This is a genomic window from Arenimonas sp. (assembly GCF_035721105.1).
Classification (GTDB): domain Bacteria; phylum Pseudomonadota; class Gammaproteobacteria; order Xanthomonadales; family Xanthomonadaceae; genus Arenimonas.
Window position 1 is genome coordinate 57,243 of the sequence record NZ_DASTNG010000056.1, and the last position, 57,671, is coordinate 114,913.

Genomic DNA, 57,671 nt, shown 5'->3' on the forward strand with positions numbered 1-57,671 from the left:
GGCGGCCAGACGAATCGTAGCGACTGGTCGTCGTCGTTGCCCTGAAGTTCGTGTCTCCGTAGATGAGCGAGCCCGTTACGCTGGTCTCGAGATAGCCGCCGCGCGCCTCGTAGTTGAACTGGTATTGATGCCCGTAGTTCTGGTTGGCGAGAGGGTTGTAGGCGCCGACGCCGTTGGGATCACCGGCCCAATGACGGATGTAGCGATAGCTGGTCAGACGGCCGGCTGAGTCGTAGCTGGAGGTGTCATTCGCGCGGACGTTGTCGGCGTCCGTATCCGTAGTGTAGAGAACCTCCTCGAGCAGGGTCAGCACCTCTGTGTCGGTCGACTGCCGCGCCCGGTCCTCGATCATGAAGGTGTTCTCGACGAGGATAGCCAGCAGCCACTCCGGAGAAGTGGACGTCGAGCTCTGGTTGGCGACGCGGCCGCTCGTGGTCTGCGTCAGCAGTCGGCCGTCATCATCATAGGTGTACTCGATAACCTGCGACAGCAGGCCGCCGATGCGCACGTCGCGCTCACCGGTGTCCTCCAGCCGCACGCGAACGACCTGGTCTGCATGGAAGTAGGAAACCGTACGAGCCAAGCGCCCGGCGCCGTCGTAAATGTTCTCGACCTGGGGGGCGTACGCATACATGCCCCCGTGTTCCGAGATGTCATACGTGCGCCAGCGTTCGCCGCGCTGGGTGTAGTCGATGGCCTGGATCCTACGACCGTAGACCGTCTCGTGAATCTGCGTGGCTTGCCGGCCCAGGGCGTCGTACTGCAGCAGATAGCCAACCTGGCCGGACGTGAAGTCGGCGACCAGTATTTGGCCGGCCTCGAGCTTGCCGTTGACGATCTGGACGCGGTTCTCTGCATCGTAGGTGTACCAGGCCTCCTGGCGATTGAGGCTGGTGCCTGCTGGCATCGAGGAGTTCGGCAGCGGATCGCCGATCGGATCGGCGGGGGGGAATTCTTCTTCGGTTGATGTCGTCTCGACCGTCGACGTCATCTCTATCGACTCGGGCGTCGCCATGAGCGACGGATTGCCCTGCGCCAGCTCGACGGAATGGGCCATGGCGGCGAAGAGCTCGGAGCTCTGTGCAGTATCTGGCTCGAATGAAGTGGATTCAGTTTCCGACTGCGATTGCGTGCCGTATGGCTGCTGTTGAGTGCCGCCAACCGGCGCCACGTAGAGCCAGAACGAATCACTGGCGGTGCCGCCACGGCCGTCGCTGACATGGACTGTGATCAGGTTAGCGCCGCCGCCGTACGGCGTCAGGTAGCTGAAAGTACGGGTAGATGGATTGAAGGTCATTCCACCCGGCATGCCTGTGGCGCTATAGGTGAGCGGATCGCCATTGGCGTCGCTGAACGTATTCACCGGCACCGTGATGGTGATGTTTCGATTGCCTTGTCGGTTCACGTCCGGCAGCGGCGTCACCAACACCGGCGCCTGGTTGGCCATGGGCGCATTGACCGTCATCGTGAACGAGTGGTTGGTGACGCCGCCCGCACCGTCATTGGCGGTCAGCACCACGGTCCACGCTCCCGCCGTCGTCGGTGTACCCGCGAAGACCTTGGCATTGGCATCAAAGCCAATCCCCGGGGGCATGCCCGACGCGGACCAGGTCAGCGCGTCGCCGTTGTAGTCACTGAAGGTGCCGGCAACATTCAGGCTCCAAGACTGGTCACGCACGAGCACCTGGTTGCCGACCGGCGACGGCACGTTGGGCGCAATATTCTGCGAATCCAGCATGAAGACCGCCGACCCGACGGCGCCAGAGGGGTCCGTAGCGTAGACGGTGAACCAATAGTTGCCTGCTGGCGTCCCGCTGCCGGTCAACACCCCGCTGCTGCTCAAGCTGACGCCTGCCGGCAGGCCGGTGGCCGAGTAAGTCAACGCGCCACCTTCCGGATCCGTGAAGGTGATCTGGCGGCTAAAGGCGAGATTGGCGTACGCCGTCAGAGTCGTGCTCGCTGGCGGTACGGGCGGCCGGCGCACCGAAACCGAGAACCCGCCCGTTACCGCGGCACTGCCGTCACTGGCAATGATGCGCATGTCGTAGAACCAGCGATCACTGCCGTTATACAGTGTCAACGCGCCCGGCGTGCCGGTGATGGCGCCCGTGTTGGCGTTGATCGTCAGACCCACGCTCCCTACGGCGACCCACTCCGCCTCGAACTGGGTCGGCTCGGTATCGCCCGGTAGCCAAGCCGAGCCCGCGGGGCGCAGCACCTGTGCGGTGTAGGTCAGCGCCTGGTGGTTCGGGTCGGTGAAGGCGCCAGCAGGCAGGGTCCAGTTGACCGCCTGGCCCAAGTCGCTGACGCGATTGACCAGGATGCCGTTGTACTCCGGCGGATTGCTGGTGCCGGTGATTGTGAAGCTGGTAGTGGCAACACCCCCTGCTTCATCAGTGACCTGCAGCACCACGATCGTATTGCTGTTGACGGGTGGCGCGCCGCTGAAGGTTCGGGTGGCGGCGTCGAAAGCCAGCCACGCCGGCAGCGCCGCACCCGAGCTGAGGCGCGCGGAGAACGTGACGGCTTCTGAAGTTGGCAGATTGGTGAACGCAGACGCCGGGAACTGGTAGCTCCACGCGTTTCCTCCGGTCACGGTGAAGCTGCTCGGAATCGATCCGCCCACATACTGCGGCGGCGGATTAACGACGTTGAGCGACACAGCGGTACTAGCCCACAGACCGGCGGCGTCGGTTGCGCGCACCAGCACGGCCAACCCGGTGAAGCCGGCGGGCGGCGTGCCGCTCAGGGTCCCATTGCTCGCATTGACCGTCAGCCAGGCCGGAGTTGCCGCCCCCGTGCTGGTGGTAGCGCTGAACGTCAGGGCGCCACCTTCGGGGTCGCTGAAACCGGGCACCGTCTGGGTGAACGGCACGCCGATCGTTACGCCGACGCTGGTGTTGGCGGGCGCCGTCGGCCGGCGGTTCACGGTCAGCGTGAAGGTTCCCGAGGCGGGCGTGGTGCCATCAGTGGCCGTGACACGCACCGTGTAGGTGCCCTGCGGCGCCGAGTTGATGGTGCCGGTGATCTGGCCTGTGAATCCGTTGATGCTCAGGCCCAGCGTGCCCATCTCCTGCCAGGAGCCGCCGACCAGGACATGGCCGGTGTATGTCAGCGGGTCGCCGTTTGCGTCCTCGAACGAGTTGGCCGGCAACGGGTAGCTGACCGTGTCACCTTCATTGGCGGACTTTGCGGTCAAACCGCCGTTATAGACGGGCTCCGACTCGGTCGCCATGATGAAGAAGCGACCCACCGCCGAGTCGTTGCTCGCGTCACGCGCCGAGATCTGGACCTCCAGGTGCAGCAGAGCCGGGGGCGTGCCGGTAAAGGTGCGCGTCGGGGCATCGAAGACCAGCCAGGACGGCAGCGGTTCGATCACGTAATGCCCAGGGCGCCCTTCGGGCACGGGCGGGACCCAGCGGCGCGTACTGGCGCTGTAGATCAGCGTATCGCCGACATTGGCATCGGTGAAGGTGTTGGCCGGCAGCGTGTAGGTCCACGCCTTGCGTGCGCCGATGATCTGGTCGGCGATCGGGTGGCTGTACTCCGGCGCCACGTTCGGCGGCGGGTTGGACAGCGTGATGGTGAAGTCCTGGTGGGCCGACATGCTGTCGCTGTCGAGCGCGGTCAGGCGGACGTTAAAGGCCTGCTGGTGCACGACGTTGTCAGGCACCACGCCGGTGAAGCGCAGGGTCTGGACCCCAGCGACGTTCTCGACACCGAAGCTCAGCCAATTCGGTAGAGGCGAGCCATTCGACAGGGTTGCGGAAACGCTGAAGCTATCGCCATTGGGATCGGTGAAGATCGCCGAAATGGCGCTTTCAAACAGGAAATTGGTGCCCGCGACGGCAGTCTGCGACGGAACGGCAGATCCGACCGGCGCCGCTGCCGGCGCTGCCTGCACGTGAATGGTCTTGTTGACCCACTCGCCATTGCTGTCGGTTGCTCGCAGCGTGATGGTGTGTTGACCCGTGGGTACCGCGCCTGCCGCAGCGGACAGGCGCAGGCTGCTGCCGTGCGGATCTACGACCAGCCACGGCGGGACGGTGCCGACCACCGACAGGGTCAGCGTTTCGCCAACATCCGTGTCCAGGAAAACCTCGTCCGCCTCGAACTGCACTAGGAATGCATCACTGGTCTTGTGCAGCAACGTCATCGCACCCGGCTCGCGCAGCACCGGCGCGGTGTCGCTTACCACGGTCACGGTGAAGCTGTCGGTGACGGTGAGGCCGCTGGGGTCGGTGGCGCGAATGAGGATGTCGCGAGTCTGGCCGACGTCACTGGTGCCGTCATAGCTGAAGACCCATTCGCCGGTGAGCTGGTCACGATGGTAGGTGAGCCAGGCCGGAAGCGCGCCTGTCGGATCCTGGGTCACCGTGTAGATGAGCGTGTCGCCGTCGGGATCGTTGAAGTGGTCACCCGGATGCCAACGCCATTCGATTGGCTGGCCGTGCTTGAGCGTCACGTCCGGCAGGTCGGCCTGCTTGATCGGGGCGTCGTTGGCATCGGTCAATGGCGCCACGCCCGGACCATGGCCGCTATAGGCCACCACGCGGCGACGATTACCGACCGCGTCATAGCTGTACTCAAGGTCGAGCGTGATGCGCTGACCCACCGGGCGCATCAGGTCCTCGGTAACCACGCGCGAGATCCGGTTGTGGCTGTCGTAGACCACCCGGGTCACCACATGGGTGGTCACGGACGGGCTGGCGAGGTTGTTCAGGAAGCGACTTTCCTCATACGTGCGGTTCCCGCTGTCGTCGTACTTGTAGATCGTGTAGTTGTTGGCGCCCTCGTCGATCCGCTGGATCTGGCCATTGGCGAAGTACGTGATCGTCCGCAACAGGCCACGGGTGTTGGTTTCCGTTGCGAGTTGTCCGTTCGCCTGGTAGGTGTACCCGTGGCTGGCGTTGCCCAGGTCAACGTGGCTGGTCAGGCGGCCATGGACGTCGTATATCCAGCTCTGCTCGCCACCGATGCCATTCTGCTCGAACGACTTGTTGCCTTGGGCGTCGTACCTGATCGTGTTGGTCTGGCCCGCGGCGGATTCGCTGTAGATCAGCTTGCCACGGGTGTCGTAGCCGTAGCGCTGGACGAGCTGCGTAGTCGCATCAAGGTGCACGCTGACCCGGACGCGGTCACCGTTTTCATTGAGCGCATAGCTCTCCCGATCATGGGCCGTGCGGGTGGCACCGTCGTTAGCCGTCAAGTAATCGCCAACGGCGATGATGCGGTCCATCCGATCGTAGCGCCGCGTGCTGATGTACCCCAGCGCATCCTGCTGCGCCACACTGCGACCCAACGCGTCGTAACCATAAAGCGTTGCGGAGCCCATGGCGTCGATGCTGCGGACCAGACGGCCGGCGGCATCGTACTCGTTGCGGTCGACATGGCCGTTGGCGTCGCGTATGCCGATCAGGCGGCCGACGGCATCGTACATCCAGCGGGTTTCCGGGCGCTGCCAGCTCTCCACACCGGTCTCGGACACGACCAGCACCCGCGGGGCGAACTGCTGGATGGCTTGGTTGCGGTCGTTGTAGACCCAGGTGACGACGTTGCCGCGCGGGTCGATCTCCTCGAGCGCGTTGCCCCAGCGGTCGAGCACACGCGAGGTGGCCACCGTCTGGGCCGGGTCAAGGCTGGCGCCCGGCATGATCGTCGCCACGGCGCGGCCCAGGCGATCCAGTCGCTGAGTGGTTACGGTGGTCAGCGTGGCGGTGCCAGTCGAGAAGCTCCGCGTCTCGCCTACCTGATGGCCGGCGAGGTTGTAGCGGTAGTTCCGCAGACTGCCTGAACTGTCATCGCTGGCGAGGTTGCCGGCGCGGTCATAGGTGTAGTCAATGGCGTCCGCCGGCGTGTCGAGGGCCGCCGCCGTATAGGCCTTGGCGATGACTTCGCCGAAGGCGTTGTGGCGCAGGAACTCCGTGCTGTCGGTATGGGTGGTGCCACCGACCACGCGCGTCATGGTGGCGCTGGTCTGCCGGCCGACGGCGTCGTACGTGTAGTGGCCGTGCGCCACAGCTGACTCTGCCGCGCCGGCATGGTCGCTGTGGTTGCGCCAGGTGTGCACGGCGCGATCCGCGGCGTCATACGCGGTGAACGTGGCGTTGCCCTCCGCATCGCGGGTAGCCACGGCGCGGCCCTGCCTGTCGTAGCGGGTGAGCGTGGTCTGGTTGCTCCCGGTGTTGTCTTGTAGCGTCAGGTCATCCTGGCGGCCCTGGGCGAAGCGCATGACGCGAACCGCGTTGCCGAAGGCGTCATAGGCCATCTCGGTGTAGGGATTGACCAATTCGTAAAGCGCGGTGCTGCCCAGGTTGAGCGTGGCGCTCCCGAGCTGGGCGACCCAACCCACCTGCCCGGTACGCTCGCCCCGCAGGACGAGGCGCAGGGACTCGAGTACGCTCAGCGTCCGGCCCAAAGCATCGTACGTGGTGGTGGTGCGCTCGCCGTCGGCGATGACGCCGGTGGTGCGGCCCTCGGCGTCGTACTCGAAGACGGTGCTCACCTCGCGCATGCCGCTGCTGCCATCCGCATCCTGGAACAGGCGCGGGCTGGTCTCGCTGGTCTTGCGGCCGAGCGCGTCATAGGTGGTGACGACGGCGCGGTCGTAGCCCGTATCGAGGTTGCCGGCGGCAGGCAGCGCCGGCGGGGTGTGCGTGGTCAAGGTCGCCGTGTTGATGGCGCGCGCGAACTCAACCCGGATGATCTCCTGGCCGGCGGCATCGTATTCCCAGCCGCTGATGTAGCCTTCGGCATCCACGCTCAGGCTGCGGCGGCCCAGCGCGTCGTAGTAATGATGGGTGTGGGCCCAGGTGGTGCCTTCGAGCAGCACCGACTCGCGGACCAACTGGCCGAGCGCGTCGTAGCTGAACTCGGTGCGTGGCGTACCGTTAGCCGAAGTGCCGTCCGCCTTCCAGTAAGTGACGCTCGGCTGCGTCACTGAGGTCTTCAGGCCGCGCGAATCGTAGGAGGTGGTCAGTATCCGGTCGGCATTGTTCGTCGGCAGCACCGTGTCGCTGAGCTGCGAGAACCCGATCGCGGTGCCTGGGCTCCAGCCGGAGAGCAGGCTCGTGTCGAGGGCGTTGGCATAGCGCTGGAGCTGGGTCTGCTCGCCGGCCGCGTTGTACTGGTACCGGGTCACGAAACCCGCGGCGTCGATATCATGGGAAAGGCGACCGACCCGATCGTAGACCTTGTAGCTGAAGTTTCCGAGCACGTCCTTCTGCACCACGGCCTGGCCGAGGGCGTTGTAGGTCACTTCGATGAACGAAGGCTGGCCCGTGGCGACCAGCTCGCCGGACGTGTTGATCTGCCAGGCGTCCGGGAAGTTCGTGCGGATCTGGTTTCCGCGCGCGTCGTACGTGTAGGTGGTGGTACGGCGTTCGGCGAGGTTGACTGCATCCGCATTCTCGGTGCGCGTCAGCAGGTTGTCGAGAGCGTCATAGGTCATGCGGGTGGCGATGCTGCCCGGTTCCCCGTCCAGCGAGAACCCGAGGTTCGTGGTGTATCGATACACCTGCACCTCGGGCGTCTTCTCCTCGATCAGTCGGCCGGCGCCGTCGTAGGCGTAGGTCCAGACCTTGCCCAGCTTGTCGGTATAGCTGGTGCGGTTACCGACCGCGTCATAGCCGAAGAGTTCGAAATTCTCCAGCGCATCCGTCGCGCGGATCATTCGGCCCGCGGCGTCGAACTCGTAGGTCGTGACGTGGTTGAGCTTGTTGGTATGGCTGATGCGATTGCCGACCGCGTCGTACTCAAAGCGCTCGAAGTTGTCCAGCGCGTCGGTGCTGCGGACCAGGCGACCCGCGCCATCGTAGAGATGGGTGGTGGCGCGGTAGTCGGTCTGGCCTTCGACGGCAGCGGCCATGGCGGCTTCGTTGATGGCGACGCCGCTGACCGGCGTCATGTACAGGCGGGTCTCATTGACCGCGCCACGCTTGTCGTAGCGCTGCTCACTCACCGCTCCTTCGGAATCCACGGTGAAGCGCAGGCGACCAAGCGCGTCGTAGGCATAGGACGTGACGCGCTTGGAGTCCGCGGGCGCGCCCGAAAGCTGCGCTATGACGTCACCCGGCGAGGCACCGGGGTCGTACGTGACCAGCGTGAAGTGCACAATCGACGAAGTGACGCGCCCTTCGTCGTCGTAGGTCCTCTCGGTGACATAGCCCTGGCTGGCGTTCACACGCGTGACGACGAACCGTTCGCGTCCGGCGCCGTTGATCACCCCATAGCTGGACTGAGCGGCGGCTTCCAGACTGCCCAGCTCGCTCGCCACCTCCTGCAGCTGGTCCACCAGCATTTCGGGGGTGCGCTCGCCGGGTTGCAGCAGCCCCGCCAGGAAGGTCGGGTCAAGCGACACTGCGCTGGCGTAGGCCAGGCGGTGATGCGGGCGGCCGGCGGTGTCGTAGCGTTGTTCGACTACATGCCCCTGCGCATTGAGGCTGTAGCGCAGCCGGCCATCGCGGTCCAGCAACCGGTACTCGACCCGGTCCACGCTGTCGTTCGTCAACGTCTTGCCCTGGATCAGGCTGATCGACGCAGCGACGTTCGCGGTGGCCAGGGTGGCGCGCTCTCCGGCGTCCAGGCTGATCGGCGCGGCGTACTGGCGCGATGCGACCAGTCGGCCAGCCTCGTCGTACCACTGGCGGCTGACGCCGCCCATCGGGTCGATGCTGAAGACCAGGCGGTTGGCTTCGTCGTAGACGAAATGGGTAATATGCCCGTCCGCGCCAGTGCGGGTGGTGACGTTGCCGTTGGCGTCGTAGCCGTACTCGGTGACCAGGTTCAGCTTGCCCGTGCCTGGATCCACCGTTTCGCTGATGCGCCGACCCAAGGCGTCGTAGGCGTACCGCACGGTGCGCGCCTCGGGCGTTCCGTCGCCTTCGATCACGCTCAGCTGGCGGCCCGCGGCATCCCAGGCATAGGTCGTCTGCAGGGCCAGGCCGTTGGTGTCGCGGATGCTGGTTAGCACCCGGCCCTCGCGGTCGTAGCCCAGGGTGGTGATCTTGCCCAGCGGGTCGGTGACCGTGACGTTGCGGCCCTGGCCGTCGTAGGCGTACGTGGTGGTGAGGTTGAGCTTGCCGGTGCCGGCGTCTTCGGTCCGGGTCAGCACCCGGCCGACAGCGTCATAGGTGAACGTGGTGCGGGTCCCATTGACGTCAACGGTGGCGGCCAGCAGGCCGCGGGCGTCGTACTCGGAGGTGCGGAAGTCTTCGACTGGATTGATGGTCCTGGTCAGTTGCCCGGACTGGTCGTACTCGTAGGTGGTAACGGCGCCGGCGGGGTCGGTGACCGTCAGCGTCTCCCCGTGGCGGTTGCGCACGGTGGTCACGCTCAGCCCCTGGGCCGAGGTCACGACCAGGCTGCGCGTCGCGTCGTCGTAGGAGTAGGTGGTGGCCTGCCCCATCGCATTGGTGTGAGTGAGGCTGCGGCCGAAGGCGTCGTAGGTGCTCGAGACCGTTTCGATGCGCTCAAGCCCGGTGAGCCCCTGATAGACCGACCGGCTCTGGCTGATCAACCGGCCAAGGCGATCATAGCTGTGGGTGACTTCATTGCCGCGGGCATCGGTGCTGCTCAACACCCTGCCGAAGGCGTCGTAGGTGGTGCTGGTGGTGCGCTGCGGGCCGGACGGACCCGGATTGTCGATCTGGGCGACCAGCATGCCGCGACGGTCATACTCGAAGCGCGAGGTTGACATCGCCGCCGTGCCGACGGCCGTGTCTCGCTCGTAAAGCTCACCGAAACCGGTATAGCGGAAGTGGCTGACGCTGCCCTCAGCGCTGATCTGGCTGATCAGCAGGCCGCGCTGGTCGTAGCTGAACTGCTGGCGGCCGTCCACCGCGGCAACGTAGGTCAGCGTGGTAATTGCGGATTGCACCTCGTCCCGGGTGCGGGGAAAGTCGATATTGATGCGGCCGGTGTAAGCCAGGGTCTCGGACGCCTGGCCGAAGGCGTTGTATCGGGTCTCGGTGACCTCGCCGTGGGCGTTCTTGCCAGCGGCGCCCTCCACGCCTCGGACCAGAAAGGTCTGCTGGCCGCGGGCGTCGTAGAAGTACCAGGTCTTGTTACCCTCGGCGTCGATGGTTTCGATGCGGCGGCCCAGCAAGTCGTAGCTGTGGCGCACACCGTAGGCCGCAAACACATCCGTCTTCTCGGCTTCGCTCATGGTGTCGGTGATGCGCGCATTGCCGCTGGCATCCACCGCATTCGCGCCGGCGAGCTCGCCGATCAGCTGGCCGAAGACGTCATACCACTGGCTGCCGTTGCGAACTTCGGTGGTGCCCTGCGCCTGCTCGGTGCGGGTGAGGCGGCCGTCCTGGTCGTAGTGGTACCGGGTAGTCGTGCCCTCGTGGTTGATCTCGCTGGTGACCCGGCCCAAGGCATCAAAATACTGGCGGGATTGACGCAGGCCATCCGTTGCTGTCCCGGCTGCGGCGCTGCTGACCAGGTTTCCGAAGGTCTCGCTGCCCGTCAATCCAGTCAGGCGCTTCCCGTAGCGGAGGTCGACGCGATAGTTGCCCGTTTCGTGGAACACACGCCTGCTGAGATAGCCCTCGACATCCAGATGCCCGATCTGCTGACCACGCGCGTCATAGTAGAAGCGCTCGATCTGGTCGCCGGCGCTTGGGTCCGGGCGCAGTTGATCGAGCGTGCCGTCGAGCGTGTCCGCCCCGGGCTTCCGGTGGGCATAGCGGGTCGACTTGACCACGCGGCCCGCGAAGTCGAACGCCTGCTCGGTCAGGTAGCCCTCGGCATCCAGGGTGGCGACGGTACGACCCGACGCATCGTAGAAGTAGCGGGTGACCCGATCGTCCTGGCCCGCCGCCGCGCGCACGGTCTGCAGTAGGCGGCCGGCGCCGTCGTAGGCGTAAGTCGTGGTCGCGACGCCGTCGGACTCGCTGACTAGGCGGTTTGCTGCGTCATAGCTTCGGGAAATCACCCGCGACTGGCCCTGGTCGACGGGCCGCACGCTGGCGAAGTCATTGGCCGTGACCGCTCCGCCATCGATCCAGCCAACGGTGTTGACGCGCTGGGCGTAGCTTCGCGTCTGGACGACGCGATCCAGGCCATCGCGCACGTACTCGGTGATGGCGCCGGTGGCGTCGACCTCGGCCGCGACGTTGCCGCGCTCGTCGTAGAAGAAGTAGGTGCGGCCGCCGTTGGCGTCCTGGCTGGCGCGCAGTTGGCCGGCGCTGTTGTAGAAGTTCTGGGTGGCGCGCGAAACGACGGCCGCCCCTTCGTCCACGGTGGACATCAGGCGCCCGGCGGCGTTGCGGGTCTCGATACGCGTTGCGCCGCCGTCCTGCATCACCTTCAGCTGCAGGCCGGAGTCCAGGTACAGGTAGCGGGTGATCTGGGTATGCGCGTCCGAAAGCGTGGCGACATCGGTGGCGATCTGATTGGAATCAAGCGCCTGATCGAAGACGACATCACCGCTACGCTGCACCAGGTCAAGCAAGCGGCCCATGCCGTCGTAGACGTAGTCCACGACGCTGTCCAGTACGGTATTGCCGGCATTCTCCGCCAGACGGTTGGTGCCGCGCACCGTCGTTTGCGCGCGCAGCAGGCCTTGGGCGTCGTGGGTGTAGCGGGTGACGGCCATCGCGGCGTCGACGACGCCGGCGCCGGTGATCGAGCTGACGCTGGCATAGTCCACCCGGCGCTGCAGCAGCCCGCGGGCGTCGTAGCTGAACTCGGTCAGGGTAGTTCCCGCCAGGTTCGCACTGGCCCAGGCGGCGATCTCGGCCGCGCCGGGCACACCGGAATAGCTAGCCGCCACGTAGCTTCGCGCCTGATGCTGCTGGCCGACGCCGTTGCCGCTGTCGGCATAGCTCACTTCCGTGACCTGACCCTGCGGCCCGACGGTGAAGCGGAGGCGGTTCTGGGTGTCGTAAACGAAATGCGTGGTCTGGCCGCCAGGCGGCGGCGCGTCGCCCGTGCGGTCGGCAGTGACGCCCGTGTAAACGGTGCGCGAGGCCAGCTGGTTCGCGGTCGTGTAGGTGTAGCTGACGGCATTACCTAGTGCATCCCACTCCCACAGCACGTTGCCGCTGGCGTCGTACTGGTAGTCCGTCTGCGACAGAACCGTGGCGCCGCGCGTGGTCTTTGCCTGCAGCAGGTTGCCGGCACTGTCGTAAACGTAGGCAGTGACGTCACGCAGGCCATCGCGTGCCGGGCCCGCCAGCTGTGTCAGCTGGCCGGCACCGTCGTAGTGGTAGCTCCACATGCGGCCCTGGCTGTCGACCACGTCGGTACGCAGCCCGTCGTAGGTGAAAGTCAGGGTCTCGCCGAGGCCATCGGCGTCGTTGATATTGGTGTCGCCGCGGGTGACCGTCTCGACCCGGCCCTGGGCGTCGTAGGTGTAGCTCGACAGCAGCCCGTCGCTGCTGCGCACGGTGGCGATGCGCAGGCTGGTGCTGTCGACGTAGGTGTAGGTGGTGCGGAACAGGTGGCCGTCGTTGTACGAGGCCGTGACTTCATCCCATACGTTGTCGGTGGTATCGCGCAGCGTCAGGTCGTGCTCCACCCATTCCAGTCGCCCCTGGGTGTCGTAGCCGTACCGCACCTGCACGCGCTCGAACCCGCTCTCGCGCGTGGACGTCGATACCAGCTGACCGTTCGCGTTGTACGCGAACAACAGCGCATCGGCATTGTTGCCGGTGCCGTCGCTCGCGCGGACGGCGGTGACCTGACCGGCGGCGTTGTAGTCCACCAAGAAGTACGTCGGCGCACCGGCCTCGGACTTCGTGTTGCGGATCTGGTGCAGGCGGGCGATGCCGGCCGGATCGCTGTCGTCGCTCTTGAAGTACTCGCGGTGGCCGCTGCTGCCCTCGTCGTAGATCCAGTAGTTCGCCTGCCACACCATCGTGTCGTGGGCGCCGCTGCCGTCGGTGGTGACGTACTTGCCGGGCGTGCCGGAGTAGGAGAACTCCACCTCGGAGCCATCGCCGGTGTGCATGATGACCTTGCTGGTGTCGCCGTCCAGCGCCCCGATCAGTTCGACCTTGCGCTCGAAGCCGGTCAGCCAGGCATCCGCTCCGACTCCAGCGACCGTGCCCAGGCTGTTGTAGGTCCGCGTCGCCGAGACCGACATCCCCCTGAACTGGATCAGCTCATCCAGTCCCTGAAGCACCAAGTTGCCGTTGGCGGCGTTGACCGATTGCCGGTTGCGGGCGGCATCCCAGCTCAAACCCGAGCCCAACTGGGTCAGGGAGGTATCAAACAGACCCAGCGCGTTACCGGTGAACACCGCAACCATGGCAATTTTCCTTGAATGAGCCGAATTCGCCGAAGCGAGGCCAGTTCAAGGTCAATCCCAAGGGAAGGGAGGCAGTTTAGTCAGGCGAGGAAGCGGCCTGGGTGCCGCGCTTGAGGTCCGCGAGCAAAGCGGCGAACTGGCGGCGCTGGCCTTCATCCGCCGCCAGGGCGGCGTCGATGGACTCAAGCATGGGCTGCCACTCCGGGTGCTCCCGGAGCTTCGGCCCGAACTCCCAAAGCAGGATGGCACGCACCACCCGTGGCCGCAGGCGGGCCTGGGTGGCGGGGTCGTCAATGACCTCGTCGCGGACCAGGTCGGTCAACTGCCGGCGCAGCACCGCCACGTCCGGGCGCGGATTGGCCGAAGGCGGCCGCGAAGGAGAGCCGCCCGATTCCGCGACCGTGACTCCCTCGCCCGTCGCCCGCCTCACGCCCGCACGCAGCGTGGCGATCAGGGTAGACGTCGGGGAGAGCCGGTCGATCGCCATGAGGGGTCAGGCCGGCCGGCCGTACCCAGACAGGAACATGGGGGTTGCGGGTGTGCCACCGCCCGCGGGCGGCTGACCGCCCCCAAGGCGCTCGAACAGGCGCCGCATATCTTCCTGCAGTGCCGGAATCTCCTGCGGGCAAGCCAGGCCCGCCTGCAGGGCGGCCAGGGTCGCGGCCACGTCGTCATCGGCGGCCGCCGAAAGCGCCCGCGCGTAGGCGCCTAGCGCTACGCCTTCCGGCGCGCGCAAGAGCGGTTCAAACACCGCCTTCGACTCCGCGCCCCGCCCTTGGACCAGCAGCAGCTGGCCCAGCTGGAAGCGCGCCATGGCCAGGTCCGGCGCAGCCTGTATGGCCGCGCGGAAACCCTCTTCGGCCCGGTCCATCATGCCGATCTGGGCGTACTGCGCTCCGAGGAGGTAGTGGCCGTTGGCGGCGCCCGGCTCGCGCTCGACCAGCGTTTTGAGCAGGGTGACCGACTCCGCGTCCCGGCCGGTGTTCATGGCCTCCAGGGCCAGGCGGAGCAGTTCTTCGGAATCGAGGTTTTCGTAGGGCATGGAAGGTCCAGAAAAGTTGGCCTTGCGGGGCATTGTCCCGCGGATGCGGGGATCAGGCTACTCACCACTATTCCCCCGGTAGCGGGTTCGGTTTAGTCCGCACCGGCTGCGGCATCACAGGTAGGCATCGAGATCATGCTGGTGCGCCTGCAATATCCGCCTCAAGTTGATGAGCCCGGACCGATGCAACTGAGACACGCGCCCCTTTGTGAGCCCGATCTGTGCAGCGACTACATTGAACGGCACGTGGTTGAGATAGTGCGCCGTCAGGACGAGACGCTCGCGTTCTGACAGGCTTTCAAGCGCCCCCGCCAGCAGTCGTCCCAGTTGGCGGTTCTCGACCTCGCGCTGCAGCCCCTCGGCCGAAGACGGCGACGACTGTTCCAACAGGTATCCTGCTCCCAGGCTGGCCACCGTATCAATCAAGACGCCCAGCAGGTCTGGCTCGTCCTCGGCATCCGGCGCCAGGCTGGCCAGACGCTCCTGGTTTCGATGGGTGACCGTTCCCCGGTCGACCCCGGTCAGGAAAACCCGAACGCCGTTGAAGACGGCCCCTTGGACGCGCAGCTTGGCGTAAGCCATGAAGTCGAGGCCCCGGTCCGGGTCAAACCTCGACATCGCTTCGAGCAGGCCAAGGGTCGCGTTCTGTGCAAAATCGCTCCAGTCGATCTGGGGTACCCGCAGGCGCGAGAAGACATGAGCAGCCACTTTCCTGGACCAGGGGGCGTACTGGAGGAACAGGAAGTCGCGCGCCTCTTCGTCGCCGTCCACACGATAGCGCCGCCACAGCTCGTACTCCTCCCCGCTCAATGCCATGCCAACCCGCTACGTCATGTAGCTGCTGAGCAGCGCGCGTGATATCAGCACCCAGCCGTCGATGAGGATGAAGAGCAGGATCTTCAACGGTAGGCTGACGGTGATCGGGGGCACCATGATCATGCCCAGGGACATAAGTGCCGCAGCCACCACCAAGTCGATGAGCAGGAAGGGAAGGAAGACGACGAAGCCTATCTGGAACGCCGTTTTCAGTTCACTGAGCAGGAAGGCCGGGACCAGCTGGAAAAATCGGATTTCCTCGACGCTGGCAGGTGCCGGCGAGCCGGACATCTGCACCACCGCCAGCAGGTCGGACTCCCGGGTCTGGCGGATCATGAAGTCGCGCAGGGGCACGGCCGCGAGATTGACGGCATCGGTCGCCGTCATTTCTTCGGCCAGGTAAGGCGTCAGTGCCGTCTGGTTCACCCTATCCATCACAGGTGCCATCGAGAACAGCGTCAGAAACACCGCTAGCGTAACTATCACGCTGTTAGGTGGGGTCTGTGGGATTCCCAACGCATGGCGCAGTAGGGCCAGTACGATGATGATTCGCGTGAACGAGGTCAGGCCTATCAGGAACACCGGCAAGAACGACAGCAGGCTCAGCAGCACGAAGGTCCGCAGCACCGGCGAGTAGTCCTGCTTGAGCGCCACGCCCAGCGCTTCCGTGACCGGGCTGGCGAAGACCGCGCCGGTGGCCAAGGCCGCGACCAGGGCAACCAGGCCTGCGGTCAGGCGACGGCGTTGCTCAGGGCGCATGGGCGGCCTCCTGACGCGGGCCCGCAGCCGCCAGCGGCAGCCACTGCACGCCCTCGCGCGTTTCGGCCAACAGGAAGCGCTGGTCCCCGTCGGCGATGCGATAGAGCACCGTGCGCGGGCTCAATCGCAGGGTCTGTTCAATGCGAAGGCTGGGCGCCGGCGCCGGGGCACCCACCGGGCCCACGCCCCAGCGCTGCATCCAGCCCAGGCGACGCGCCAGCCAAGCGGCGGCCAGCGCCAGAACCAGCAGCGCGATCGCGGCGCCGAACGCGCCCGCGATGTCGCCGCCGGACACTTCCGAAGCCGTCCGGTACGGAATCGCCGGTTTTGCGGGTTGCACGGTGGCGGGCATGGCCTGGCTCACGCCAGCTCCGTGACCCGGACGCCGAGCTGGTCGTCGACCGCCAGCAGCTCGCCGCGCGCGATCGCCTTGCCGTTGAGCAGCAGGGTCACCGGGGCGTCAAGCGCCTCGGCCATCGCCACGACGTCGCCGCAGCGCAGCTTGAACAGCTGCTCGACCGTGATCGACACCGAACCGATCTGCGCCATCAGGGTCACCGGCACGTGGCCGACCAGGGCGAAGTCTTGGCCGAAAAGCGCCGGCGCATCGCCCGCCACCGCGGATTTCATCGGGGTTGCCATGTCGTTCATTTGGAATGTCCTTGCTTGATGAGGTTGCTTTCAATACGGATCGCGCGGCCTTCGCCCTGGCGCGCCAGCGCGCCCTCCGCCACGGGTCGTCCGGACGCCGTCTGCACGCGCACCGCTGCGTCCAGCAGCGAGCCCGCGAGCAGCACTTCGCCGACGCGCAAGGACAGGGATTCGGACAGGGCCAGTTCGCCCAGGGGCAGCACCACGTCCAGCATCACGCGTTCCGGCCCGAGCGCCTGCGGCCGAGAGGACAGCGGCTCACGCGGGATGGGCCGGATCGGCGCCAGCAGGTCGCAGGCGCCAGCGTCGAGGAGCAGTACCCAGTCCGCCAGCGGACCGGACAAGCTGAAGCCGATGCCGCCATGGAAGGGTGCAAGGTCGGCGTCGTCCGGCGGGAGCACTTTTTCAAGCCGTTCGGTGGGCGCGCGCAGCATCCGCGCCAGTAGATCGTCTACTGAGCGTGTAGCCAGGCGCTCACCCAGGCCCGAGGTATCCAACTGTGCTTCGCCGACCAGGCTCGCGCCGAGCGCCGCGAGACCGGCGGGTGCGTATCCCAGCCAGACGCTGGCACCGGAATGGCGCGCACCGCGCCACCTACGCGACTCCGCCTCCGGCGAGAGCGCAACAGGTGTCGCGTCCAGCGCCTCGCCGAGCGCGCACCAATGCTTCGCCCAGTCGCCCAGGCAGGCGACAAGAAGCTCGCGGCAGGCCCGCGTGCGGGCCGGCCCCTGCCAGCGCAGCAGGCGAATCGCCATCAGCCGCCTCGCGTACTGTTGTAGAGCTGCTCGATCATCTCGTTGCTCACCGTCATCACGCGTGAGCTGGCCTGGTAGCCGCGCTGGATGATGATCATGTCGGCGAACTCGGTGGTCAGGTCGACGTTCGACATTTCTAGGCTGCCGCCGGCGATGCGGCCGAACGCGCCTTCGCCAGGCCGGCCGATCGTGCGCTGCTGAACGCTGGTGCCGGAGATCAGACGGCCACCGGAAAGCACGAGCGCGCTTTCGTTCGGGAAGCTGGCCAAGCCGATGCGCGGTCCTTCGCGGCGCTCAGTAGCCGAGTAAACCAGCTGCATGACGCCGTTGTCGTCGAACGAGAGTTCGTTCACACCCAGCACCGGATGGCCGTCGGTCACCTGCGCGCCAAGGTTGGTCGCGCCACCGGCCAGGCGGGTCGCGCCGTTGAACGCACCCGGGGTGCCGAAGTCCAGCGTGACCACCTGAGGCGTGCCGCCGAAGGTTAGGTTCATCGCCAGCGTGTTGAAGCCGGTCAGCGGCGTGCCGTCCAAGCCAAAGCGGATCTCACCGGTAAATAGTGTCGCACCGCTGCTATCCCGCACCGTCACCAGATAGCTGCCGGGAGTGGTGGCAGTGTTATCGGCGAGGTTCACCGACAGGGTCTGCAGGTTGCCGGCAGCGTCATAGATACGAACCGAGTTAATCGCGAACGTCGGCGTGCCGGGCGCGAGGTTGCCGACCATGCGCACAGCCGTGGTCATCTCGGGCGGCAGCGTCCGGTAGGTGTCAAGATCGATCGAATTGAGGTTGCCCGCGTCATCAACCGACATCACCTCGAACCCTGTGACGCTGTCGACCAACAAGCTTTCCTCGTTGAACCGGAACTGGCCGGCACGGGTGTAGTGAATGTTGCCCGACGGGTCGCGGAGGATGAAGAAGCCATTGCCGTCGATCGCGAGGTCGGTGGCGGTGCCAGTCTGGCGCATGTCGCCCGCGCCGGTCCGCAGCCCCTCGCCGCCGATGGACGTGCCGCGCCCGCCGTTGACGTTCGAGAAGAAGGTGTCGCTGCCGCGGAAACCCGGCGTGTTCATGTTCGACACGTTGTTACTGACAGTATCGAGGCTGCGCGAGAAGCTGAAGAGGCCGGAGAGGCTGTTGAAGAGCGCCTGGAACATGGGTGACTCCTTGGGTAATCAGGGTTTGACGAGGCTGATCTGGGACAGCCGCACATTGGGGAGCACCTGGCCGAGCGTGGTTTGCACAGTCAGTTCGGGGCCGGTGGGGGTAAAGCGGATCGCGGTGACGGTGCCGGTGCTGGCGACGCCTCCGTTTTGGACTTCCACGTCGCGGTCGAGCAGGTCCAACGCCTGCGTGGCCGAGTTCATTGCCAGCATGCTTTCGGTGTTCTCGCTGGTCTGGCGCGACTGCTCGAGGCTGGAGAACTGGGCCAGCTGGGCCAGGAACTCACGGTTGTCCACCGGCTCTAGCGGGTCCTGGAACTGCAACTGCGACAGGAACAGGCGAATGAAGTCTTCCTGCTGAATGGTGTTCTGCTGCGTGGCCATCCCGTTGCCGGGATTGAGCACGGTGCCGATTGAATCTACGGGCATGGGAATCTCCGGGTCAGGGGGTGCGGGGAGTAGCAGGTTCGGCGGCCCACAAGGTCTGGCCGTTGAGGACGATGCGTTCAAGCGGGATGTTCTCGGCCGCGGCGAACCGACGAAGGTCTTCGACCAGCGCGGGCACGTACTCGGGCGAGAGGGTGAAGTCACGCAGCCAAGCGGTCGCTCCCTGCGGGCCGTCGTTGAGCCAGCGCAGCAGCTTTAGTGGCCACTGGAAACTGGCGCCGAACAGGGCGCTGCTGGCGCCGGCGTCGTTGGTCTGTGATGCCCCCGCGGCCGGGAGGCGCTGCGCCGAGGAGGCGAAGGCCAGCATCTCCGGCGCGGACGGGCTGGGCTGGAGGGGCTGGAAGCGCGCCGGCATCTGCATGGCCACCGCCGGAGTTGCGCTCGGATGCCGCGGCGCCACGACGGTGGTCGGCACGATGGGGCTGGCCGGCTCGCGGGCTAGGGACGACTTCAACTGCTGCGAAAGTTGGTCGCCGGCCGTGAGTTGCCACAGCACGGCCACCAAGCTCACGGTACCGCTATCCCCCGGCGATGAGAGCGTCCAGAAGAGTCGAGCCGGGGCAATGTCGATGGCCGGAACGGGCAAGCGCTCGGGAAGTTCCAGCTTCAGCTCCAGGGCCACGAACGGCGGCGGTGGCTGCATGCCCGTCGGCGTGATCTGCGGCGCCAGGGGGAGTTCGCCTTCGGATGCAGCGACCGAGCTGGGCTGGCTGGGCGCGACCAACGCGACGGGCGCCATCGAGAGGACGGGCGGTGTCTGGCGGACCGGCAAGCCGGGCGCAACGACCGGCACCGGACTGGCCGGAAGATTCGCGACGGACTCAGTGCGGGGCGTTACGTGCGGAGCCCGGTAGAGTTCGCTTTCGGATTCGGCAACCCAGGCAGGCTGGCCGGGCGTGAACAACGCGGCGGGCGTCGTCGGGAGGAGCGGTGGCGCCGCGTTGGCCGGCAAGCCGGACGCGATGGCCGGCACCGGAACGGCGGGAACATTCGTGCCAGGCGCGGCCCCGGGCGTGGCGCCGGGCACCAGCCATTGGCCGAAGTCGGCCTGTGCCGGATCGCCCGTGCCGCCGGGGGTTCCTGGGGCGGCCGGGACCATCGGGAACGGTGGCAAGAGTCCAATCATGATTCACTCCTCAAGGTGCCAAGGCGCAGATCCGCGAGGCGGTCGGCGTCCTTGATCTCGTCATCGCGCCGCACCTGCTCGGTCAGGCGGTCATGGCGTGCGCCCGACACCCGGGTCGCGGCGGCGGCCATACCATGGCGCTCGTTCGCGGCCTGCAGCGCATCGCGCGCACGACGCTGTTCGGCGGCGGCGGCGTCCCGCTCGACCATGGCGACCTGCTCGAACTGCAGCGCGGCCACGTAGCCGTCCAGGTCCAGGCCGCGGGAATCGTCGCTGCGCGCCTTGCGCAGGCCGATGAGTTCAAGCGTTTGCTGCGCCTGGTCGCTGCGCTGGCAGGCCGCCGAATGCGCGTTGACGTGGCCGCGAAGCTGGGCGGCCTCGCGCTCTTCGTCCAGTTTCCTGAGCCGAAGCAGGCGATCGACGAGGGCCAGGCGGTCGCGGCTCATGCCGGCGCTCCCGTGGACGCCAGCGCGTTGCGCAGCCGGGCGATGGCCTCGGCGCGCGAGGAATTGTCGCTGGCGGCCTGGCACAGCACCTTGTCCAGGCCCGGCTTGAGGTCCACGGCGCGATCGAGGCTGGCGTTGGCGCCGCGCTGGTGCGCGCCCAGCTCGATCAGGTCGCGCGAGCCGGCGTAGGTCGCGAGCTGGCGCTTCACCTCCGCCACGACTTCCATCTCCGCGGCCGGCACCAGCTGGCTCATCAAGCGGCTGGCGCTGTGCAGCGGATCGATGGCCGGGTGGTGGCCGCGCGCCGCCAGGTCGCGCTGGAGGATGATGTGGCCGTCCAGGATCGCGCGCATGTGGTCGGTGACCGGCTCGTTCATGTCGTCGCCCTCGACCAGCACGCTGTAGATCGCCGAGATCGCGCCGCTGCCGCGCACCCGGCCGCAGCGCTCGAGCAGCTTGGGCAGCTGGCCGAAAACCGATGGCGTGTAGCCGCGGAAGGTCGGCGGCTCGCCCACCGCCAGGCCGATCTCGCGCTGGGCCATCGCGAAGCGGGTCATCGAATCCAGGATCAGCAGCACCGACTTGCCCTGGTCGCGGAAGTATTCGGCCACGGCGTGCGCGGCGTGCACGGCATGGGTGCGCACCAGTGCGGGCTGGTCGGCCGTGGCCACCATTACCACCGAGCGCTTGAGCCCCTGTTCGCCGAGCGAATTGCGCAGGAAGTCGCCGACCTCACGGCCGCGTTCGCCGACCAGGCAAAGCACGGTCACGTCGGCGCGCACCTGCTTGGCCAGCATGCCCAGCAAGGTGCTCTTGCCGACGCCGCTGCCGGCGAACACGCCGACGCGCTGGCCGACCCCCATGGTCAGGAGGGCGTCGATGGCGCGCACGCCGGTTTCCAGGATCTGGTCGATCTCGGCGCGATCGAGTGGATTGAGCGGCTCGCGATACAACGGGTATCGGGCGTCGTAGCTGATGGGTGGGCCCTGGTCGAGCGGCGCGCTGAACGCGTCCACCACGCGGCCAAGCATGCCGTCGCCGACCGGAATCGAAAGGCTGCGGCCAGTGGCGCGCACCAGGCTGTCGGCCGAAATGCCCTGCACGTTGCCGTAGGGCATCAGCAGCACGCGATTGTTGCGGAAGCCGACCACTTCGGCCTGCACCGGCTGCCGGCCCTGGGCCGGGATCACTTCGCACAGCTCGCCCAGGTGCGCGTCGGGACCCGAGGATTCGATCACCAGGCCGTTGAACGCGGTGAGCCGGCCATGGCGATTGGCCAGGTCGGCGCGCGCGACGGCGGCGGTCAGCTGGGTGGCCAGGGGATTCATGGGCGCTGCCGGTGGGCGGACAGCCCGTCGAGGAAGGCGCGGCTGATCGCGTCGAGCCGCACGTCCAGGCCGGTGTCGCTGGTGCCGCGCGAGGACTCGAGCACGCACTGCCCGGGCTTGAGCGTGGAATCGGCGACCAGCTGCAGGTCGAGCTCGGGAAGCTCGAGCCCGGCCAGGTCGTCGGGCGACAGGCGCAGCGTGGCGGCGCCGACGCCACGCGCCTGCAGCGCCTGCACGCACAGCTCCCGCATCAGCGTGCCGTCGGCGGCCTTGTCGCCGAGCATCCGGACGACCGCGGCCAGCGCCGCCTCGACCGCGATCTCTTCGGCGTCGCGGGCCTGCACCGCGAGCGCGGCCTCGATGCCTTCGACCACCGCGGCCAGCGCGGCGGCGCGCTCGCGCAGCTGCTCGCATTCACGCGCATGCTCGGCGCGCAGCTTGCCCGCGATCTCATCCACGCGCTCGGCGATCTCCGCCTTGGCGTCGGCCAGGCCCTTGGCCTCGCCCGCGCGGCGCGCCGCCTCGAACTGGCTCTCGACCTCCGCCTGCCGCTGCAGCGCCGGATCCGGCGCGGGCTCGGTGGCGGCCGGCGGCGCCGGTGGCACCAGCGCCTCGGCCAGCATCACCAGGCGCGGGCCGCCCGCCTGCGCGGGCACCGTCAGGCGGCGCATGCGGCACCTTCGCGGCTGTCGAGCAGCATGGCTTCCGCCAGCACCGCATCGGCCAGCACTGGCGGCATCGCCGGCAGGTCGCGCAGCGCTTCACGCACGCGCTGGGCGTACTGGTCATCCAGCAGCGCCAGCAGGAACTCGCTGTCCACCGGTCCGGCCGCCGCGACCACGCGCGCATACCAGCCCGGCGGCAGGCGCCGAGCCAGGCGCAGCAGGGCGTCCACGCCCAGGGTGGTGTCGGCGGTAAGGCCACGCAGTTCGTCGGCCAGCGCCGCTTCCACCGCCGGGCGATGGTTCCACCCGAGCCGGACCAGCTGGTCGATCAGCGGATTGAGGCCGCGCACCGTGCTGGCCGGCAAGGCCGACATCAGGGCGCGCCGCTCCGGGGCGGACAGGGCGGCCAGGTACAGCGCCGCCTTGCGCTGGCCAAGGGTGCTGCTCATGCCTGCACCGAGCCGTCGGCCAGCCAGGTGCGCATGCGCCCGGCCATCGCTTCGGTTTCCTGCGCCGACAGGCGACGCGGACGCGGGTGCATCCACCAGCCAAGCAGCACGCCAATCAGCAGGAGTCCGACGCCGCCGCCGAGCAGCCATTCGAGCGGCGGCAGCACGGCCTCGGCCGGCGCCATCTGCGGGGGGGCCGTTTCGGACGGCAGCGGCGCGAGCAGCGCGCTGTCGGCGGTCTGGTCGACGGCCTCCGGGCTGGAGGCGGCCCCAAGGGCTGCAATCTCCAGCGTGTCGCCGCGCTCGGCATCGAGGCCGGCGGCGGCCGCGACCAGCTTGCGCAGGCGCTCAAGCTCGCCGCTGGGCAAGGCGGTCGGCAGCAGCACCGCGATCGACAGGCGCTCGACCCGGCCCGGTGCCCGCGCGATTTCCTCGCGCTGGGTGCCGTGGGCGTACTCCACCTGCTCCTGGGCGCTGCCGCCGGTGCTGCCGTCCGCGCCCGCGACCGGGCGCGTGGTCTGCTTGCGCACCAGCAGGCCGTGGCCATTGCCGCCGTGCGCAACCAGGCGCTCGTTGACCTGGCGCACGGCGTCGAAGTTCAGGCGCGCATCCACCGTCACCGTGGCCGACTCGAGCCCAAACGCACTGCTGATCAGCGCCTCGATGCGCTCCTTGATGCGGCCTTCGTAGCTCAGCTGGCGTTCGCCCTGGGCCACGGCCGTGTCGTCACCGCCGGCGCCGGCCAGCAGCGCACCCGACGGACCCAGCACGACCACGGATTCAGGGCTCAGGCCATCCACCGCCGACGCCATCAGGTTGCGGATGCCGCCGACCTGGCGCGCATCGAGCTGAGTGCCCGGCGTCAGCGTCAGCGCCACCGAGGCCTTGGAAGCCTCCTGCTCGCCCAGGAACAGGCCGGGGCGGCGGATGGTCAGGTGCACGCGCGCCATCTCGACGCCGGGCAGCGCGGCGATGGTGCGCTCGATCTCGCCCTGCAGCGCGCGCTGGTAGTTCACGCGCTGGGCAAACTCGGTGGCGCCGAAGTCGGAGTCGTTGAACAGCTCGAAGCCCACGTGCCCGCCCGACGGCACGCCGGCCGAGACCAGCTTCATGCGCGTGTCGTAGACGCGCTCGGCCGGCACGCGGATGCCGCTGCCGTCCTCGCTGTAGTCGTAAGGCACCTTCCATTCGGTCAGCGACTCCGCGATCTCGGCGGCATCGGCCTCGCGCAGGTTGCCGAACAGCAGCTGGTAGCGCGGCGTCATCGCCCACCAGAGCGCGGCGATGGTCAAAAGCAGCAACAGCAGCACGCCGGCCACCAGGCCGAAGCGGGAGGCGGTGCCGAGGGAGCGGTAGAAATCCTGCACTGAACTCACGTCATGTCCGCCTTAGAGTTGCATCCGGATCAGTTCCTGGTACGCCTCGACCACCCGGTTGCGCACCTCCACCGCCAGCATCAGGTTCATGCGGGCCTCTTCCATGGAAATCATCACTTCGTGCGGAGGGCGCGCTTCGCCCGTGGCCATGGCGCGCAGGTTCTCGTCGGCGGCCTTGAGGCCGGCGTCGGTCTTGGCCAGGCCATCGCCCAGCAGCGCGGCGAAATCAGCGCCTTCGGTGTTGCGCACCGGGTGCGCCAGCGCAGTCGCCTGCGGGCCGGTGCTTGCGGACAGGGCCGCGATTGCTTCGATGCTCACTACTTGGCTCCGATCTCGAGCGCGCGCAGCACCATGCCGCGCAGCAGGTTGAAGGCGCGCACGTTGGCTTCGAAGCCTCGGCTGGCGGTCATCAGCGTGGTCATTTCCTGCACCAGGTCGGTGTCGGGGTAGTGCACGCGGCCTTCGGCGTCGGCCATCGGGTGACCGGGGTCGTGCACCTGGCGCGTGGCCGGGGTCGCCTGGGCCAGCTCGCCCTGCCCGGGCAGCAGCTGGCGGCTGAAGTCCGCGGCCTGCGCCCGCGCGGCGAGCTCGCCCGGGGCCAGCGGCACGTTGGCGTTGGCGATGTTGCGGCTGGCGGCATCCATCCGCAGGCGCTCGTGGTCCAGGCCAGCGCGGCTGGCTTCCAGGATCGATTCAATGCTCATGCGCCGCTCCTGCCGGTGACGGCGAGGCGCATCAGGCCGAAGTGCCGGTTGAGCGATTCGGCCAGCGCCTGGTAGTCGAGGCTGGCTGCGACCATCTCGGCCACCTGGACGTCCGGCTGCGCCGCGGCGGCCGAACCGTCGGCCACCACCGGCGCGATGCCGGCGGCAGACAGCGAAGCCAGCTGCTGGAAGCCGGCCGGGCCGGCACTGGCGGCCTGGCGCAATATGGCCTGGGCATTGCCCATCTCCAGCCGCTGCGGCTGGAAGCCAGGCAGGTTCGCGCGGGCGATGTTGTTGCTGGCCACTTCGGCCCGCAACTGCTGCAGGCCTAGGGCGAGGCGGACCGCCTCGACGGTGATTTCCTGGGACATCGGGTTCTCTCCCCTTACTGGATCAGCAGTTCGCCGTCGAGCGCGCCGGCGGCCTTGATGGACTGGAGCACGGCGATCACGTCGCGCGTGGACAGATGGATGGCGCGCAGCGCCGAGATCAGGTCGGCCACCGTCGCGCCCTCGGGCACGCTGACGATCGGCGCGACGCCCTCGCGGACGTCCACGCGGCTGTCGGGCACGACCACGCTGCCGATGCTGGCGCTGGGGCGGATGAACACCCCATCGGGCTGCGACACCGAGTACGTGGTCGAGATCTCGATCCGAAGCTCGCCGTGCGAGATGCTCACCGCGCCCAGGCGCACGTCGCCGCCGGCCACGACGGTGCCGGTGCGCTCGTTCACCACCACCCGCGACTTTCGCTGCGGGCTGACCATCACGTTCTCGATGCGGGCGATCTCGGCCACCAGGCTGGCGGGGGCCGAGCCGTAGTCCACGGTCACCTTGCCGGCGTGCGTCGCATGGACCCTGGCGCCGGGTACCTCGGCGGCCAGGGCGCTGGCGATGCGCTGGGCGGTGGTGAAGTCGGGCTCGTTGAGCAGGATGCTCAGGCTGTTGCCGTCGCCGGCAACGCCCAGCGGCACAGCGCGCTCGACCGTGGCCCCGGCCGGGATCCAGCCGACGGTGGGATGGTTCTTCTGCACGGAGGCCGTGATGGCCTCGAACTGGTAGCCACCGACCGAGATCGGCCCCTGCGCGATGGCATAGACCTTGCCGTCGGGACCCATCATCGGCGCCAGCATCAGCGTGCCGCCGTTGAGGCTGCGGGCGTCGCCCGCCGAGGCCACCTGCACGTCGAGCAGTTGGCCGGGCTCGGCGAACGCCGGCAGCTTGGCGGTGACCAGCACGGCCGCGACGTTGCGGCTGGCCAGGTCGGCCTGCTCGACGTTGACGCCGAAGCCGCGGAGGGTGTTGGCCACCGACTGCAGCGTGGCGCGGTTGCGGGCCGAGTCGCCCGAACCGGACAGGCCGAACACCAGCCCGTAGCCGGTCAGCGGGTTCTCGCGGACGCCGGCGACGCGCGCCACGTCCTTGAGGCGGGCCGAGCGCGCGTCCTGCGCCTCGGTGGCACCGGCGAGGGCCAGCACCAGGAACACCAGGGTCAGTCGCATCACATCAACCTCAGCCATTTGAATATGCGATAGAGCAAACCCTGGCGCTGGGATTCGCTGACCACGCCGATGCCGGTCAGCTCGACCTTGGCGTCGGCGATGCGGTGCGACCAGACGGTGTTGCCGGACGACACGTCTTCCGGCCGCACCAGCCCGCGCAGGCGGATCTGCTGGTGCTCGCCGTTGACCACCACGGACTGCACGCCTTCGATCTCCATCACGCCGCCGGGGCGCACGGCCTGCACCTGCACCGAGATCTGCGCGCGCAGCTCGCCGATGCGCGAGGTCTCGGCGCCGGCGTTGCTGCCGCCGGAGATGCCGGCCGACGCGTCGTAGCGGGTGTTGGGGCTGCTGATGCCGATGCGCACGCCGGTGTCGCTGCTGGCGTCGGTCGCCGCGCCGGACCGGGCCCGCGTGGTCTCGAGCACGTAGACGGTCAACAGGTCGCCGACGCGATAGGCGCGCTGGTCGGCGGCCAGGCCGCGGTAGCTCTCGGTGTCGATCAGGCTTTGCTGGTCGTCGGCAACGGCCGGCAGGGCCAGCAACAGTCCCGCCAACAGGCCCAGGAATTCAGTCTTCAACGCGCACCGCCAGGGAAGTGAGGATGATGGAGTTCACCGGTTTCCGGCCGGCGTCGAGCGCCACCGGGATGACGTCGCCCACGAAGCCGTCGGCCAGGGCGCGGCCCGAGGTGTTCAGGTGCACGGCACCGCGCACGACCTGGACTTCGAGCATCGCGCCGGCCAGCACGTCCGGCATCGGTTCGAAGTGTTCGGCGAGCAAGGGTTCGCCGGCACGCACGGACCGCCGCAGTCGATGCGCCGGCGGCAGCGCCGCGGCGTCCACCGGCTCGCCGTCGGCGCGCGCCAGGTCGACGCGGGTCTTTCGATGCGCGATTACCGCGACCGGCGTGCCGGCCGGAAGGTTCGCGTCGTAGCTGTCGAGCTCGCGCCACCAGTTCACCGCGACCCAGACGGTCTGGCTGCGCACGTGCCGTCCGTCGACGAAATGCTGTACCGCCACCGCCACCCGCGGGCGCGGCCAGCGTCCCGGGATCTCGCCCAGCTTCAGGGCATGTTGCCCCGCCGGCAGCGCCAGCGGCTCGGCACGGCCCAGCACGGTGAGCTCGACCTCCCCGGGCAGGTCGGCCGACATTGCTTCCAGGTGGGCGCGCACCGCGGCCGCCACCTGGGCGTGCGGCACCGACTGGCGCGCCGGTGCCGGGCTTTCCGGCGCCAGCAGCGCGGCCAACAGCAGGGGCGCGAGCAGGCTCATCAGCGGCGCAGGTTGTTGATGGTCTCGAGCAGCTGGTCGGCCGCCTGCAGCACGCGGGCATTAAGCTGGTAGGCGCGCTGCGCCATCACCAAGTTGGTCATCTCGTCGACCAGGTCGACGTTGGCCATCTCGAGGTAGCCCTGCTGAAGCTGGCCGAAGCCGGGATCGCCCGGGCGGCCGAAGCCCGGCTCACCGGACGCCTCGTTGGCCGCAAACACGTTCTGGCCTATCGGGTCCAGCGCATCGGAGGCGCCGAACGCGGCGAGCTCCAGCTGGCCGATCACGCTGCGCTCGGGATCCTGGCCCAGCCGCGCGGTGATTTCGCCGTCGCGACCCACCCGCACGTCGAGCGCATCCGGCGCGATCTGCAGGCCCTGCGCCAACCGCATGCCGTTGACCGACACTAGGTAGCCGTCCTGGTCCACGCGGAACTGGCCGGCGCGGGTGTAGACGCGTTCGCCGCTCTCGTTCTCGAGCTCGAAGAAACCTTCGCCCTCGATCGCCAGGTCCAGCGGGTTCTGGGTGGGCCGCAGCTCGCCGGTCCCGAACAGGGTCGAGGTGGACATAACCTGGGTGCCGCCACCGTGGCCGGCGGCGTCAATGGTGCCGGTGGACAGCGCCGCGATCTCGGCGAAGTTGACCCGGCCACGCTTGAAGCCGGGCGTCTGCATGTTGGCGACGTTGTTGGAGATCACGTCGATGTGTTCCTGCTGCGCGCGCAGGCCGGTGGCGGAGATGTAGAGGGCATCGATCACGGTGGGTTTCCTCAGTTGTCGCCAAGTCGGTTGATGCCGACGTCCATGGCCTTGTCGTAGATGGATATCGCGCGCTGCACCGACTCGGCATGCCGGGTCAGTTCCATCAGCTGCACGGTCTGTTCGGCGGCGTCGACGTTGGCGCGCTCCAGCGCGCCCTGGACAACCGTGCCCTGCCAGGCCGCCAGGGCGCCGTCGTAGCCGTAGCCGCCGCCGGGTGCCGCCACGAGGCGCGTGGGCTCGGCCACCTCGACGATCTTCAGCTGGCCGACGGCCTGGCCATTGGCGTGCAGGCTGCCGTCGGCATGGATGCGCAGCGCGTCGGTGTCGGCGAGCTGGATCGGGCCGGCTTCACCGAGGACGCGGTCGCCCCGCGAATTGACCAGATGACCGCCGGCGTCGAGCCGGAAGTCACCCGCGCGGGTGAGCAGCGTGGCGCCATCGCGCTCGACCGCGAAGAAGCCGCGTCCGCGCAGAGCCAGGTCCAGCGGCTGCCCGGTCGGGGACAGCGCGCCATCAACGAGGTCGAGTGCGACGCGCGGCGCCAGCGAGGTGCCGAAGTCGGGCACAACCCGACCGGCGCGGAAGCCGGGCGTGTTGATGTTGGCCACGTTGTGGCTGAGCGTATTCACCGCGCGGACGTCCGCGCTGAGCGATCGGCTGATGGCATCGATGGTGTCTGTCATGGCGCGGGCTCAGGGGCTGGTCTGGACGGCGGAGAAGGAGCGGACAAGGGTGCTGGAGGGCACCTCGTTCACGCCGATCACCGCCACGTAGGGAAGCGAGCGCTGCATCAGGCTGCGCATCGGGCGTCGCAGCGGCGACGGGCAAAGCAGCACCGGCAGCAGGCTCCGACCCATCATCGCTTCGGCCTGGCGGCCGAGGTTCTTCATGAAGCCGTCCATCTGCGCGAGGTCGCTGAACAGGGGTCCGCGCGATTCGCCAGTGCGCTGCGCGCTGAGCAGGCTGCGTTCGACCTCAGGCGCCAGCGTCAGCACGTGCAGTTCGCCCTTGCCGTCGCTCAGCTTCTGGCAGATGGCCGGCCCGAGTCGCTCACGCACACGCTCGGCCAACTCCTCGGGCGATTTCGTGCTGCGGCCGGCATCCACCAGGACCTCCAGCACGGCCTCGAGGTTGCGGATGCTGACCTGCTCGCGCAGCAGCAGCTGCAGCACCTTCTGGATCTCCGAGTACGACATCACGGCCGGCACCAACTCGTCGATCAGCGAGCCGTGCTGGTCACGCAGGCGCTGCACGAGGCGCTCGGTCTCGGCCCGGGTCAGCAGCTCCGGGGCGTGGCGCTTTGCCAGCTCGGCCAGGTGGGTCATCAGGACGGTGTCGGGATCGACCAGCGTGTAGCCGGCGCCGCGCGCGAACTGGCGCGCATCCTTGGCGATCCACTGCGCCGGCAGGCCATAGGCCGGGTCCCGGGTCTCGACGCCGTCCAGCTTGGCGCGGGTACCGCCCGGGTTGATCGCCAGCACGCGATCCATCTGCAGCTCGCCCTGACCGATGCGGCTGCCCTGCACCAGGATCTCGTAGGCCTCCGGCGCCAGGTCCGTGCGCGGGCCGGTCTGCACCTTGGGCAGCACGTAGCCCAGGTCCTGGGCCACCTGCCGGCGCAGGTTCGCGATGCGATCGGCGAGGTCGCCGTCGCTGCCGAGCAGTGCGTTGGCCAGTCCGCTGCCGAAGCGGATCTCGATCGGCTCGATCCTCATCAGCTGCTGGAAATCGTCGGCGTCCTGGGCCTTGCCGGCGCCCTGCCCTGCCGCCGCGGGCTTGGCGGCACCGGCCTCCAAGGGGGCGCCGTCGGCGGCCTCGGCCTTGGCGACGGCGCGCGACGCAAAGTAAACCAGCCCGGCCACCGCAGCCAGCATGATCAGCACCGGAATCTTTGGGAAACCGGGCATCAACAGGATGATCAGCAGCGCGATGCCGACGATCACCAGCGCGCGCGGATTCGACAGCACCTGTCGCGGAATCTCCGCGCCGAGCTGTCCGTCGGCGGCCGTGCGCGTGATGATGATGCCGGTCGCGACCGCGATCACCAGCGAGGGAATCTGGGTGACGATGCCGTCGCCGACGGTCAGCAGCGTGAACCGCTGCACTGCCTCGCCCCAGGGCATGCCCATCTGGGCGATGCCGATCGCGAGGCCGCCGACGATGTTGATCAGGATGATGATGATGCCGGCGATCGCATCGCCCTTGACGAACTTCGTGGCGCCGTCCATCGAGCCGTAGAAGTTCGCCTCGCGCTCGACCAGGGCACGGCGACGGCGCGCCTCGTGCTCGTCAATCAGCCCCATGTTCATGTCGGCGTCGATTGCCATCTGCTTGCCGGGCATCGAGTCGAGCGTGAACCGGGCGGCAACTTCCGCGACGCGCTGGGCACCGTTGGTGACCACCACGTACTGCACCACCACCAGGATCAGGAACACCACGATGCCGACCACGTAGTTGCCGCCGATCACGAACTCGCCGATGGCATTGATCACCCGGCCCGCGTCCGCGCCCTCGAGGATTAGGCGGGTCGCGGAGACGTTGAGCGCCAGGCGCAGCATGGTGACCAGCAGCAGGATGGTCGGGAAGGTCGAGAACTTGAGCGGCGTCTCGGTGAAGAAGGTGACCAGCAGGATGAGCAGGGCCAGGCTGATGTTGAGCACTAGCAGGAAGTCGAGCAGCACCGTGGGGATCGGCATGAACAGCACGATCAGGATGCCCACGACCAGCATGACCAGGGCCAGGTCGCGCTTGGCGGACCACATCTGGCCGAACAACTGCATCACGCGATGCGCTCCTTGAGGTTACCGCCCAGCAGGCGTCGGTAGATGGGGGCCAGCTCGCCGTAGAGCGACTCGGGAACCGGTCCATCGATGTCGCACTCGCGATACAGCGCGCGCGCCAAGGCCGGCGAGTGCTGGATCGGGACGCCCTTGCGGGCCGCCACGCTGCGGATGCGCGCGGCCAGGAAGCCGGCCCCCTTGGCCAGCACGATTGGCGCTCGCATCGTCCGCGGGCGGTACTTGAGCGCCACCGCCACGTGGGTCGGGTTGGTCAGCACCACGTCGGCGTCGCCCACCCGCGGCACGGCGCGGGTCTTCTTGAGCAGGTCTCGGATCAGGCGCTTCTGCTTGTTCTTGACCTCGGGGTCGCCGTCACGCCGCTTGTGCTCATCGCGCAGGTCGCGCCGGCTCATGCGCATCTTGCGGGTGAAGTCGCGGCGCACGAACAGCCAGTCCAGCACCGCCATCAGCGCCAGCACCAGCAGCACGTAGATCGAGGTGGTGACGAAGGCCGACTGCAGCATCTGCGGCAGCCGGGCCGGCAGGCCCAGCGCCACGCCGCCCACCAGGCCCAGCGCCTGCTTGGCGACAAGGAAGCACACCAGCGACAGGAAACCGAGTTTCAGGCCCGATTTGCCCAGCTCCCACAGACTGCGCATCGAGAAGATGCGCTTGAAGGCGTTCGCCGGATTCATGCGCTTGAAGTCGGGACTGATCGGATGGGTCGTGAACATCGGACCCGTCTGCATCACGTTGGCCACCACCGCCACCACCACCATCGCCAGCGCAAGGGGTGTTAGTGCCTGCCAAAGCGGGGCATAGGTCTCAGCCAGCCATGGCAACAGCGCCGGCGAGATTGCCGGCCGGGCACCGGCCAGCTGAAGCGTCGCCCGTGTCGCGTCCGCCGCCGCGACGGCGATGCCGCCCCCCGTAATGGCGACGGTGGCGGCGAAAACTACGGCCACACCGGCACCGACCAGCTCGGCGCTCTTGGCGACCTCGCCCTTCTTCCGTGCCTCGTCGAGCTTGTACTGGGTCGGCTCTTCGGTCTTGTCCTTGTCTTCCTGCGACATCAGCCCGCCCCGAACAAGGCAGGCACACGCTGCAACGAGTCCCGGTACAAACGGCCGATCAACTCGACAGCGAACCACATCGAGAGCGCCAGAAGCGCCATGCCCGCGGCAACCTTCAGCGGCAACACCAAGAAGTAGACGTTGGCCTGCGGCATGGCGCGGGTGACATAGGCCACACCGATGTCGACGCAGAACAGACCCAGCACCACCGGCGCCACGACCATCAGACCCAGCAGAAAGCTCGACCCGAGCAGTCCGAACAGGCCCGCGGGATCGAGCCGGATATCAACGCTACCCAACGGCATCCACTGCGCGCTGGCGACCAGCCCGCTGAACAGTAGAAGGTGCAGGTCGAGCGTGACGAAAAGCACGATCGAGGCCAGCATGAGCGTGTGGCCCATCAACGATTCGGCGCCGCCGGTGCCATTGGGATTGAAAAGGTTCGAGGCGCTCAAGCCCGCCTGCATGTCCACCAGCCAGCCAGCGGTATGCAGCGCGGCGTTCGGGACCATCAGCGCCAGCCCGAACGTCATGCCGATCAGTAGTTCGCCGAGGCCAGCCAGCACCAACCCGAGCGGCAGGCCCCAGTGTGCGGCCGGCTCGGTGATCGGCATCGACAACACGGTCAGCCAGGCAAGAACCAGCAGCAGCGCGATCCGTACCGTCGGAGGCGCCCAGCCCAGCGGTGACAACGACGGCAGGGCCACCACTGGCAGGTAGCGCAGCATCGCGAACACGAACAGTGCGACGAAGGATTGCAGGGCGTCCATCGGCTACAGGGTTCCCGCGAACTCGAACAGGCGTGTGGCGAAGTCCACGGTGACTGCCATCATCCAGCCGCCGGCGACCACGCAGACCAGCACCACGGCGATGACCTTCGGCACGAACGTGAGTGTCATCTCCTGCACCTGGGTGACGACCTGGAGCACGGAAATCACCAGGCCCACGACCAGCGTCACGATCAGGATCGGTGCCGCGACCTTGATCGAGGTCAGCAGCATCTCCGACAGCAGGCGCATGGCGGTGTCGGCGTCCATGCTCAGGCGCGGCTACTGGCGCCAAGGCGGGCGCGTAGGCGACGGGAGAACTCGCGGACGTTGCCGACACCCGAGGGTAGCGCCCCCTGCGCCAGCAGTTCCGACAGCAGGCGCTCGGCCTCTGCGTGCTCTCCGACATCTTCCAGCTGAAGGCTGCGGGCATAGCGGGCGGTGATGCAGCTCGGGTCCAGCCGCAGGGCGCGTTTGATCGCGGCGTCGGCCTCGTCGCTGCGACCGGCCAAGGCCGCAATAAGGCCCAGCCCTCCGTGCGATTCGGCGAAGTTCCTATCCAGCTCGTAGGCGCACCGATAGGAGGCCTCCGCCGCGTTGGTGTCTCCCAGCATCAGCTGGGCCCAGGCCAATGCGTGCCACGTGCCAATGTGATCCGGCATTGCTGCCACAGCGCGCTCGAGGGTGGCTCGCGCTGGTTCCAATTGCTCGCGCAACATCTGTAATTGCCCGAAGCCGGACAGGGCACGACCGGAGTTCGGGTGCCGAGCCAGGACGCGCTCGAAGGCAGCCCCGGCCGGCCCAAGCTCGCGCCGCCACAGCGCGGCGGTACCGGCAACGAGCAGGGCTTCATGCTGATCCGGATGAAGGGTCAGGCAATCTTTGGCATACGCCTCGGCGGCGCTGGTGTCGCCCTTGTCCAGGGAGGCGAGCGCCCGCAGCCCGAGCGCGACTGGGTGCTGCGAATCGGCGGTCAAAGCCTGGCCCAAGGCGAGCTCGGCACTGGCATAGTCCTGGTCCCGGAGCGCGACGCGCGCGCGCAGCACCGCCAATTCTGGCGTATCGCCAGACCTCGCCACGGCGGCTTCCAATGTGGCACGCGCCCCACCGGTATCCAGTTGGCAGAGCTGGGAGAATGCCAAGTCATGCCAGAGGGCGGGATTGGCGTGGCCGTCTTGCGTCAAACGCTTGAAGCCGGCCTCGGCGGCCGCGTAGTCACCATGAATCAGTGCATAGCGCGCCAAGCGAAAGCGAATTCCCAGCGAAGCTTGGATCGCGGCCGGCGCCCCCATCAGCACCGCTTGCGCACCCGTGTAGTCAGCGATGGCAAACATCGCGTCCGCCAATTCGCACAGCAGTTCGGGGTTGGACGGATCCGTAGCCAGAAACGACTGCAAACGTTCAATTGAGGACATCAAATACCGCCCGGACCGAAACTGGTTCAACACTCGCCCGTGCGACTAAACAAGTCGCTTTCGGGCGGGACTGTGGGATTGTCTAGGCTATCTGGGCCGAAAACGGGCTCGGGCGTTTGCGACTGAGGCCATGGGTCTCAAACCACACATTTTTCCCTTCGGGTGCAATCGCCAACTGCGGCGGCGATGCTTCCCGTTCCCCGTTTCCGACCCATCTAGGCTTCCCCGGGCCGGACTCTATTTTCTGGTCTCGGATGCTGTCAACGCTAAGTGGAGATGACAAGTTGCGTAGATTTTCGTGTGAAGTCTCTATATCGCAAGGGTTGCCGAGAGTTACTTCCCGCCCCGTTTCTCTTTGAGAATCATCACCGTGCGATGCTTGCTAGCGGCCTTTTTCACGTCATGCGTCCGCTACTGCAGGACGCTCTTCACGGAGACGTGAGAAATTTTCGCGGTTGTTTAGGGCCGATGATCTAGACCCATCCCTTGGGCGCGATGGCTTGTTCGAACAAATCTGAAACAACACTGCTTGATGGTGGTCTAAGCCTTAGGCTACTTGCTGGGCGTGGGGGCTTGATCAAACGTCGATGCTGGTTAATGTCGACCAAGTCACTGGCGCTAACCATCCAATCCGCGGCGGCCAGCCTGCTTGTAATCTGCAACGGCAATTCCCTCGAGAGCTAGAAAGAACTCATGCTCCTCTCGTCCAGCTGGGCTTGTCTCCCAACGCTAATGAAGATGGGCTCATTAATGACATATCCATCCTGCTGCTTTTTTATCGTTCCGCGAATGATGGTTCCTCGCTTCCGCATCTCGTGCAAGTCATCTTCATTGCCATTCAACAGATGGACAGGGTCCTTTCGACCGCGCACCCAGATGGCGACATAACCATCGTTTATCGCTCCAACACCACAAATCGGACCATCGACATACGTCGCCTTGATCTTGGTCTCTTTGATTGAACTTGCTTCCGTTCTCGAGATCGTCGGTATTTCCAGGGTTGTGCATTCGAACTTGAGTTGCACCTGAAGGTTGAGTTCATGGATTCTCGAGAATGCGTCGTGGACCTGGACCCATCCCTTGTTGATCCCAAGTTCAGCAGCGAGCTTGGGCGTCGGCTGTCGTGCGTTGTTCCTTATTGTTTCCACCTGATGGATATGGTCGGCGAACCAAAGGCGCCGCGGGTCATCCGTCTCCCGGACCAGGTCGACTTGCCCGTTGGCCTCCCAAATCGTGTCGATTTGGTAGCTTCCGTCTGCTCCACAAGGAGTCTCGACCTTCCGTTGACCACCGACCCGTCCTTTCAATGAAGTGGCGAGATCGACGGTGGCTCTCAATGCCTCCGGGTGCTCGATGAGTCGTGATTCATCGTCGAAACGCACTGCGGCGCTTCTGACTACAAACGTTGCGTTCAATGAATGGGGAGCGTTCCCGATCTTCCGGTTGGTTCTATTGCTGGGCATGCTGCACGTCCTCGGCTCTTGTCCTGCGTAGGCAAGAGCTTAGACATCGTTGTTCAATCCATCCGATCCAACCGCCGCGTTTTACGCGCCGGTTGGACGGTTTTGAGCAGGCGCACCGACTTGGCCCAGGGACGTGCCTCAGCATGAGCAAGCATCCCGAGCCATCCGTAATCCGATTAATCTCGCCGACGGGGTGTACCGCTGGGTCGGGCGCGCGGGGGCCTGCCGGGCCGGAGACGGGTCAGCTCGGCCTGGAACTGGGCAATGAAGTCAGATAGGTCCACGTCCATCGCCTGGCAAATCTCCCACAGCTCAATCACATCCAGTCGGCGCACGCCCCGCTCGACGTCGCTTAGGAATGTCTGGGATTTCCCGATCGACTTGGAGACATCCACTTGGGTCAGGCCCGCCCGCTCCCGGGCATCCCGCAGCATCGTGCGCAGGACGGAGTTCTCTGTTCTGTAAAGAGTCTTGGCCATGGTCTCGCCGATTCGCGAGACTCACGCTATATTCGGATTTCCTATATTCGATTTTCGCGAATAGTGGGGTGGGGAACGGTAGGCCGCCAATCAAGTTCGGCTCGAAACGGCCGCGACCACATCCTCATCAGTCTCCGACCCATTCATGAGAGGGAACCATGGGCTACTCGATCTACCACTGGATTGTCATCGGTCTCATCCTGCTCGTGGTGGCCGGCCCGACTATCATCAGAGCCAGGCTTTACACTCATGAGCATTACCAACGCGACCATCCCGGCTGTGTGAAGCAAGGACGAGTGACGTGCCGTCACTGCGGAGGCGCATCGTTATGGATGAAGCGAAAGAACTTCTTCGTAGGGAAGGGCTGGGCGCACACGTGCCGCACCTGTGGACAGGAGTTGTACTACAGCGGCTAAGTCGCTTCGCTGCCTGCGCCGGCTGACCGATCGCCGGCGCCGGTCGAGGCTTACGAAGTCATTGGTGCTGACCGCAGCCAAACCCGGGTAGCTGGCCACCTACGCTTGCGACACAAAGCGGTCGCGGCATATTGGCCAGCTTGGCGCTATGCTGTTAAGCGCGCCGTTAACATGGGCAGGAATGTGACATGACTGACTTTACTTCTGACGCAGTTGAGCTGCTGACCTATCTTCTGCCCGGCTTCACGGCTGCTTGGCTCTTCTATGGCCTCACATCCCATCAAAAACCGACTCAGTTCGAACGGGTAGTGCAAGCGCTTATCTTCACGTTCGTCATTCAGGTTTTGCTTCAACTATTGAAGGGGCTCTTAATCTCTATCGGAAGCATATTCACTGTTGGAGTTTGGAGCGACGTTATTGAACTGAGCGGGTCATTTTTGATCGCAATTGCTGTTGGTGCGATTGTTGCCTACTTCACCAATAGCGACTCTTTTCACAAGCGGCTACGACAGCTTGGCTTTACGTCTCGAACATCTCATCCGTCAGAATGGTTCTGCGCGTTTACCGACCACGTAACCTACGTGATTCTGCACTTGAAAGACGGGCGTAGGCTCTACGGCTGGCCAAAGGAATGGCCGATTGATCCACAGCGAGGCCAGTTCTATATTCAGGTGCCAAGCTGGATTGACGTGGATGGAAAAGCGATCGACCTTCCCCAACTAGATGGGGTGTTGATTCATGTAGAGGATGTCGATTGGGTGGAGTTCATGCGCCATGATGAGAAAACAAGATGACAAATGATAGAAAGGATCGCTACGAACCAACCGACCGAAAGGGGTCAAATCCACCACCGCCCGGGCGAGACAGAAACGCCAATACCAACCCCCCGCCCACTCAGAGCAAGCCGACTCCGCCGCCTAACCCTCCGCCGACACGGAAATGAGCGTGGCCAAAAGCCCCCAGCGCTTCGAGTTTCTTAGGCACGTTCACATTTTGGAGCGACGCTAGCGGCTGCTTTTGGCCGATCCTTGTCCTGACGCCAAGCCAGGTCCAAGACCCGAGGCGGACGTTCGGCCCAGATGGGAAGCCCTACCCAATCCAAAGACCGAGATTGTCTCGGTCAGTCAGAGCGGGGGCCTTGGAATCCGGGTTTACGACGGGTGCTTTTACCGGACAACCGCGCCCGAGAGTTCCAGCGACCCAGGGGAAAATTTCAGAGTGCTGCATCGAGCTTCAAGTCCTTTTTGTCTGCCTTGATGGAAGAAAGGTTAGAGGGGCCCCTGATTTAAGTCACCGCCTCACAACCACCAAGCCAACTGTGACGGGGACCTGAAGATATATCGAGGTGCGTGGCTTGGACTAATTGCCCAGTGGCTGCGGCTTAATTCTGCCGTTCGGCCGGAAGTATTGTTCTCGACATCGGAGCTAGATCTCGCCCACTGCGTTGACATCGTTTCTGGCCATCTGAAACTCAGGCTCTAGCATGTCGCTACAACCCCACCGCTGGCGTCGCGCCCCACAAATAGTCGGGAGCGAGAATCTTTCTCAGAGCTGGCAGCTTCTGGGCGATTGCTGCCCCGGTCATTTGGGACTAGCGTTAGTCACATCATCATTCAGCATGACATAACTCCGGCCACTCGATTTTGCTCAGGCGTTGGACGGAGCTGTGCGGACATTCCGAGTCAATAGCCATATCCGACTGCGCGTAATGGAGAGACTCCAGTGACAGACAAGAAGGTGGTCTTTGTTGCTTTCGCAATAGAGGACAAGAACTCTCGAGACCTACTGAAAGGGCAGTCGCTTCACGTAAGGTCCCCCTTCGAATACGTAGATATGTCGGTGAAGGAACCCTACGACTCAGAGTGGAAAGACCGTGTCAGGACTCGAATTCGTCGATCCGATGGCGTGATTGCTTTGGTGAGCAAGAACTCCCTTTCATCAAGCGGCCAAAGATGGGAGATCGCCTGCGCCAAGGAGGAGAAAGTTCCTTTGCTCGGGATCTGGATCTACCAGGATGATCGCACCGCTGTTGAAGGCGTTCGCACGATCACATGGACTTGGGATGGGATCGCGAAGTTCATCGACGGGTTATAGGGAGTCTCAATGTGCGTATCGCGTTGATCGTCGGCATTAACTACTACCAGAATGGTGGGGCACTGTTTGGATGCGTGGACGATGCCCACGCCGTGAAAGCAGTGCTTGAGAGGCATGACGGCGGCGGCGTAAACTTCGACTGCAAATTGTTGACCGGAACAGGACCCACTGACGCTGTGACACGTCGCGAACTTCGCGACAGTATCCAGCAACTGTTTGCGGTAGATGCAGATATCGCTCTCTTCTATTTCGCTGGCCACGGGCACATTGAGGCAACTGGCGGGTACCTTCTCGCCTCAGACTCTGCACGGGGGGATGAAGGAATCTCGCTTTCCGATGTGCTAGTGCTAGCGAACCAGTCCAGGGCGCGCAATAAAATCATCTTTCTCGACAGCTGCCATTCCGGGATAGCGGGCACTCCGCCTGGCCAAGGAAACCTAGCGACCTTGGCAGAGGGCGTCACTGTCCTGACTGCCTCAACCGCAGAGCAGTACGCGACTGAGAGGGATGACCGGGGCGTTTTCACGACTCTTCTTGTCGACGCCCTAAATGGAAGCGCCGCCAATCTCACCGGAGACATAACTCCCGGCAGCATCTATGCACACATTGATCAGTCACTAGGCGCCTGGGAGCAACGGCCGGTATTCAAGACTAACGTTAAACAGTTCGTCTCATTGCGGGAGGTCTCCGCACCGATCTCGCGAGAGGAGCTGCGCCGACTCGTCGAGTTCTTCCCTGCGCCGGGAGCGGAGTTCCGGCTGGATCCTACTTTCGAGCCAGAACTTAAGGGTCGCGACCCTGGAATGCCGGATCCAATCCCCGAGAATACGCGGACATTCGGAACACTCCAGAAGTACAACCGCCTGAATCTACTCGTTCCGGTGGGTGTGCGTCATATGTGGAATGCGGCAATGGAGTCGAGGTCATGCAGGCTCACTGCACTTGGCGAGCACTATCGGCGCCTAGTCGAGAAAAACCGTATCTAGGCGCATATTCCGTCCAGCGATGCGTTCAACCGGTCCGCTGTGAGATGCGTTCGTTTCATTTGTCTGTTGCCGCAAGGCAAGCGCCAAACGCGATTTCTCCTGCCGCGACTTGACGATCGCTGCTAGCAGGAAGCGGAAGTCGGCACCCCCCTCCCGCAGAGATACCAGTCGCCGCTGTCCCAGCGGGCTGGCTCAGTCAATACCAGAATCACTTGTCAGCTCCTACTGACGCAACGGTAATAGTCGACCAGCACCAGCACTTCGCGGAGCGGATTGACCAAGACGACGCGTTGAACAGCGCTGTTCGGTCGGCTATCCGGCCGTCTTCACGGCCTCCGAAAAGAAGCACTTGGCAACACGTACGAGGGGCCGAGCCAAGCACTGGCAAGGAATTGAACAAGGGGTCGAGTGAGGGATTCCCAAGATCTTCGTGCTGGGTAGTTGGTGCTGGCTGGTGAAGAGCATATGCTGGCTCTGTTGAATTGGAGGCGATGTAATGGAACCAATCTCGGGTTTCGCGACCATCGTTGCTCTTCTGTCCGACTTCAACGCGTCTAGGCGAGGCGCGGCAGCCGCGACTGTTGAAGAGTTCAAGTCTTGGCTAGCTGAGAATCGCCATTCGCAGATTGTCGATTCCTTGGAGCAAAACGCAGCAAGCCTTCGAAGTATCAAGACGCTATTGCACGAGGATCGCCGGACGCTTGGAGCCCAGTTCCAGATGCTCGATCAGCAGCTCGCCAAGCTTGCGTCCGGGCTTGAGCTGTTTAAGCCATTGGCTAGTGCGCTTCGTCCTGGCGGCGGACTGTCCGGGCAAGCGCTCGAGTGGCTAGAGCAGCTCGATTCTGCGGGCGCGAGCAAGTTCCTGAAGGGCGGAGGTTTCAGCGGAACCTATCTCGCGATGATTGACGGTTCTGGAAAGGGAAACATGACGATCTCGGAGCCGCGGTTCGTTGAGTCGGACCTTGATGACCTTCTCGAGCTCGGCTTGGTGAAGGGCATCGGCACCAACGGAAGGTCCGAACTGATGTACGCGTTCTCGCGCAGTGCTGCCGCGTTGGTGAAGGCTCGGCGGGACTCGGTGCGTGAACCGCTGGAGTAGGGAACTGAGTAGGGAGCTTCAAAGAACTGACCTGAGACGATACGTGTAGCCATTCGGATAGTGAGTTCTCTACCCTTCGTTCTGTGTATGGTTGTCGCAGTCAGGTGCTCATTCGGGTTGCGCCAGACGATCTACGATCCATGCAACCGACAACGCCCAGCGAAGTCCCGGCCATGCACCGTAGGTGACTTTGGCACCGAAGGTTGGAGTGACGACAGTAGCCCCCTCATTTGATGGCCGCCTACTCGCCCCAAAACCGATGCTCTCCAAGGCCTCAACCAGCTGATCAATGGTCGATTCCTTGAAGAGGACGCATCCGTTATCTTGTGGTTGCACCAAGGCGTAGTCCACCCACTCTCGTGCAATTCGCTGCAGTCGTGAGTCTTCCCGCTTAACCATCTCCTTCAGTCGGCAGGCCACCGCGGTGTTTCGCGGTGCTCTGAGGAATTCGGAGCGCCTTTCCGCTGGGATGCGGAGTCGCAGGCACAGGTCTCGCCCGGCATCTAGAATGCTCCGTACCGTCGTTACTCCCATCCCGGCCTGTTCGGCAAAAGTCTCGATAGCCTCGAAATCTTCGCCGCACATGAGCAGGCCTGGGATCACCTTGCCGACGGAGGTCCAAGAAAGCTCCGACTGGTATGGGCGGTAGTTGGGAGGATCTCCCCAAGTGCCGCCCTCCCAGTGTGCAGCGGCAATCTTGATCGCAGCTGCCAAGCGCCTGCCAGGATGGAGGTCGCCACTGTTGCGCTTCGCCACTCGATGCCATCTTTGATCCAGACGATTCAAGCTCAATCCGCCATAGTGAGCGATCTCAACCCGCGACGGAGCGAGGCCGACCGCGCCCTCGGGGTTCGCATAGGTTGTCGGATCGGCGAGGTAAGAGGCGATCGGTGTGCTGATCTGGGCGTGGCCAGACGCACGCATTGCCCGGCCGACGTCTCGCGCCAGGGGTCGCGCCGAGCCTTTAACGCTCGCGTGGCGATGCTGTATCCGCCGCTTTCGCAGCCAGTAGCTCCGACCATTGGCTTGGCCGGTGGCCCACTTCGCGAGATCACTTATGCGACTCGTGACCGCATACAGCGGGAATCGAACCCCATGTGGCGCATTCGGCTTCTGGAATAACGGGATTTGGTGGATGGACGCCTTGTCGCTACGACTAAGCATTACGTCATGCCACCGTACGAACCAAGGTCGATGTTCCTGCCAAAGAGGCCCTTCCAGCCTTATGAATCCGGCGGAGGTCCTGGTCTTCACGGATGCGAACGGTCCGCTGGTTTTAAGGTGGATGTAGTCCGCCTGCGGAAATAGGTGGATGTCCCCGAGCGTGAGCCCGTACACTGACCGCGGTCGGGCGCTCGACGACTCCATCAAGAGGGCAGCAGCCAACTGGAGTTCGCGCAGGCGCTGCTCTACCGGATCATTCTGGTGGTCCCCCGCCGGGGACGCGTTGGCAGCCAATACGGCTACAAGCCTCGTGACTTCAGTGTCCGTCATGACGGCGGGATCGTGACCCTGCATCTTGCCGCCGTCGAAAAGGAGCTTGACGCGCAACCAGTCAGGCGATGACACCCCGTGCCGAAGCTGGGCGAACTGGAGGAAGTCCGCCGCCTCGGCCAATTGATCAGCCCGTACGTTTGGATCCTCGCCTTCAAGCGCAACGAGCAGGCATGCGGTGACGTGCTCCTCTGTCATTTGGGACATGTCCTGTTTCGCCGGCACTGCGGCGATGACCCGAGTCAGCCTGTTGTACTTTCCATAGATGGTTTGGATCTCCAGACCCAGTCGCTTCTTCCCCTTGCGCTGCGTCATGAGGTGATGCACGAACTCCATTACGACCCGCGTTACGCACGGTACGGCGTCCTGTTCCTCCAGCTCCCCTGACACCAAGGGAAGTAGCTGATGGTGGCGATGCTCAGCTGGCTTTGCTTCCTTGCCGCTGATCTTCCCTTGGTAATCGGGATTGAACAGCTCCATGATCTTCTTCAGGTTCATGCGAAGCGCAGGCGTTGGTCGCCCGGATTTGCGGATTCGGCGAGTCAGCGAGGGAGCGTCGTCCTCCTCGTCCGGACCTGTCTGCGGCCCGGAGCCCTCTGACGCTACCTCGCCGATGGTTACCTCGTCGTCGGATGACGCGGCGCGCATCGCCGTGACCGTGGCGGGGACCAAGATGCCTTGGCTCAAGAGACGCTGTGGTCCTTCCAATTCCACCGCCCCCGCGACCTGTAGCGTCTCGAACATGTAGTCGAGGGCCTGCTTTGGTTGAAGACTGCCGCACAGGCTGGGCATCCGATCCAGGAGGAATCGACCGATACCTTCGCCTTGGCTGGCTGCGAGTTCGTTCAAGGCCACCGCCGATTCTGGCAGGGCGCATATCCGCGAACACAACAAGGCGATGACGCCGCTCGCCGCAATGTGTCCGTGCCCGAAGGGCAAGCGAAGCAGCCATGGCTTGCGAAGACTTGCCGTAGCACCTGGCAGCGCGCATGCAACCCGCAAGGCCTCGGCGAGCTTCCTGTGCCGCGTATGCGCCGCGATGGCCAGGACAGTGAGGATGGCGAGCGTTCGGGCCCGCCCATCCGTCGAGCCCTTGTTGAGAGCGCTGACTACTCCCAAGAGCGCCTGTCTCAGCGCATCTGCATGGGTCGTGGCCAGGCCGATGCCGGGAATGAAGGGGCTAGGGTCGCCTGCAGGGCCCATATGGACGAGGCGAGGCAAGTATTCAACTCTGCAAACACCGGTCTTTGCGGCGCGCCGTAGCAACGTCGTGAGTACCCTGGCGGCGAGATGGCGCTGGATTGGGTCCCGCTCTTCAAAAGGAGCAAGGAGGCCATCGATCACGTGTTCCGCCAAGATTGGCTTGGCATCGTTCGTGGTTCTGGCCAAGCGCCACTGGCGAGGGCCTTTGCCCTGCTCCAGCTGCAATGGGAGCTTCTCCTGCTCAAAAGCCCTCGCCAAGGTGTCGATGACTTTCGGTAGGACCTCCTCACGCCGCGACGCCAAGTCCTCCTTCAGGGCTTGGATCCTGCCTCGGTGCTCATTGTCGTGTTCCATCTTCGCCCGGTCGAACGAGCGAAGCGGGTGCATGTCCAGGATCGAGTCGGGAGCCTTCGGGACCATGCCCCCTTCCCAGCCGACCGACAAAAGCCATCCATCGATGATGGGAGCGAGCTCCGGGCCAAGTGAGCGCGGCGGATATGGGGAAGCGTCCGATACCGCATGGACGTCGCTGGCAATCCAACCCATCTGGAAGTATCGGAGCTCGGGGTCCACGCCGGCGCGTGTCAGGGCAAGGTTCAGACCATGCCGGTGCAGGTTCTGCTTTTCTCGCCAAGGGCCTGGCAAGCGATTGCACAGCTCCGGCATGTCCAGCCGCGCAACGCTGCCGTCATCCAGGACGGTGCAGAACAGGGGCAGTTCGGACCGGAGGATCTGTGTCACGACACCCCTTGCGTGGGCAAGTTCCTGCGACCTGCGGATTTTTTTCAGACTGGCGACGTAGGCCTCGACCGCTCCGATGAACCTCCGGCCAGTGGCCACGAGCCGGGTCAGTCGGGCCGGATCGGACTGTTTGTCCCGAACCAGGGCCATGGCCGCGGCCGGAAGCAGGTCCGCCAGCCTGAACTCGGCAACTCTTTGGGTCGGGCGCTGGCCCGTGCAGAGGATGAAGTGCACCGCCAGGCAGTCGCGCTGAGCCCTCAGCAGTTGCAAGAGTTCACCAGCCCTCGGACGACCGCGAGCCCTCTTCGCCGCCTTTCCCAACCGTTCCCAAGCCGCTGCATAAGGTTCCCGCGTGGGCCTCGCCCGGCTTCCAAGCAGGTAGTCTGCCTCTACGGCAGGCCGATCGCCTCCCGCCTGCACGCCGACCATCGGGGCGTTGAGCCGCTCAACGCATCGCAACAACGACCCCGCCGTGTGGCCCGCGTAATACGTGGGGGCCGCGCTCCCCCCGAAGGTCTCGCCAAAGGCCAGCTGCGCGGCATCAGGCCCGAGCTCCGCAACCAAGCCCGCCACGATCCGTTGTCGGAAGCTCCCGGTGGAAAGGGAGCTCCCCGGCCAGACCTCCTTGATGGTCGTAGCCAGCACTTTCCGTGGATCCTTCGATCCCAGGATCAATAGGGTTCGGTTCGGGTCCCCCGAGGCCTCCCTGGCTGCAAGAAGCGATGAAGCCATCTCGATGAGCTTCTGCGAAAGCGGCATGAGGACGTCGCCGCCCACGGCCGCCCACTCGCCCGCCAGGTTGGCCTTCGGATCGAAGGAGCCCGGGGGGCGCGCTTCAGGGCGCCGAAGCACCGAATTCTCGACATCCAGTGCCAGCAGGACACCGTTGGTCTGGCGACCAAACGCCACGGATCCCACCTCCCCGTCCGCGACGCCCGCCTCGAGGGCCAGGAGAGTGGCTACGCGACACTGGGCAGCTTCCAGATCGTGGTCCGTCAACGATTGTTCCGCCCCACGGACGACGGTCTCCCACAGAAGCTTCGCCATCGCCGAGGGGAATATGGAGTCGGGACTGCGGACTAGCTCTTTTATGCCTCGGCCACACAGTTCACTCGACAGGGCCTTTGCCTTTCGGGCCAGCACGGGGAAATGCTCCGGATTCCCACGCACGGGTTCCCAGACCTCGATCGGATCATCATCGGGGTCTTCACCGCCGCCGGGACCGAACGTGACCGGAACCGCACTGGGGCCAGACAGGGGGCTGGTCCCCCCGTCCTCGCCGATCACTGGAGTCGTCGACGAAAGAAGGGACTGGACCGCTTCCCGGAGCCCGTTGCGCCACGCACGGTCGAACCCGCCATGCCCGATGACCGCCTTCCCATCGGCAGACTGCCCGCCGAGGGATGCGATCCTCCCGACCAGGGACGGAAGTCCGTTGCAGTCGCCCAATGGCCAGGAGATGTTTCCCTTGCCACCCGTCCTGATGCCGCGGAGCCACTCTCCCAAGGCTTCGACGAGCTCATCGTGCCCTTGCGTGAGCTGAAGCTCCAACGCTAGCCAGGCGAGGGTGCGTTGAAGCGAGGAAACGTCCTCCTGCTCCCAGCCCAGGAGCGCCGTCGCCAACGGATAGTCGGCGACGAAGCCCCTGGTCGGCGGGACGGGCCCCTCCGCGTTGCCGAGCTGATGGCCATGGGCCATGCTGAACGCCAGAGCTCGCCGGAAGACACGCTGATGCTTGGGCGGTGAGGCGAGCACCGATGCGAGCGCCGCTGCAAGCGCCGGCTCCCAACTTCGCAGCGCCACCCGTATGTAGGCAAGGTGAGCCTTACGGGGAGGCTCAGCGGTCGTCGTTCCGTGCGGGTCGACTGGGACGGAATTGATGGAAAGTACTCACACCGTGGGGCCGAGCTTGTGCCCTATATTCGAAATTAACTTACGCGGTGTCAAGCGACGTTGAGCACCATTGCGCGGTGAGGTGTAAGTGAGTTTTGTATTTTATTAACATTATTCATCAACTGATTGCCGTGGTCTAATCCTGAATCTCGCCATATAAAATCTTCTTTCACGTCTTTTACAGTCCACCCTCCGAAGGCAAGGGTCACAGGTTCGAATCCTGTCGGGCGCGCCACTTCAGTCCCTGTCCACCCGGGACCCCGCTTCGCCCCCCCCTTCCTGCTCCCGGCCCCGCGGCCGCTGGCACGTCTTCACGCCTTCCTGCGTTCTCTGGATCAGCGCTCCCCGTCCCGGGGCCGCGCCTTGCCCGACCCTCCAGAGGACCGCCCCCATGAAGCACCGTCTACTGATCCTTGCCGCCTCCTGCCTGCTCAGCACCAGCGCACTGGCCGCCACCGGCGACTGGAGCGGCTGGTACGTCGGCATCCATGCCGGCCACGCCAGCGGCGACGCCGACACCCGCCCCACCCTGGGCGGCGCCTGGTCCAGCGAGTCGCAGGCCCTGCGCGACGAAGTCGTCGATGGCTGGTCCGCCAGCTTCGACCCGAGCGACAGCACCTACGGCGTGCAGATCGGCATGCTGCACCAGTTCGCCAACGGCTTCGTCCTGGGTGGCGAGCTCGACCACAGCCAGCTCCACTTCGAGGAAAGCCGCGCCACCGGCCCGGTGCCCACGACCACCTTCCCGAGCCTGAGCTACGACTTCGGCAACACCCTGGACGCGGACTCGAAGCTGTCGCTGCGCGGACGGTTCGGCTACGCCAGCGGCCGCCACCTGTTCTACCTCACGGGCGGCTGGGCGCGGGTGGACGTCGATGCCGTGGCCACGGTCGCCAGCAACGGCAACTACCTCAAGCGCGGCGCCGCCAGCGAATCGCTCGACGGCACCGAGTTCGGCGCCGGCTACGAGTTCGACTTCGGCAACCAGTGGTCGCTGCGCGCCGAGTACCTGCGCACCAACGTCGACGACCTGCGCTTCGACACCGCCTACGTGGCGGGCAGCGCCTTCGTGGACCCGCCCTACACCGAGTCCTTCCGCCAGGACCTGGACTTCGACGCGTTCCGCATCGGCCTGAGCTACCGCTTCTGAGCCTTGGGCGCCGCCGCGGCCGGCCGCGGCGGCGTCACTCCTACGAGGGCGCCTCGACGGTATAGCCGCGCGCCTCGAGCGCCTTGAGGTAGCCGCGCTCGCCCACCACCCGCGCCATCGGCAGCACCGCCACGCTTTCGGCGTGGGTGGCCAGCGCCTTTTCCGCGGCCTGTAGCCAGGCCGCCTCGACCCGCGCCGGCAGGTCGCTGAAACCGCTGCGTTGCGCCAGGCCACTGCCCAGCAGCGCGTCGGTGCAGGCCTTGGCGTTGTCGGCATAGGGCAAGGCCTCCAGCGCGGCCAGGTCGCCGATGGCCCAGGCGTTGGCGCGGCTGGCCAGGGTGTCGAGGTCGTTCTCGACCTGGTCCAGGGTCTTGCGGAAGCAGGCGAGGTCGTCGATGCCGCTGGCGCGGAAATCCTTCAGCGCCGCCTTGGCGTCCTCCACCACCAGCGACACCTCCGGCTGCTCCACCGGCACGTCGGCGCGGCGCGCGGCGCGGCGCACCTCGCGGCCAACGACATCCCGCCAGGACAGGTCGGCCCGGTCGAAGGCTTTCTCGCGCAGCTCCTGCGCCGCGAGGAAGGGCCGGCGCTTCTCGACGCCGCGGTCGCGGCCGAGGTAGATCGCCTTGAGCCGCTGCCAGCGCGCGTAGTCGGCGGCAGGCAGCACGTCCTGGAGCAATTCGCCATCCGGGTTGTTGCGCGCCTTCAGCAGCGACGGCACCAGGAACAGGCCGCCCAGCGCGGCGCCCTCGGCGGCCACGCTGACCTTGGGCGGCAACAGCAGCACGCCGGACGCGGCGATGCGGCGCTCCACGTCCCGCGAATTCCACGCCATCCGCTTGGGCAGCGGGGCCAGCGTGCCCAGCACCCACAGCACCCGGCCATCGCGCGACACCTTCCACAGCCCGGGTCCCGGCTGCGCGCCGGACACGACGATGGTGTCGAGCACGACGGTGTCGGGCGGCATGGCCTCGTCAGCGTCAAGGGTGTCGGCCGCGGCGGCGGATGGCGCGGGATCGGACGGGGCGGCGGCCACCGGGGCGCAGCAGGCCAGCAGCAGCGGCAACAGCCAACGGGGCGTCATGCGGTGTCCTTCGCGTGGGGGGAACCGCGAGTCTAGTCGGACCCTCGCCTTGCGCACCGGCGGAAAGGCAGGGCCCCGTCCCCGCGTTCAGTCGCCGGACACGTCGCCGTCGACGTAGTACCAGAGGCCGTCTTCGCGCACGAAGCGACTGGTCTCGCACAGTCGCCCGGCGCGGCCGCCGCCCTGGCGGAAGCGCGCGACGAACGCGACCGTGGCGCGGTCGCCGTCGGCGACGTGGCGCTTCACGTCCAGGCCCAGCCAGCGCAGCGGCGGGTCCTGCGCGAAATCGAGGGCCGGCGGGCGGGTACCGGCGTGCCAGGTGGCCAGCAGGTACTTCGCATCGGCGAGCGCGTAGGCGCTGTAGCGCGAGCGCATCAGCGCCTCGGCATCGACCGCGGCGGCGCCCGCATGCAACGGACCGCAGCAGCGCGCGTAGTCGCCGCGGCCGCAGGGGCAGGCGTCGGGCGCGGCCATCGGGTTCAACCCTTGCGGGCGTCGACGATCAGGCGGGCGACGTGGGCATCGCCCTTTTCCAGCAGCTCGACCGGCGTGAACTGGAAGCCGGTGAGGACCATCGCCTCGCCGACGCACCACTCGCGCTGCTCCTTGCTGAGGGTGGCGGCGCCGGCGGCCACGGCGCCCAGCAGCTCGGGCGTGGGCACGGTGTCCTGGGGTTCCGGTGCGCGCTTGGCGGCGGCCGCGGTGGGGACGCCGGCGGCCACCTTGTCGGCCTCCGACTTCAGCCAGGCCAGGCGCGCCAGCGCGACCGCCAGGCGGTCGCCGCTGTCCTTGAGCCTGGGCACGGCCTTGGCCACCGCACCCAGCAGCGTGTCGTGCTCCGCCGCCAGCGCCTGCCGCGCCTGTTCGCCGGCGTCGAGCTTGCCCTGCAGTTCGGCCAGCGCGGCCTGCAGCTGCAGGATCTCGGTGGCCGGGTCGACCAGGGTCTTGGCCTCGAGCAGGCGCATGACCTTGTCGCCGAGGCGGGTGTAGATGGCCGGGTCGCTGAACTTGAGGTCGCGCGCGGCGGTCTGCCAGGCCAGCGCGACCTGGCTGACCGTCTGGGTCTTGCCGGGCGCCGCGCTGGGCGCGGCGTCCTGGCTGGCGCCGGCGAGGGCGGCGCTGGCGTTCGCGGTGGACTGGGCCTGGATGGCGAGGTCGAGGCGCTCGCAGAGCTCGGACTTCTGGAAATCACGCGCCTGCTTGCGCAGTTCGATGCGGCAGTCGATCAGCAGGGAGCGGAGGTCCTTCATGCCCGCATTCTATGCCCGCCCGCCGCCTGCGCGCCTACCGGGCCAGCAGGAAGTTGAGCAGGTTGTTCTGGAAGTAGGGGTTCACCGACAGCTGGTCGTGGCGCTCGCACAGGAAGAAGCTCTGGGCCAGCGGGAAGAACCGCCCGGGCTGGCCGGGGATGTCGGGCAGCCCGCGCCCGAGCTGCGACTCGCGGGTCACCAGGCCGTCGCCGGGATGCAGCATCAGGCGCGCGTAGTCGACGCCGGGCACGCGCGCCTTCACCTCCTCGGGGCGGACCACCAGGCGCTCCTGGTCCCCGTCGCGATCAAGCACCGCGTAGGCCGGCGTCAGGCTGCAGTCGCCGCCGAACACCGCCACTTCGATGCCATTGGCCCGCATCGGTGCGCTCAGCGCCAGCTGGAAACGCTTGGCCCGCGCCAGGTGGCGGACGAAGAAGCCCTGCAGCTCGGCCATCTCCAGCGCCCCGGTCTGCGGGTCCGGCGCGCCCGCCATCACCCGCGCCTCGACCTCGGGCGAAAACACCGACCAGCGCCGCACGCGCCAGGCGTCGGCGTCGTAGATGTCGAAATCGATCGGATGGCCATCGGGCGACAGCACCACCTTCGACTCGGGATGCGGCAGCGCCTCGAACGGGGTGGCGAAGGTGGCCAGCACTTCCACCGGCACCGTCCGCCAAGCGACCTTGAAGCCCTGCTGCAGCCGCTCGAGGCTGGTGACCGCACCCAGCGACGGCGTGCCCAGCATCACCACCCGGCGCACCCGGTGCGCGCCCTCGTCCCAGGGCGTGAACACGGCCTGGTCGAGCACGTCGGTGGGGCCGTAGCGCAGGTAGTAGTTGGCGATCAGGCCCCCGTTGCTGTGCGCCAGGATGTCGACCGGCAGGTCCGGGTCGTCGTAGTCGCGGCGGATCTGTTCGATCAGGGCGTGCAGCTGGCGCACGGCCTCGAGGTTTTCCCGGCGCCAGTCGTACAGCAGCACGTAGTAGCGGCGGCGATCGTTGGCCGGCACCGGGTCGCCGGGCTCGCCGCGCTTGAAGCGGCCGACGTTCTCGAGCGCGTCGATCAGGGCCGCGTAGTAGTCGGTGCGCGCCACGCCGTAGAACAGGTCGCCCGGCACCAGGCCGCCGCCGTCGCGCTCGGCCTGCCGCATGCGGGCCAGTTCGCGGTATTCGCTGAAGGCCAGGGTGCCGATCGACCCGGGCCAGAACTCCTTGCCGCTGCCGCGCTCGACCAGGGTCGAGCCCATCAGGCCGTGGATCAGGATCACGGGCGGCTGGTCCTCGCGCTGGACCTGGGCCTCGTACAGGCGGGCCAGGTCGGGGCGTTCGGGACCGCTGGCGCAGGCCGCCAGCAGCAATGCCAGCAGCAGGCCGATGCAACGGATGGCGCGGATCATGCCGGGAACCTCCGCGACCGCCGCGGCCCGGCGTGGCCGCGGCGGCATGGAACCAGGAACGACGTCAGCCGGCCACCGCGCCGGCGCCGAGGCGCGGGTAGTCGGTGTAGCCGGCGGCGCCGGGCGTGTAGAGCGTGGAGGCGTCAACTTCCGCGATCGGTGCACCCGTACGCAAGCGTTCGGGCAGGTCCGGGTTGGCGATGAAGGGGCGGCCGAACGACACCAGGTCGGCGACGCCGGAGGCCAGGTCGCTTTCGGCGCGCTCGGCATCGTAGCCGCCATTGGTGACCAGGGTGCCCGGGAAGCGGCGCCGCACTTCGGCCAGCAGGGCCGCATCGACCGTGCCGCCGGCCAGGTGCAGGTAGCCGATGTCGCGGGCGGCCAGCGCATCCACCAGGTCGAGGAACTGCTCGCGCTCGCCCTCGAAACCGACCTCGAGGTCGTTGAACGGGTTGAACGGCGACAGCCGCACGCCCACCCGCGCCTTGCCGATCGCGGCGACGGTGGCGTCCACCACTTCGATCACGAAGCGGTTGCGGTTGGCCGCGCTGCCGCCGTACTCGTCGGTGCGCTGGTTGCTGCGCGGGTTCATGAACTGGCCCAGCAGGTAACCGTTGGCGCCGTGCAGCTCGACGCCGTCGACGCCGTGGTCCACCGCCAGGCGCGCGGCCTCGACGTGGGCGCGACGCAGGCGCGCGAGGTCGTCGGCGGTGGCGGCGCGCGGCAGCGCGTTGGGCTGCATGCCGGCGGTGTCGGTCCAGGTCTCGCCGGCGGCGGCGATGGCCGAGGGCGCGACCAGGGTCTCGCCGGCCGGCAGGTTGGCCGTGGCGCCGATCCGGCCGCTGTGCATGAGCTGGATGAACAGGCGGCTGCCGCCGGCGTGCAGGGCGGCGGCGATCGCGCCCCAGCCACGGGCCTGTTCGGCGTTGAAGATGCCCGGGATGCGGGCGTAGCCCAGGCCGTCCGGCGCCGGCGCGGCGCCTTCGGAAATGACCAGGCCGGCGCTGGCGCGCTGGCCGTAGTATTCGGCCATCAGCGCGTTGGGCAGGTTGCCGTCGGCGCGCGAGCGGGTCATGGGCGCCATGACGTAGCGGTTCTTCAGCGCCAGGCCGTTGCGTTCATACGGGGTATCGAGCAGTCGGGTCATGGTGGGGTCTCCGGGAAGGTGCGGATACGATGGGCGCCGCCGCCTTCAGAACAAAGGCCCCGCAACGATACCCATCGTTAACGAATACAGGACAATGCGATGACGCCCTGCCCACGGCCCCCGGGTTCCAATGCCGCCATGCCTCGCCTGGTCGCCCTGCTGCTGTGCCTGTTGGTCCTGCCCGCGGCGGCGGGCGCGCAGCCGTTCGCGAATTCGCGTTTCGAGACGCTGGACGGCGTGAAGGTCCACGTCCGCCACTGGCCGGCCGCGGGCGACGCCCCGGGCTGCCCGGTGCTGCTGGTGCACGGTCTCGGCGGCTCCACCTTCTCGTTCCGGACGCTGGCGCCGGCGCTGGCCGCGGCCGGGCATCCGGTCTGGGCCATCGACCTGCCGGCCTATGGCTACAGCGCGCGCGAACCGTTCCCGGGCACGGCCGGCGAAGCGCTGGCGCCGTGGCTGGCGGCACAGGCGCCGGGCACCGCCTGGTGCCTGCTCGGCCATTCGATGGGCACCCGCGTGGTCGGCGAACTGGTGCGCAGCGGCCAGGTCGCGGTCGAACATGCGGTCTACGTCGCCGGCAACCCGATCCTGAGCGAACGCGAACTCAAGAGCCGCGAACGCTATCGCTCGCCGCGCATCCGCCGCTGGCTGGCCAGCCTGGTCGAGTCCCGCTACCTCGACGAGGACCGCTTCGGGAAACTGCTGGCCAAGGCCTATGGCCGCGATCCCACCGCCGAGGAAGTCCAAGGCTACCTGTCGCCGCTCAAGACGCCCGGCACCGCGCTCGCGATCATGACCGGCTACTCGGCCGAGTTCCCGGTGAATCCGCGCGGCGAGGAACTCGACCACGTCCCCAGCCTGATCCTGTGGGGCGAGAACGACGCCTGGGTGAAGCCGGAGGTGGCCGATCGCCTGCAGGCCGCGCTGCCCTCGGCCCAGCGCGTCACCATCGCCGGCGCCGGGCACAGCCCGATGGAAACGCATCCCGACCAGACCCGCGCGGCAGTGCTGGCGCGTTTCCGCGACGCGCCGGCGGTGGCCGCGACCGCGCGCTGAGCTTCACTCCAGCGCCAGCTCCAGCGACACCTCGCCCGCATCCTCCGCCACCATTTCCGGGGCGGTGACGAAGACGCGGGTCGGCGCCAGCACGCCCTCGGCCAGCAGCGCCGCCTGGATCGCCTGCGCGCGCGCCTGTGCCAGCGCCGCCAACGCGGCGGCGTCCGGCGTGAACAGCGGCAGCAGCTCGCCGCGCAGCCACTGCAGCTCGTGCGCCTCGGCGAGGGCGCGGCGCGTGGCGCGGTCGGCGTCCTCCGGCGGCGGCGGCGGATCGGTGGGCTTGGCGCGGCGGTCGAAGCGCGCCTTGTACAGGTCGCGCAGGCGGTCGATGCGCGCGTCGACCGGCAGCGCCTCGAACGCGGCGGCGTCGGGCGCCTCGCCCGCCTGCGCGGCCAGCGCCGCCGCCAGCCCGCGTTCGGCCACGGCCGGCGCGTCCAGGCCGGGCACCTGGCCGGCCGGCACCGAGATCCGCAGCTGCGGCCGTTCGGCCAGGCCGCGCGCCAGCGCCGCCAGGCTGGCCTGCTGTTCCGGCGAGAGCGTCGCCTCGCCCGGCGCGAACGCCACGAACTGCGCGTCCTCCGCGCCTTCGAACATCCCACCCAGGAAGGCGAACGGCGCGGTGACGATCTTCACCACGAGGTTCCTGAGCACCTGCCACACCACCGGCCCGACCCGGAAGCTGGGGTCGTCCAGCGTGCCCGCCACCGGCAGGTCCAGGTCGATCACGCCGTCGCGGTCCTTGAGCAGGCTGGTGGCCAGGCGGATCGGCAGCGACACCTTGTCCTGGCTGTCGGTGGCCTCGCCCCACTCGAGCTGGTCGAGCACGACGTGGTGGCCGGCGTCGAGTGCGCGCGCGCGGATGCGATAGGTCAGCTCGGTGCTTAGCTTGCCCTTGGCGATGGCGAAGCCGGCGTAGCGTCCCGAGTAGGGATTGAACACCGGCAGGTCGATGTTGCTGAACTTCAGCGACAGGTCGGTGTGCTGGTCGTAGCGGAACGGATCGAGTTCGCCGGTGATGGTGACCGGCGAGAACCGATTCACCACGTAGCCGGCCAGGTCGACCTTCGCGCGTGCGCCGGGCGCACTCGACAGGCCGCGGATGCGGCCGTCCAGCGATTCGATCCGGGCCTGGAAGTTTGGCTGGATGAACAGGTCGGCGAAGCTCAGCGTCGCCGCCTGCACCCGCACCTCGTCGATGCGGATCGGCATCGGCGCCGAGGTCGGCGCGGCCGCCGGCAGCGCCACGGCCGGCGCGGTGCCGGAAGCCGTCCCGGGCGCCAGCACGCTCACCAGGTTCAGGCGCTGGTCGGGCGACACCACCGCGCGCAGGAAGGGCTGGCGCGCGGTGACGCGCTGGATGCGCAGCGCATCCGGCGCCAGCGCCAGGTCGATGCCGTCCAGCGCCAGGCCCTCCCAGCGGGCCAGCGGCTCGCCCAGGGCGCGGTCGGCGACGGCGACGGCGTCGACCGCGGCCTTGCCTTCGAACCGCAGCCACGGCGCGCCGGCGTCCCCGGCCAGCTGCAGCCGACCGTCGGCCGACGCCAGGCCGGCCTGCACCTCGATCGCCGCCAGCCCGGCCACGTAAGGCTGCAGCCTGGCCAGCGCGATCCCCGCGGCGGACACGGTGAGGTCGGCCGCGCCGGTGGCCGGCGTCAGCTCACCTTCGGCCGCCAGCCGACCGCTGCCGTCCAGGGTCACGGCCAGGCGCACCGGCACCGGCCTGGCCAGGTCCAGGCTGAGCCCGCGGGCCTCGACACCCACCGGCGACAGCGCGAAGCGCACCGCCGGCGACACCGCGCGATCCTCGACGGCAATGTCGGCGTTCACCAGCGACAGACTGGCCAGCTGCACGGACCACCCGTCGGGCGCGGCCTGCGTCGAACTCGCAGCACTCGCAGCACTCGTCGCAGTCGTCGTGTCCGTCGTGTCCGTCGTGTCCGTCGTGTCCGTCGCATCCGTCGCTGGAATCGCGGTCGCCCCGGCCGGTCCAGCAGCCGCCGTTGCCGCGACCGGTGCGGTCGGCGCGATCTCGGAACCGGTCGGCGGGAACGCGAGGAGCTGCGCGAGGTTCACCGTGCCGTCGGCGGCGCGCCAGGCCGTCACCTGCGCGCCGTCCAGCGCCACGGCGCCGACCTGCACGCGCTGGGCGGGCAGCGACAGGCGGACGTCGCGCACCGACAGCTGCGGCAAACGCACCCAGTCCTCGCCGGCACCGTCGGCGCGCAGCGCCAGGTCGCGACCGGTGAACGCGGGCAGCGTCGCTTCCAGCTGCAGCGTCTCGTCGTACCGGAAATCGTAGTCGCCGGCGAGCTCGAACGCGCCGTCGGTGAATTCGAACGGCAGCTGTTCGCTGGCGAAGGCCCACACGCTGCGCGCCTTGAGCCCGCGCACCTGGAACTGCCCCTGCGACGCCAGCGGCTGCAGCGACAGCCGGCCCCGCCAGTCGAAGCGCTCGCCCGCCTCGCTGGCGGCGCTGAGGGTGAAACCACCGCCTTCGGGCGTCGTGCGGAAATCGGCGAGCTCGAACTGGATCGGCGCCAGCGTTTTCTCCGGCGCCTGGCGCCGGCTGCGATCGGCGAAGTTGACCTGCCCCCCCGACACCAGCAACCGCTCCACCCACACGGCCGGCAGCGGCGCGTCCGCGGTCGCGGTCCCGGGGGCCGGCGACGGGCGCAGCGCCGCCAGGTTCAGTCGGCCATCGGACCCGATGATGGCGCGCGCGAACGGGCCGTTGATGCGCACCACCTTGAAGCTCCACGCCCGGCGCCACAGCGACGCCAGCTCGAAGTCCAGGTAAAGCCGCTCCCAGGCCAGCAGCGGCTGCGCCGGATCGCCCACCCGCAGGTCGCGCACGGTGATTTCGAAGGTAAACGGATGCGTGGCGACTTCGCCGACCTGCACCGGCACACGCATCGCCGCGCTGGCGTCGCGTTCGATCGCGTCATGCAGCAGGCGCGGCACCCACCAGAAACCCAGGGCCGCATACAGCGCCAACAGCAGGCCGGCCGCCGCCGGCATCCAGACCCGCTTCCGCCCCAGCCATGCCGGCATGCCCGTTCCCCCGAGGAGCCCGTCGCCATCATGGGTCGCGGATCGTTAAGGCGACAAGACGGCCGGTGCGCTAGGCTCGGGGCAAGCCCTTTCGCGGAGATCGCCATGACCCTGTTGCGCTCGCTGCTGTTCGCCGCCTCGTCGGGCCTGGCCCTGGCCGCCTGCGCCTCGCCGCCGGCCGAGTCCGCGGCCACGCCCCCACCCGCCACCGAGGAGACCCCGATGACCTGCCAGGCAGACAAAGGCCAGTGGGCCGTGGGCCAGATCGCCACCGACGAGATCGTGCTGCGGGTCCGGGCCGACACCACCTCGGCCAGCTACCGCGTCATCGCCCCCGGCATGGCGGTGACGATGGACTATCGCGAGGATCGGGTGAACCTGGACGTGGACGCCGAGAACCGCATCACCGCCGTCCGCTGCGGCTAGGCGCGGCCGGTCACGACGACTTGGCGCGGCCGCCGGCCGCCACGGCCGGACGGCCGCAGCCCAGCAGGCGCGAACCGCCCAGCCAGGCCGGATCGGGATAGTAGGCAAACAGCAGCTGGCCCTGCTTCAGGGTGTCGATCACCTGGCGGGCCACCTGCGGCCGCAGCGCCGGACAGCCGAAGCTGCGGCCCAGCCGGCCCTGGTGCAACGCCTTGAGCGGATCCACGTAGGGCGCGCCGTGCATCACGATCATCCGCTCGCGCGCGGCGTCGTTCACGCCCGGCTCCAGGCCGTCCATTCGCAGTGAGTAGCCGTTGCCGCCCTGGTAGGTTTCGGCGGTGCGGAACAGGCCAAGGCTGGACTGGTGGCTGCCTTCGCGGTTCGAGAACGACCGCGCCAGGTTGTCGCCGCTGCCGCGCCCGTGCGCCACGTGTTCGGCGAACAGCAGCATGCGCCGGCCCAGGTCGAACACCCACAGCCGCGGCTCGGTCGACGGCAGCGAGTAGTCGATCACCGCCAGCGTGCGGGCGTCGGGCGCCAGCGCGTCCTGGCGGGCGCAGTCCGTGGCCTGCAGGGCCAGCGACAGCACCTCGGGGTCCAGGCCGGGCGCCTGGCCGGCGAGCTGCGCCAGGCGCTCGTCGGCGGCCGACGCCGGCAGCGCGACCAGGACCAGCAGCAGGGGCAGGCAG

General features: G+C 66.9%; 47 protein-coding genes (1 of these 47 only partly in view). 7 read left to right on the top strand and 40 right to left on the bottom strand.

From position 1 onward, the window contains the following. The 31 genes from VFQ84_RS09025 to VFQ84_RS09175 form a co-directional block, all read right to left on the bottom strand. A protein-coding gene (locus VFQ84_RS09025) for a putative Ig domain-containing protein (protein ID WP_325131304.1) crosses the window boundary here: on the bottom strand, positions 1-13,258 show its 5' portion. Its footprint begins 2,582 nt before the window's first position; the window shows 13,258 of its 15,840 coding nt (coding positions 1-13,258); it begins with the start codon at positions 13,256-13,258; its stop codon lies beyond the left edge, outside the window. A gap of 76 nt (positions 13,259-13,334) precedes the next feature. Then, positions 13,335-13,745, bottom strand: a complete 411-nt coding sequence (locus tag VFQ84_RS09030; RefSeq protein WP_325131305.1) for a hypothetical protein — start codon at positions 13,743-13,745, stop codon at positions 13,335-13,337. Positions 13,746-13,751: 6 nt separating this feature from the next. Further along, a complete protein-coding gene (locus tag VFQ84_RS09035) occupies positions 13,752-14,300 on the bottom strand; it encodes a hypothetical protein (RefSeq protein ID WP_325131306.1) in 549 nt (182 codons plus the stop codon). Between the two features lie 114 nt (positions 14,301-14,414). Then, positions 14,415-15,116 carry a sigma-70 family RNA polymerase sigma factor gene (locus VFQ84_RS09040; protein WP_325131307.1) on the bottom strand — a complete coding sequence of 234 codons (702 nt, stop codon included), beginning with the start codon at positions 15,114-15,116 and terminating at the stop codon, positions 14,415-14,417. A gap of 9 nt (positions 15,117-15,125) precedes the next feature. Beyond that, positions 15,126-15,875, bottom strand: a complete 750-nt coding sequence (fliP, locus tag VFQ84_RS09045; protein WP_325131308.1) for a flagellar type III secretion system pore protein FliP — start codon at positions 15,873-15,875, stop codon at positions 15,126-15,128. Beyond that, positions 15,865-16,239, bottom strand: coding sequence for a hypothetical protein (locus VFQ84_RS09050; protein ID WP_325131309.1), 375 nt, complete (start codon positions 16,237-16,239; stop codon positions 15,865-15,867). The genes fliP and VFQ84_RS09050 overlap by 11 nt, the downstream gene beginning before the upstream one ends. Continuing rightward, positions 16,236-16,526, bottom strand: coding sequence for a FliM/FliN family flagellar motor switch protein (locus VFQ84_RS09055; protein WP_325131310.1), 291 nt, complete (start codon positions 16,524-16,526; stop codon positions 16,236-16,238). Before VFQ84_RS09055 ends, VFQ84_RS09050 begins: the two co-directional genes overlap by 4 nt. Beyond that, the gene (locus VFQ84_RS09060) at positions 16,523-17,281 is read right to left on the bottom strand and encodes a hypothetical protein (RefSeq protein ID WP_325131311.1); all 759 of its coding nucleotides are present in this window, start codon (positions 17,279-17,281) and stop codon (positions 16,523-16,525) included. The genes VFQ84_RS09055 and VFQ84_RS09060 overlap by 4 nt, the downstream gene beginning before the upstream one ends. After that, positions 17,281-18,438, bottom strand: coding sequence for a flagellar basal-body rod protein FlgF (gene flgF, locus VFQ84_RS09065; protein WP_325131312.1), 1,158 nt, complete (start codon positions 18,436-18,438; stop codon positions 17,281-17,283). The genes VFQ84_RS09060 and flgF overlap by 1 nt, the downstream gene beginning before the upstream one ends. Before the next feature lie 18 nt (positions 18,439-18,456). Beyond that, positions 18,457-18,873, bottom strand: coding sequence for a flagellar hook assembly protein FlgD (locus VFQ84_RS09070; RefSeq protein WP_325131313.1), 417 nt, complete (start codon positions 18,871-18,873; stop codon positions 18,457-18,459). 13 nt (positions 18,874-18,886) lie between these two features. Further along, positions 18,887-20,017 carry a hypothetical protein gene (locus VFQ84_RS09075; protein ID WP_325131314.1) on the bottom strand — a complete coding sequence of 377 codons (1,131 nt, stop codon included), beginning with the start codon at positions 20,015-20,017 and terminating at the stop codon, positions 18,887-18,889. Then, positions 20,014-20,463: a hypothetical protein gene (locus tag VFQ84_RS09080; RefSeq protein WP_325131315.1), complete on the bottom strand. Its 450-nt coding sequence runs from the start codon at positions 20,461-20,463 to the stop codon at positions 20,014-20,016. Before VFQ84_RS09080 ends, VFQ84_RS09075 begins: the two co-directional genes overlap by 4 nt. Then, on the bottom strand, positions 20,460-21,791 hold the full coding sequence (locus VFQ84_RS09085) for a FliI/YscN family ATPase (RefSeq protein ID WP_325131316.1): 1,332 nt from the start codon (positions 21,789-21,791) through the stop codon (positions 20,460-20,462). The genes VFQ84_RS09080 and VFQ84_RS09085 overlap by 4 nt, the downstream gene beginning before the upstream one ends. After that, positions 21,788-22,462: a FliH/SctL family protein gene (locus tag VFQ84_RS09090; RefSeq protein ID WP_325131317.1), complete on the bottom strand. Its 675-nt coding sequence runs from the start codon at positions 22,460-22,462 to the stop codon at positions 21,788-21,790. Before VFQ84_RS09090 ends, VFQ84_RS09085 begins: the two co-directional genes overlap by 4 nt. Then, on the bottom strand, positions 22,450-22,905 hold the full coding sequence (locus VFQ84_RS09095; RefSeq protein WP_325131318.1) for a hypothetical protein: 456 nt from the start codon (positions 22,903-22,905) through the stop codon (positions 22,450-22,452). The genes VFQ84_RS09090 and VFQ84_RS09095 overlap by 13 nt, the downstream gene beginning before the upstream one ends. Then, positions 22,902-24,281, bottom strand: coding sequence for a flagellar basal-body MS-ring/collar protein FliF (gene fliF / locus VFQ84_RS09100; protein ID WP_325131319.1), 1,380 nt, complete (start codon positions 24,279-24,281; stop codon positions 22,902-22,904). Before fliF ends, VFQ84_RS09095 begins: the two co-directional genes overlap by 4 nt. Before the next feature lie 12 nt (positions 24,282-24,293). Further along, positions 24,294-24,599: a flagellar hook-basal body complex protein FliE gene (fliE, locus tag VFQ84_RS09105; RefSeq protein WP_325131320.1), complete on the bottom strand. Its 306-nt coding sequence runs from the start codon at positions 24,597-24,599 to the stop codon at positions 24,294-24,296. Then, complete coding sequence (locus VFQ84_RS09110) at positions 24,599-24,985, bottom strand: flagellar basal body rod protein FlgC (RefSeq protein ID WP_325131321.1); 387 nt, start codon at positions 24,983-24,985, stop codon at positions 24,599-24,601. Before VFQ84_RS09110 ends, fliE begins: the two co-directional genes overlap by 1 nt. Further along, a complete protein-coding gene (locus VFQ84_RS09115; RefSeq protein ID WP_325131322.1) occupies positions 24,982-25,356 on the bottom strand; it encodes a hypothetical protein in 375 nt (124 codons plus the stop codon). Before VFQ84_RS09115 ends, VFQ84_RS09110 begins: the two co-directional genes overlap by 4 nt. A 14-nt stretch (positions 25,357-25,370) precedes the next feature. Further along, positions 25,371-26,504: a flagellar basal body P-ring protein FlgI gene (locus VFQ84_RS09120; RefSeq protein WP_325131323.1), complete on the bottom strand. Its 1,134-nt coding sequence runs from the start codon at positions 26,502-26,504 to the stop codon at positions 25,371-25,373. Continuing rightward, a complete protein-coding gene (locus VFQ84_RS09125; protein ID WP_325131324.1) occupies positions 26,486-27,067 on the bottom strand; it encodes a flagellar basal body L-ring protein FlgH in 582 nt (193 codons plus the stop codon). The genes VFQ84_RS09120 and VFQ84_RS09125 overlap by 19 nt, the downstream gene beginning before the upstream one ends. Next, positions 27,057-27,761: a flagella basal body P-ring formation protein FlgA gene (locus VFQ84_RS09130; RefSeq protein ID WP_325131325.1), complete on the bottom strand. Its 705-nt coding sequence runs from the start codon at positions 27,759-27,761 to the stop codon at positions 27,057-27,059. The genes VFQ84_RS09125 and VFQ84_RS09130 overlap by 11 nt, the downstream gene beginning before the upstream one ends. Continuing rightward, positions 27,761-28,516 (bottom strand): flagellar basal-body rod protein FlgG, encoded by a 756-nt coding sequence (flgG, locus tag VFQ84_RS09135; protein WP_325131326.1) that lies wholly within the window; start codon positions 28,514-28,516, stop codon positions 27,761-27,763. The genes VFQ84_RS09130 and flgG overlap by 1 nt, the downstream gene beginning before the upstream one ends. Before the next feature lie 11 nt (positions 28,517-28,527). Further along, a complete protein-coding gene (locus tag VFQ84_RS09140) occupies positions 28,528-29,202 on the bottom strand; it encodes a flagellar hook basal-body protein (RefSeq protein ID WP_325131327.1) in 675 nt (224 codons plus the stop codon). Between the two features lie 9 nt (positions 29,203-29,211). Next, positions 29,212-31,299 carry a flagellar biosynthesis protein FlhA gene (locus VFQ84_RS09145; RefSeq protein WP_325131364.1) on the bottom strand — a complete coding sequence of 696 codons (2,088 nt, stop codon included), beginning with the start codon at positions 31,297-31,299 and terminating at the stop codon, positions 29,212-29,214. Then, positions 31,299-32,372: an EscU/YscU/HrcU family type III secretion system export apparatus switch protein gene (locus VFQ84_RS09150; protein ID WP_325131328.1), complete on the bottom strand. Its 1,074-nt coding sequence runs from the start codon at positions 32,370-32,372 to the stop codon at positions 31,299-31,301. The genes VFQ84_RS09145 and VFQ84_RS09150 overlap by 1 nt, the downstream gene beginning before the upstream one ends. After that, positions 32,372-33,142: a flagellar biosynthetic protein FliR gene (locus VFQ84_RS09155; RefSeq protein ID WP_325131329.1), complete on the bottom strand. Its 771-nt coding sequence runs from the start codon at positions 33,140-33,142 to the stop codon at positions 32,372-32,374. Before VFQ84_RS09155 ends, VFQ84_RS09150 begins: the two co-directional genes overlap by 1 nt. A 3-nt stretch (positions 33,143-33,145) precedes the next feature. Beyond that, positions 33,146-33,409, bottom strand: coding sequence for a flagellar biosynthetic protein FliQ (locus VFQ84_RS09160; RefSeq protein WP_325131330.1), 264 nt, complete (start codon positions 33,407-33,409; stop codon positions 33,146-33,148). Between the two features lie 2 nt (positions 33,410-33,411). After that, positions 33,412-34,554 carry a tetratricopeptide repeat protein gene (locus VFQ84_RS09165; RefSeq protein ID WP_325131331.1) on the bottom strand — a complete coding sequence of 381 codons (1,143 nt, stop codon included), beginning with the start codon at positions 34,552-34,554 and terminating at the stop codon, positions 33,412-33,414. Positions 34,555-35,234: 680 nt separating this feature from the next. Next, complete coding sequence (locus VFQ84_RS09170; RefSeq protein WP_325131332.1) at positions 35,235-35,936, bottom strand: hypothetical protein; 702 nt, start codon at positions 35,934-35,936, stop codon at positions 35,235-35,237. A 257-nt stretch (positions 35,937-36,193) separates the two neighbouring features. Continuing rightward, a complete protein-coding gene (locus tag VFQ84_RS09175) occupies positions 36,194-36,496 on the bottom strand; it encodes a helix-turn-helix transcriptional regulator (protein ID WP_325131333.1) in 303 nt (100 codons plus the stop codon). A 604-nt stretch (positions 36,497-37,100) separates the two neighbouring features. Here VFQ84_RS09175 and VFQ84_RS09180 point away from each other — a divergent pair. The 4 genes from VFQ84_RS09180 (at position 37,101) to VFQ84_RS09195 (ending at position 41,091) form a co-directional block, all read left to right on the top strand. Continuing rightward, positions 37,101-37,706 carry a DUF6338 family protein gene (locus VFQ84_RS09180; protein WP_325131334.1) on the top strand — a complete coding sequence of 202 codons (606 nt, stop codon included), beginning with the start codon at positions 37,101-37,103 and terminating at the stop codon, positions 37,704-37,706. Positions 37,707-38,634: 928 nt separating this feature from the next. Then, positions 38,635-39,006, top strand: a complete 372-nt coding sequence (locus VFQ84_RS09185) for a TIR domain-containing protein (protein WP_325131335.1) — start codon at positions 38,635-38,637, stop codon at positions 39,004-39,006. Positions 39,007-39,017: 11 nt separating this feature from the next. Then, positions 39,018-39,992: a caspase family protein gene (locus tag VFQ84_RS09190; protein WP_325131336.1), complete on the top strand. Its 975-nt coding sequence runs from the start codon at positions 39,018-39,020 to the stop codon at positions 39,990-39,992. A gap of 496 nt (positions 39,993-40,488) precedes the next feature. Beyond that, positions 40,489-41,091: a hypothetical protein gene (locus tag VFQ84_RS09195; RefSeq protein WP_325131337.1), complete on the top strand. Its 603-nt coding sequence runs from the start codon at positions 40,489-40,491 to the stop codon at positions 41,089-41,091. A gap of 108 nt (positions 41,092-41,199) precedes the next feature. Here VFQ84_RS09195 and VFQ84_RS09200 read toward each other — a convergent pair whose 3' ends face one another. Both VFQ84_RS09200 and VFQ84_RS09205 read right to left on the bottom strand, forming a co-directional pair. After that, a complete protein-coding gene (locus VFQ84_RS09200; protein ID WP_325131338.1) occupies positions 41,200-46,227 on the bottom strand; it encodes a hypothetical protein in 5,028 nt (1,675 codons plus the stop codon). 245 nt (positions 46,228-46,472) lie between these two features. Then, positions 46,473-46,631, bottom strand: coding sequence for a hypothetical protein (locus VFQ84_RS09205; protein WP_325131339.1), 159 nt, complete (start codon positions 46,629-46,631; stop codon positions 46,473-46,475). Between the two features lie 182 nt (positions 46,632-46,813). On the opposite strand from VFQ84_RS09205, the gene VFQ84_RS09210 reads away from it, so the two are divergent. After that, complete coding sequence (locus VFQ84_RS09210; protein ID WP_325131340.1) at positions 46,814-47,572, top strand: outer membrane protein; 759 nt, start codon at positions 46,814-46,816, stop codon at positions 47,570-47,572. A 40-nt stretch (positions 47,573-47,612) separates the two neighbouring features. Here VFQ84_RS09210 and VFQ84_RS09215 read toward each other — a convergent pair whose 3' ends face one another. The 5 genes from VFQ84_RS09215 to VFQ84_RS09235 all read right to left on the bottom strand — a co-directional run bounded on the left by VFQ84_RS09215 (position 47,613) and on the right by VFQ84_RS09235 (position 52,449). Beyond that, on the bottom strand, positions 47,613-48,656 hold the full coding sequence (locus tag VFQ84_RS09215) for a TraB/GumN family protein (protein ID WP_325131341.1): 1,044 nt from the start codon (positions 48,654-48,656) through the stop codon (positions 47,613-47,615). Between the two features lie 87 nt (positions 48,657-48,743). After that, the gene (locus VFQ84_RS09220; RefSeq protein WP_325131342.1) at positions 48,744-49,130 is read right to left on the bottom strand and encodes a YchJ family protein; all 387 of its coding nucleotides are present in this window, start codon (positions 49,128-49,130) and stop codon (positions 48,744-48,746) included. A 5-nt stretch (positions 49,131-49,135) separates the two neighbouring features. After that, positions 49,136-49,906: a hypothetical protein gene (locus tag VFQ84_RS09225; protein WP_325131343.1), complete on the bottom strand. Its 771-nt coding sequence runs from the start codon at positions 49,904-49,906 to the stop codon at positions 49,136-49,138. Positions 49,907-49,940: 34 nt separating this feature from the next. Next, a complete protein-coding gene (locus VFQ84_RS09230) occupies positions 49,941-51,302 on the bottom strand; it encodes an esterase/lipase family protein (RefSeq protein WP_325131344.1) in 1,362 nt (453 codons plus the stop codon). Between the two features lie 64 nt (positions 51,303-51,366). After that, a complete protein-coding gene (locus tag VFQ84_RS09235; protein WP_325131345.1) occupies positions 51,367-52,449 on the bottom strand; it encodes an alkene reductase in 1,083 nt (360 codons plus the stop codon). A 138-nt stretch (positions 52,450-52,587) separates the two neighbouring features. On the opposite strand from VFQ84_RS09235, the gene VFQ84_RS09240 reads away from it, so the two are divergent. Continuing rightward, positions 52,588-53,505 (top strand): alpha/beta hydrolase, encoded by a 918-nt coding sequence (locus VFQ84_RS09240; protein WP_325131346.1) that lies wholly within the window; start codon positions 52,588-52,590, stop codon positions 53,503-53,505. Positions 53,506-53,508: 3 nt separating this feature from the next. On the opposite strand, the gene VFQ84_RS09245 is transcribed toward VFQ84_RS09240, so the two are convergent. Further along, entirely contained in the window at positions 53,509-56,556 is a 3,048-nt protein-coding gene (locus VFQ84_RS09245) for a DUF748 domain-containing protein (protein WP_325131347.1), read from the bottom strand. Positions 56,557-56,661: 105 nt separating this feature from the next. Between VFQ84_RS09245 and VFQ84_RS09250 the strand changes: the two genes are divergently transcribed. Next, positions 56,662-56,982: an I78 family peptidase inhibitor gene (locus VFQ84_RS09250; protein WP_325131348.1), complete on the top strand. Its 321-nt coding sequence runs from the start codon at positions 56,662-56,664 to the stop codon at positions 56,980-56,982. A 10-nt stretch (positions 56,983-56,992) separates the two neighbouring features. On the opposite strand, the gene VFQ84_RS09255 is transcribed toward VFQ84_RS09250, so the two are convergent. Beyond that, positions 56,993-57,661, bottom strand: coding sequence for a murein L,D-transpeptidase catalytic domain family protein (locus VFQ84_RS09255; RefSeq protein WP_325131365.1), 669 nt, complete (start codon positions 57,659-57,661; stop codon positions 56,993-56,995). Positions 57,662-57,671 lie beyond the last annotated feature (10 nt).

What these genes read in the sequence shown, in the direction of transcription:
- VFQ84_RS09120 (WP_325131323.1), bottom strand. Translation starts at nt 26,504, where the DNA reads ATGGCTGAGGTTGATGTGATGCGACTGACCCTGGTGTTCCTGGTGCTG.
- VFQ84_RS09115 (WP_325131322.1), bottom strand. Translation starts at nt 25,356, where the DNA reads ATGTCCCAGGAAATCACCGTCGAGGCGGTCCGCCTCGCCCTAGGCCTG.
- flgF (WP_325131312.1), bottom strand. Translation starts at nt 18,438, where the DNA reads ATGTTCCAGGCGCTCTTCAACAGCCTCTCCGGCCTCTTCAGCTTCTCG.
- VFQ84_RS09150 (WP_325131328.1), bottom strand. Translation starts at nt 32,372, where the DNA reads ATGTCGCAGGAAGACAAGGACAAGACCGAAGAGCCGACCCAGTACAAG.
- VFQ84_RS09215 (WP_325131341.1), bottom strand. Translation starts at nt 48,656, where the DNA reads ATGACGCCCCGTTGGCTGTTGCCGCTGCTGCTGGCCTGCTGCGCCCCG.
- VFQ84_RS09210 (WP_325131340.1), top strand. Translation starts at nt 46,814, where the DNA reads ATGAAGCACCGTCTACTGATCCTTGCCGCCTCCTGCCTGCTCAGCACC.
- VFQ84_RS09160 (WP_325131330.1), bottom strand. Translation starts at nt 33,409, where the DNA reads ATGGACGCCGACACCGCCATGCGCCTGCTGTCGGAGATGCTGCTGACC.
- VFQ84_RS09180 (WP_325131334.1), top strand. Translation starts at nt 37,101, where the DNA reads ATGACTGACTTTACTTCTGACGCAGTTGAGCTGCTGACCTATCTTCTG.
- VFQ84_RS09030 (WP_325131305.1), bottom strand. Translation starts at nt 13,745, where the DNA reads ATGGCGATCGACCGGCTCTCCCCGACGTCTACCCTGATCGCCACGCTG.
- VFQ84_RS09095 (WP_325131318.1), bottom strand. Translation starts at nt 22,905, where the DNA reads ATGAGCAGCACCCTTGGCCAGCGCAAGGCGGCGCTGTACCTGGCCGCC.
- VFQ84_RS09240 (WP_325131346.1), top strand. Translation starts at nt 52,588, where the DNA reads ATGCCTCGCCTGGTCGCCCTGCTGCTGTGCCTGTTGGTCCTGCCCGCG.
- VFQ84_RS09040 (WP_325131307.1), bottom strand. Translation starts at nt 15,116, where the DNA reads ATGGCATTGAGCGGGGAGGAGTACGAGCTGTGGCGGCGCTATCGTGTG.
- VFQ84_RS09085 (WP_325131316.1), bottom strand. Translation starts at nt 21,791, where the DNA reads ATGAATCCCCTGGCCACCCAGCTGACCGCCGCCGTCGCGCGCGCCGAC.
- VFQ84_RS09220 (WP_325131342.1), bottom strand. Translation starts at nt 49,130, where the DNA reads ATGGCCGCGCCCGACGCCTGCCCCTGCGGCCGCGGCGACTACGCGCGC.
- VFQ84_RS09075 (WP_325131314.1), bottom strand. Translation starts at nt 20,017, where the DNA reads ATGATTGGACTCTTGCCACCGTTCCCGATGGTCCCGGCCGCCCCAGGA.
- VFQ84_RS09245 (WP_325131347.1), bottom strand. Translation starts at nt 56,556, where the DNA reads ATGCCGGCATGGCTGGGGCGGAAGCGGGTCTGGATGCCGGCGGCGGCC.
- VFQ84_RS09080 (WP_325131315.1), bottom strand. Translation starts at nt 20,463, where the DNA reads ATGAGCCGCGACCGCCTGGCCCTCGTCGATCGCCTGCTTCGGCTCAGG.
- VFQ84_RS09090 (WP_325131317.1), bottom strand. Translation starts at nt 22,462, where the DNA reads ATGCGCCGCCTGACGGTGCCCGCGCAGGCGGGCGGCCCGCGCCTGGTG.
- VFQ84_RS09130 (WP_325131325.1), bottom strand. Translation starts at nt 27,761, where the DNA reads ATGAGCCTGCTCGCGCCCCTGCTGTTGGCCGCGCTGCTGGCGCCGGAA.
- VFQ84_RS09195 (WP_325131337.1), top strand. Translation starts at nt 40,489, where the DNA reads ATGGAACCAATCTCGGGTTTCGCGACCATCGTTGCTCTTCTGTCCGAC.
- VFQ84_RS09175 (WP_325131333.1), bottom strand. Translation starts at nt 36,496, where the DNA reads ATGGCCAAGACTCTTTACAGAACAGAGAACTCCGTCCTGCGCACGATG.
- VFQ84_RS09140 (WP_325131327.1), bottom strand. Translation starts at nt 29,202, where the DNA reads ATGACAGACACCATCGATGCCATCAGCCGATCGCTCAGCGCGGACGTC.
- VFQ84_RS09145 (WP_325131364.1), bottom strand. Translation starts at nt 31,299, where the DNA reads ATGCAGTTGTTCGGCCAGATGTGGTCCGCCAAGCGCGACCTGGCCCTG.
- VFQ84_RS09155 (WP_325131329.1), bottom strand. Translation starts at nt 33,142, where the DNA reads ATGGACGCCCTGCAATCCTTCGTCGCACTGTTCGTGTTCGCGATGCTG.
- fliP (WP_325131308.1), bottom strand. Translation starts at nt 15,875, where the DNA reads ATGCGCCCTGAGCAACGCCGTCGCCTGACCGCAGGCCTGGTTGCCCTG.
- VFQ84_RS09070 (WP_325131313.1), bottom strand. Translation starts at nt 18,873, where the DNA reads ATGCCCGTAGATTCAATCGGCACCGTGCTCAATCCCGGCAACGGGATG.
- VFQ84_RS09060 (WP_325131311.1), bottom strand. Translation starts at nt 17,281, where the DNA reads ATGGCGATTCGCCTGCTGCGCTGGCAGGGGCCGGCCCGCACGCGGGCC.
- VFQ84_RS09230 (WP_325131344.1), bottom strand. Translation starts at nt 51,302, where the DNA reads ATGATCCGCGCCATCCGTTGCATCGGCCTGCTGCTGGCATTGCTGCTG.
- VFQ84_RS09225 (WP_325131343.1), bottom strand. Translation starts at nt 49,906, where the DNA reads ATGAAGGACCTCCGCTCCCTGCTGATCGACTGCCGCATCGAACTGCGC.
- VFQ84_RS09250 (WP_325131348.1), top strand. Translation starts at nt 56,662, where the DNA reads ATGACCCTGTTGCGCTCGCTGCTGTTCGCCGCCTCGTCGGGCCTGGCC.
- VFQ84_RS09110 (WP_325131321.1), bottom strand. Translation starts at nt 24,985, where the DNA reads ATGAGCATTGAATCGATCCTGGAAGCCAGCCGCGCTGGCCTGGACCAC.
- VFQ84_RS09055 (WP_325131310.1), bottom strand. Translation starts at nt 16,526, where the DNA reads ATGAACGACATGGCAACCCCGATGAAATCCGCGGTGGCGGGCGATGCG.
- VFQ84_RS09200 (WP_325131338.1), bottom strand. Translation starts at nt 46,227, where the DNA reads ATGGCCCATGGCCATCAGCTCGGCAACGCGGAGGGGCCCGTCCCGCCG.
- VFQ84_RS09165 (WP_325131331.1), bottom strand. Translation starts at nt 34,554, where the DNA reads ATGTCCTCAATTGAACGTTTGCAGTCGTTTCTGGCTACGGATCCGTCC.
- VFQ84_RS09235 (WP_325131345.1), bottom strand. Translation starts at nt 52,449, where the DNA reads ATGACCCGACTGCTCGATACCCCGTATGAACGCAACGGCCTGGCGCTG.
- VFQ84_RS09035 (WP_325131306.1), bottom strand. Translation starts at nt 14,300, where the DNA reads ATGCCCTACGAAAACCTCGATTCCGAAGAACTGCTCCGCCTGGCCCTG.